43 protein-coding genes and 3 pseudogenes are annotated in these 41,064 nt (G+C 49.5%); 35 read left to right on the plus strand and 11 right to left on the minus strand.

What is annotated here, in order from left to right:
• The first annotated feature begins 259 nt into the window (after positions 1-259).
• From B5F98_RS10125 to B5F98_RS10140, 4 genes are all read left to right on the plus strand, one after another.
• Positions 260-922: a response regulator transcription factor gene (locus B5F98_RS10125; RefSeq protein ID WP_087372141.1), complete on the plus strand. Its 663-nt coding sequence runs from the start codon at positions 260-262 to the stop codon at positions 920-922.
• Positions 919-1,932 carry a sensor histidine kinase gene (locus tag B5F98_RS10130; protein ID WP_087372144.1) on the plus strand — a complete coding sequence of 338 codons (1,014 nt, stop codon included), beginning with the start codon at positions 919-921 and terminating at the stop codon, positions 1,930-1,932. The genes B5F98_RS10125 and B5F98_RS10130 overlap by 4 nt, the downstream gene beginning before the upstream one ends.
• A gap of 114 nt (positions 1,933-2,046) precedes the next feature.
• Positions 2,047-2,814, plus strand: a complete 768-nt coding sequence (locus B5F98_RS10135; RefSeq protein WP_087372146.1) for an ABC transporter ATP-binding protein — start codon at positions 2,047-2,049, stop codon at positions 2,812-2,814.
• Entirely contained in the window at positions 2,804-5,017 is a 2,214-nt protein-coding gene (locus B5F98_RS10140; protein WP_087372149.1) for an ABC transporter permease, read from the plus strand. Before B5F98_RS10135 ends, B5F98_RS10140 begins: the two co-directional genes overlap by 11 nt.
• A gap of 115 nt (positions 5,018-5,132) precedes the next feature.
• On the opposite strand, the gene B5F98_RS12800 is transcribed toward B5F98_RS10140, so the two are convergent.
• Positions 5,133-5,381, minus strand: coding sequence for a hypothetical protein (locus tag B5F98_RS12800; RefSeq protein WP_143482781.1), 249 nt, complete (start codon positions 5,379-5,381; stop codon positions 5,133-5,135).
• Positions 5,382-5,627: 246 nt separating this feature from the next.
• Here B5F98_RS12800 and B5F98_RS10145 point away from each other — a divergent pair, with 246 nt between their 5' ends.
• The 19 genes from B5F98_RS10145 to B5F98_RS10240 all read left to right on the plus strand — a co-directional run bounded on the left by B5F98_RS10145 (position 5,628) and on the right by B5F98_RS10240 (position 24,441).
• Entirely contained in the window at positions 5,628-5,852 is a 225-nt protein-coding gene (locus B5F98_RS10145; RefSeq protein ID WP_087257715.1) for a helix-turn-helix transcriptional regulator, read from the plus strand.
• Positions 5,852-6,175, plus strand: coding sequence for a hypothetical protein (locus B5F98_RS10150; protein ID WP_087372152.1), 324 nt, complete (start codon positions 5,852-5,854; stop codon positions 6,173-6,175). Before B5F98_RS10145 ends, B5F98_RS10150 begins: the two co-directional genes overlap by 1 nt.
• A gap of 158 nt (positions 6,176-6,333) precedes the next feature.
• On the plus strand, positions 6,334-6,525 hold the full coding sequence (locus B5F98_RS10155; RefSeq protein WP_087372155.1) for a DUF6440 family protein: 192 nt from the start codon (positions 6,334-6,336) through the stop codon (positions 6,523-6,525).
• A gap of 527 nt (positions 6,526-7,052) precedes the next feature.
• Positions 7,053-8,444, plus strand: coding sequence for a relaxase/mobilization nuclease domain-containing protein (locus B5F98_RS10160; protein WP_087372158.1), 1,392 nt, complete (start codon positions 7,053-7,055; stop codon positions 8,442-8,444).
• Between the two features lie 89 nt (positions 8,445-8,533).
• Entirely contained in the window at positions 8,534-9,208 is a 675-nt protein-coding gene (locus tag B5F98_RS10165; RefSeq protein ID WP_087372161.1) for a response regulator transcription factor, read from the plus strand.
• Positions 9,192-10,556, plus strand: coding sequence for a HAMP domain-containing sensor histidine kinase (locus B5F98_RS10170; RefSeq protein ID WP_206418136.1), 1,365 nt, complete (start codon positions 9,192-9,194; stop codon positions 10,554-10,556). Before B5F98_RS10165 ends, B5F98_RS10170 begins: the two co-directional genes overlap by 17 nt.
• Before the next feature lie 222 nt (positions 10,557-10,778).
• Positions 10,779-11,180, plus strand: coding sequence for a hypothetical protein (locus tag B5F98_RS10175; RefSeq protein WP_087372166.1), 402 nt, complete (start codon positions 10,779-10,781; stop codon positions 11,178-11,180).
• Positions 11,181-11,186: 6 nt separating this feature from the next.
• On the plus strand, positions 11,187-11,393 hold the full coding sequence (locus B5F98_RS10180; protein ID WP_087372169.1) for a helix-turn-helix transcriptional regulator: 207 nt from the start codon (positions 11,187-11,189) through the stop codon (positions 11,391-11,393).
• Positions 11,394-11,839: 446 nt separating this feature from the next.
• Entirely contained in the window at positions 11,840-13,177 is a 1,338-nt protein-coding gene (locus B5F98_RS10190; protein WP_087372172.1) for an FtsX-like permease family protein, read from the plus strand.
• A 15-nt stretch (positions 13,178-13,192) separates the two neighbouring features.
• Entirely contained in the window at positions 13,193-14,455 is a 1,263-nt protein-coding gene (locus B5F98_RS10195) for an FtsX-like permease family protein (RefSeq protein ID WP_087372176.1), read from the plus strand.
• Between the two features lie 13 nt (positions 14,456-14,468).
• A complete protein-coding gene (locus B5F98_RS10200; RefSeq protein ID WP_087372178.1) occupies positions 14,469-15,722 on the plus strand; it encodes an ABC transporter permease in 1,254 nt (417 codons plus the stop codon).
• A 39-nt stretch (positions 15,723-15,761) separates the two neighbouring features.
• Complete coding sequence (locus B5F98_RS10205) at positions 15,762-16,466, plus strand: ABC transporter ATP-binding protein (protein ID WP_087372181.1); 705 nt, start codon at positions 15,762-15,764, stop codon at positions 16,464-16,466.
• A complete protein-coding gene (locus B5F98_RS10210) occupies positions 16,463-16,885 on the plus strand; it encodes a hypothetical protein (protein WP_087372184.1) in 423 nt (140 codons plus the stop codon). The genes B5F98_RS10205 and B5F98_RS10210 overlap by 4 nt, the downstream gene beginning before the upstream one ends.
• 67 nt (positions 16,886-16,952) lie before the next feature.
• A complete protein-coding gene (locus B5F98_RS10215; protein WP_087372187.1) occupies positions 16,953-17,462 on the plus strand; it encodes a response regulator transcription factor in 510 nt (169 codons plus the stop codon).
• A 746-nt stretch (positions 17,463-18,208) separates the two neighbouring features.
• Positions 18,209-18,652, plus strand: coding sequence for a sigma-70 family RNA polymerase sigma factor (locus B5F98_RS10220; protein WP_087372190.1), 444 nt, complete (start codon positions 18,209-18,211; stop codon positions 18,650-18,652).
• A gap of 627 nt (positions 18,653-19,279) precedes the next feature.
• Positions 19,280-19,510, plus strand: coding sequence for a DUF6870 family protein (locus B5F98_RS10225; RefSeq protein ID WP_004052581.1), 231 nt, complete (start codon positions 19,280-19,282; stop codon positions 19,508-19,510).
• 143 nt (positions 19,511-19,653) lie between these two features.
• A complete protein-coding gene (locus B5F98_RS10230) occupies positions 19,654-21,273 on the plus strand; it encodes a recombinase family protein (RefSeq protein WP_087372193.1) in 1,620 nt (539 codons plus the stop codon).
• Between the two features lies 1 nt (position 21,274).
• A complete protein-coding gene (locus tag B5F98_RS10235; RefSeq protein WP_087372196.1) occupies positions 21,275-22,912 on the plus strand; it encodes a recombinase family protein in 1,638 nt (545 codons plus the stop codon).
• A complete protein-coding gene (locus B5F98_RS10240) occupies positions 22,909-24,441 on the plus strand; it encodes a recombinase family protein (RefSeq protein ID WP_087372199.1) in 1,533 nt (510 codons plus the stop codon). Before B5F98_RS10235 ends, B5F98_RS10240 begins: the two co-directional genes overlap by 4 nt.
• Positions 24,442-24,580: 139 nt before the next feature.
• On the opposite strand, the gene B5F98_RS10245 is transcribed toward B5F98_RS10240, so the two are convergent.
• On the minus strand, positions 24,581-25,015 hold the full coding sequence (locus B5F98_RS10245) for a tyrosine-type recombinase/integrase (protein ID WP_242961653.1): 435 nt from the start codon (positions 25,013-25,015) through the stop codon (positions 24,581-24,583).
• Between the two features lie 204 nt (positions 25,016-25,219).
• On the opposite strand from B5F98_RS10245, the gene B5F98_RS10250 reads away from it, so the two are divergent.
• The 4 genes from B5F98_RS10250 (at position 25,220) to B5F98_RS10265 (ending at position 27,123) form a co-directional block, all read left to right on the plus strand.
• Positions 25,220-25,426, plus strand: coding sequence for a hypothetical protein (locus tag B5F98_RS10250; protein ID WP_087372202.1), 207 nt, complete (start codon positions 25,220-25,222; stop codon positions 25,424-25,426).
• A gap of 71 nt (positions 25,427-25,497) precedes the next feature.
• Positions 25,498-25,800 (plus strand): nucleotidyltransferase domain-containing protein, encoded by a 303-nt coding sequence (locus B5F98_RS10255; protein WP_242961654.1) that lies wholly within the window; start codon positions 25,498-25,500, stop codon positions 25,798-25,800.
• Positions 25,797-26,129, plus strand: coding sequence for a HepT-like ribonuclease domain-containing protein (locus B5F98_RS10260; protein WP_087233536.1), 333 nt, complete (start codon positions 25,797-25,799; stop codon positions 26,127-26,129). Before B5F98_RS10255 ends, B5F98_RS10260 begins: the two co-directional genes overlap by 4 nt.
• 520 nt (positions 26,130-26,649) lie before the next feature.
• Positions 26,650-27,123, plus strand: a complete 474-nt coding sequence (locus B5F98_RS10265) for a hypothetical protein (protein ID WP_087233533.1) — start codon at positions 26,650-26,652, stop codon at positions 27,121-27,123.
• 138 nt (positions 27,124-27,261) lie between these two features.
• Here the strand turns inward: B5F98_RS10265 and B5F98_RS10270 are convergent.
• A pseudogene (locus B5F98_RS10270) lies at positions 27,262-27,561 on the minus strand (site-specific integrase); the annotation flags it as partial.
• Positions 27,562-27,626: 65 nt separating this feature from the next.
• Between B5F98_RS10270 and B5F98_RS10275 the strand changes: the two are divergent.
• The 5 genes from B5F98_RS10275 to B5F98_RS10295 all read left to right on the plus strand — a co-directional run bounded on the left by B5F98_RS10275 (position 27,627) and on the right by B5F98_RS10295 (position 30,811).
• Positions 27,627-28,151, plus strand: a complete 525-nt coding sequence (locus B5F98_RS10275) for a hypothetical protein (RefSeq protein ID WP_087372205.1) — start codon at positions 27,627-27,629, stop codon at positions 28,149-28,151.
• A gap of 2 nt (positions 28,152-28,153) precedes the next feature.
• Positions 28,154-28,384, plus strand: a complete 231-nt coding sequence (locus tag B5F98_RS10280; RefSeq protein ID WP_087233527.1) for a hypothetical protein — start codon at positions 28,154-28,156, stop codon at positions 28,382-28,384.
• Positions 28,385-28,948: 564 nt separating this feature from the next.
• Complete coding sequence (locus B5F98_RS10285) at positions 28,949-29,428, plus strand: helix-turn-helix domain-containing protein (RefSeq protein WP_087372208.1); 480 nt, start codon at positions 28,949-28,951, stop codon at positions 29,426-29,428.
• The gene (locus B5F98_RS10290; protein WP_087372211.1) at positions 29,428-30,189 is read left to right on the plus strand and encodes an ABC transporter ATP-binding protein; all 762 of its coding nucleotides are present in this window, start codon (positions 29,428-29,430) and stop codon (positions 30,187-30,189) included. The genes B5F98_RS10285 and B5F98_RS10290 overlap by 1 nt, the downstream gene beginning before the upstream one ends.
• Entirely contained in the window at positions 30,170-30,811 is a 642-nt protein-coding gene (locus B5F98_RS10295; protein WP_087372214.1) for an ABC-2 transporter permease, read from the plus strand. Before B5F98_RS10290 ends, B5F98_RS10295 begins: the two co-directional genes overlap by 20 nt.
• A gap of 340 nt (positions 30,812-31,151) precedes the next feature.
• Here the strand turns inward: B5F98_RS10295 and B5F98_RS10300 are convergent, their stop codons facing one another.
• The 3 genes from B5F98_RS10300 to B5F98_RS10310 form a co-directional block, all read right to left on the minus strand.
• A complete protein-coding gene (locus B5F98_RS10300) occupies positions 31,152-32,081 on the minus strand; it encodes a GNAT family N-acetyltransferase (RefSeq protein ID WP_087372217.1) in 930 nt (309 codons plus the stop codon).
• A gap of 251 nt (positions 32,082-32,332) precedes the next feature.
• Positions 32,333-32,860, minus strand: coding sequence for a GNAT family protein (locus B5F98_RS10305; RefSeq protein WP_087372221.1), 528 nt, complete (start codon positions 32,858-32,860; stop codon positions 32,333-32,335).
• A 121-nt stretch (positions 32,861-32,981) separates the two neighbouring features.
• Positions 32,982-33,932: a DUF3658 domain-containing protein gene (locus B5F98_RS10310; protein WP_087372224.1), complete on the minus strand. Its 951-nt coding sequence runs from the start codon at positions 33,930-33,932 to the stop codon at positions 32,982-32,984.
• Positions 33,933-34,105: 173 nt separating this feature from the next.
• Between B5F98_RS10310 and B5F98_RS10315 the strand changes: the two genes are divergently transcribed.
• Complete coding sequence (locus B5F98_RS10315; protein ID WP_087372227.1) at positions 34,106-35,017, plus strand: helix-turn-helix transcriptional regulator; 912 nt, start codon at positions 34,106-34,108, stop codon at positions 35,015-35,017.
• Positions 35,018-35,072: 55 nt separating this feature from the next.
• Here B5F98_RS10315 and B5F98_RS10320 read toward each other — a convergent pair whose 3' ends face one another.
• From B5F98_RS10320 to B5F98_RS10340, 5 genes and pseudogenes are all read right to left on the minus strand, one after another.
• Positions 35,073-36,254: a hypothetical protein gene (locus tag B5F98_RS10320; RefSeq protein ID WP_087372230.1), complete on the minus strand. Its 1,182-nt coding sequence runs from the start codon at positions 36,252-36,254 to the stop codon at positions 35,073-35,075.
• 9 nt (positions 36,255-36,263) lie between these two features.
• Positions 36,264-37,508: a hypothetical protein gene (locus B5F98_RS10325; protein WP_087372233.1), complete on the minus strand. Its 1,245-nt coding sequence runs from the start codon at positions 37,506-37,508 to the stop codon at positions 36,264-36,266.
• Positions 37,509-37,579: 71 nt separating this feature from the next.
• Positions 37,580-38,212, minus strand: a pseudogene (locus tag B5F98_RS10330) (ABC transporter ATP-binding protein); the annotation flags it as partial.
• Entirely contained in the window at positions 38,203-38,916 is a 714-nt protein-coding gene (locus B5F98_RS10335) for a hypothetical protein (RefSeq protein ID WP_087372239.1), read from the minus strand. The pseudogene B5F98_RS10330 and the gene B5F98_RS10335, both read right to left, overlap by 10 nt.
• Positions 38,909-39,367 carry a sigma-70 family RNA polymerase sigma factor gene (locus B5F98_RS10340; RefSeq protein WP_087372243.1) on the minus strand — a complete coding sequence of 153 codons (459 nt, stop codon included), beginning with the start codon at positions 39,365-39,367 and terminating at the stop codon, positions 38,909-38,911. Before B5F98_RS10340 ends, B5F98_RS10335 begins: the two co-directional genes overlap by 8 nt.
• A 251-nt stretch (positions 39,368-39,618) precedes the next feature.
• Between B5F98_RS10340 and B5F98_RS10345 the strand changes: the two genes are divergently transcribed.
• Together B5F98_RS10345 and B5F98_RS10350 are read left to right on the plus strand one after the other, a co-directional pair.
• Entirely contained in the window at positions 39,619-40,560 is a 942-nt protein-coding gene (locus B5F98_RS10345) for a MoxR family ATPase (protein WP_087372246.1), read from the plus strand.
• A gap of 3 nt (positions 40,561-40,563) precedes the next feature.
• A pseudogene (locus B5F98_RS10350) lies at positions 40,564-41,064 on the plus strand (DUF58 domain-containing protein); the annotation flags it as partial.

Below are 41,064 nucleotides of genomic sequence, written 5' to 3' on the forward strand. Positions count from 1 at the left end.
TGGCCGCTCCACCTACTGTTTAGATTTTAAACATAAATTCGATTTTTGCCCGCTTTTAGGGGGCTTGGGTTTGTGCGCCCTTTTTCGGAATGGTACTTAGACTACAATGTTTCAACCTTCCTGCCTTGTGTTCTTTGGGCGAATGAAATATAATAAAAAATATTATCAGAGGCATGAAGATGGCTGGGGTCTGGCTGATCCCCAAGGAGGCAGCCCAGCCCGCCGATATATGATATAAAGACCTGAAAGGAACAGAAGAATGAGGATATTAGTTGTGGAAGATGATTTAACCATACAGAAACAGTTAAAAAATCTCTTGTCTGGTAATGGATATGAGGTTGACACAGTTACCGATTTTTCAAAAGTGATTGAGCAGATAAAGGCTTTTGCCCCCCATTTGGTTCTGTTAGATATAAAATTGCCGGGAAACAGCGGTTTTGAAATTTGTTCACAAATCCGCAGCTTTTCCGATATTCCTATTGTGTTTGTGACAAGCAGTAACACGGATATGGATGAATTGAACAGTATCATGTTGGGCGGGGACGCATTTATTACAAAGCCTTATAATACAGCGATTTTGCTTGCAAAGATTGCTTCTTTATTGCGGCGGGCGTATGCTTCCGGGCAGACGGAGGTACTTTCATGGAGTGGTGCAGATTTACATTTAGAGAGCAGCTTTATAGAATACAATGGACAGAAAGCCGATTTGACAAAAAATGAGCTAAAAATACTCTACTATCTTTTTAAGAACGCAGGGAAAATATGTTCTCGCAGTGATATTGTAGATTTCCTTTGGGATAATCAGCTTTATGTTGATGATAATGCCCTAAGTGTGAATATGACCCGTATCCGTGAAAAGCTGGCGTCCATTGGATTGACTGACTTTATTAAGACAAAGCACAGGCAGGGGTACACATTATGAATGGCAAACAATATTTGAAAAATCAACTGCCTGTCATTTTAATCAATTTGCTGGGTATGCTGGCCCTTGCCCTGTTTTTAATTGCAAGTGGTAATAGTATTCAAACTGTCCTATTCATTCTTGTTGTCTGGCTGATTGTCCTTGCTTCATGCCTGCTGCTTTTCTACTTTTCCCGGAAAAAATATCTGGATAAATTGCTGGATATGACAGAGAAGTTGGATGAACGGTATTTGCTGCCGGAAATCATGCAGGAGCCAGAAAGAGCCGATGAACAGGTATTCTATCAGATTATGAAAATGGCTGAAAAATCCATGTTGGAACGGATCGGAGAAGTACAGAGGGAACGGAAAGAATATAAAGAATATATCGAACAATGGATACATGAAGTAAAAACGCCGATCACAGCTATAAAGTTGATTTGCGAGAATAACCGCTGTTCTTTTACCAGAGAGTTGATGGCAGAGCTGGAAAATATCAACCGCTTTACGGAGCAGGCTTTGTATTATGCCCGCAGTGAGCATACGGAAAAGGATTATTCTGTCCGTGAAATCAATCTTAGCGATGTGGTACACGGTGCAATCGCAGACAACAAATATCTTCTGCGGCAAAACAATGTGGCCGTTACCGTAGAGGATGTGGAGTACAGTATTTATTCAGACGATAAGTGGCTGCGGTTTATTTTAGACCAGCTTATTAGCAATGCAGTAAAATACCGTGCAGACCAGCCAGTGTTGAATTTTTTTACTGTAAAGGAAAATGATAGAATTATCCTGTCTGTTGAAGATAACGGTATAGGCATACCACAAAGCGATTTGCCCCGTATTTTCGAGAAAGGTTTTACAGGACAGAACGGACGGACAATCCATAGTTCTACCGGGATTGGTCTGTATCTTTGCAGGCGGCTTTGTGATAAGTTGGGAATAGGTATTTCAGCGAGTTCCGAAAGGAAAGGAACCGCCATTTCTCTTTCTTTCCGTATCAACGATTTTGTGGCTGGGGTGCAGGGCTGATATGCTCTGCACTTCTTACATTTCTGTAAGAACTGTGTAAGAAAACTTGATACAAAAGGCCCTGAATACGGATTACAATAAAGGCATGAAAGATTTAGAAAGGCAGGGGGACACATGGAACCTATTTTGAAATTGGAGCATATCCAGAAGTATTACGGCAACGAGGGAAACATCACAAAAGCCATTCAGGATATTAGTTTTTCCGTAGAAGCAGGTGAATTTCTGGGAATTATGGGAGCGTCCGGCTCCGGAAAAACAACATTGCTCAACTGTATTTCCACCATTGATACAGTAAGCGCAGGCCATATTTATTTGGAGGGGACAGACATTACAGAGATAAAACCGAAATCTCTTGCCCGCTTTCGCCGGGAGAATTTAGGGTTTGTATTTCAGGACTTCAATCTGCTGGACACACTGACGATCTCTGAAAACATTGCTCTGGCATTAGCAATCAACAAGACCCCGGCGAAAGAAGTCGAGCCTTGCATTATGGATATTGCCGGAAAATTGAACATCCGTGATATTCTGAACAAATATCCGTATCAGGTGTCCGGCGGCCAGAAGCAACGCTGCGCCTGCGCCAGAGCCATCATTAACAATCCAAAGCTGCTTTTAGCCGATGAACCGACCGGCGCATTAGACAGCCATTCCTCTCAAATGCTTCTGTCCACGATTCAGAGTATCAATGAGCAGATGGGAGCAACCATTCTCATGGTAACACATGATGCTTTCACGGCCAGCTATGCGAACCGTATTCTCTTTTTACAGGACGGAAAGATTTTTACAGAATTGCATAAAGGAAGCGACAGCCGGAGTGCTTTTTTCGATAAAATCCTGAATGTCCTTACCATGATTGGAGGGGGACAAAGCCATGTATGCTAAACTTGTTTTAAGAAATGCGAAGCGGTCTGTCAAAGACTATCTGGTTTATATCGTGACCATGACAATCTGCGTCACACTCTTTTATTCATTCCTGTCCATTTCCAGCAGCTACTATCAGCCGGATATAGGGAGTGAATACAATTTTACGGTATTAAGTGACGGGATGAAAGTGGCTATTTGTGTGATTACCCTCTTTCTGCTGTTTCTGATACGGTTTGTCAATAACTATATGCTGCGGCGTAAGCAAAAGGAATTTGCGGTTCAATCCATCATGGGAATGGAACAGAAAACCGTTGGCAGATTATTTTTTGCGGAAACCTTTGTAATGGGGATGATTTCGATTGCCATAGGAATTTTCCTCGGAGTGTTCTGTTCGCAGTTCATTACGGCAATGTTGCTGACTTCTTACGGGAAAAGCTATGAACTAACATGGACGCTGTTCCCGGATACGGTCTTGCTGACGGTGGGATTCTTTGTTTTAAGTTTTCTTGTGGTAGGGCTATTCAACACCCGTACTATTCGGAAAACAAAAATCATTGATATGCTTGCAGCAGACCGGGAAAATGATCCCGCACTGAAAAAAAGCCGTTGGATTGTAATTGCAGCAATTTTATTTGAACTGTTCACGGTATGGATGTGTGTAACAGGAGTGCAAAAGGTCTGGTTCTATTATGACAGCCGTTTTGCTATGCCGGTTCAGATCATGTTCTGGGGCAACATCATTTTACCGGCAGCCACTTTATTTTGGTCTGTATTGTGGCTTATCAGGGGGAAAAAATCAGGATTTCCTAAATTTGTTTTCGGGCTGCTGGTTTGCGCTGTCCTAAATGCCTGCATCGCAGCCAGCGTACCCGTCTTAGTCAATCAGTATTATCTTCCGCTGGGGGCTGGTACGGTCAACCAATACCTGCTATTTGTTCTGGTTGATTTGATTTTTTTCATTTGCTCCTTGATTTATCTTGCCAGCAGCTTCATCGTTGCATGGAAAGATAAATCGCCAGAGCATAGATACAAAGGCGAAAGCCTGTTCTTTTTCGGGCAGGTTATATCAAAGCTGAATACCACCAGTAAGACCATGACACTTATCAGCGTAACCCTTGTGCTTGCCATTTTCCTGTTTATCGCTGCCCCGATTTTGACCGGCTGGGCTTCGGGCTATCTGGATATACGGTCAATGTATGATGTGCAGATTTCATCCAGCTACAATGATGTATATGACGAAGAAAATCTTCCCAGCGATGATTATGAGATTGTAACAAACTACCTTACAGAACACGGCATTGAAACAGATTATGACTGCACATTTAACCTTTATCTGCCCCAAAAAGATGATTTTAACAATCGGGTTAAATATACTTTTCCTGTCATGGCAATTTCATTAAGTGATTACAACATGATCCGGGAAATGCTGGGATATGAGCCAATTTCCCTATCGGAAAATGAGTTCACAACTCAATGGCAGACCATCGCTACCGAAGAAGAACGGAATAGTTTTTTGACAGAGCATACCAGCGTAATGACAGATGCCGGAGAATTGACTATTTCCGGGCAGCCCTATTACGAGGAAGCAATCGGGGAAACAGTTTACAATTCTTACACAAATGTACTCTATGTATTTCCAGACAGTGTTTGTGAAAAGTTGCTTCCGGTTATGCGGAACCGCTATATTACTACGTCCAAAAGCATTTCTTATGAAAGCGCCCGCGAATTAGAGCAGGCTTTTTCAGACGAGTATCCAGAGATTACAGATACCGGCGTCAGCTATGCAATCCGTTTAAGCACCTTGCAGATCAACAGCACAAAGGCAAATAACTTTGTTGTGCAAGCCGCCATGCTGTACGGCGCTGTCGTATTGATGGTGATTTGCCTCACGATACTGTCTTTACAGCAGTTGTTAGACGCAGGTAAGTACAAATATCGTTTTTCTGTATTGCGAAAGCTGGGAGTTGAAGAAGCACAGATAGGAAAACTTGTGCTAAAACAATTAGGTATCTGGTTCGGACTTCCAATCATTGTAGCAATCATTGTTTCCACAGTTGTGATTGCGTACTTTATTCAAACAGTATCAGCAGAAATTTCAGCCTATATTGGATTTGGAACATTGATGATACAGATAGGTATGACTGTGGGTATTCTGCTATTATTACTGATTTGCTATTTTATCGCCACATGGATATTATTTAAGAGTTCTATTTCAAAATAGTTATCACATCTGCCGGACGGCGGCAAAGAAAAAGCAGTCATTTAGCAGACCTTTTCCCGTGCCGGATTACTATGCGGCGACTTTGAAAAAATCAAGGCCGCCGTTCTTTATGCCCTCATACGAAACGCCGTTTTGACGCTGGCGGGATCGGCTGCTTATGGCGGGAGCCGCCATGAAGCAAACAGTGTTTCTTTCCAAAAGACAGAACTACCACAACAAAATTGAAATCTGAAAGCACAGGCGGAAACGCCTTTTCCATATCTTCACGCTCTGTCACCACTTTTCCGGCCTGTATTTTGCGTACTTTCGCAACGACTTTGCGTGCATTATACGGAATTGTTCTTGGAATTTGTAGGACGCTCATTAACCAAACCGGCGCAGATCGTTGACATATTTTTATCTGCATGGGATTTTATGCGTGTTTATTCCCTGCTGCTAAAGATAGGTATTTTGCTACTGCTATTCAGCCTCTTTCTTCCGGCGCATCCGCACCGCGTCCAGAGGGATGACGGCGGCCTTAAACTACCATAGACATATTAAAAATATCTTTTACAAATAGCAAGAAATATGTTATACTGAAAAGCAGATTTTCGAGGAAGGCGGTGAGTAGATGGCGGGAAAAAGCAAATACACTTTTGAGAGCAAAATCCATGTGTACCGAGCAACCAAGCGAATGACCCAGCAGGAACTTGCCGATTTAGTCGGTGTGTCCCGCCAAACCATTATGCAGCTTGAAAGAAACCGTTATAACCCATCTATGCTTTTGGCATATAGCATTGCGAAAGTATTTGATGTAACGATTGAAGATTTGTTTGAGTTTCGGGAGGGAGAATAATGCAGAATTTTCTTGAACTATTATTCGATAGTCAAATTGCTCTAAGAGGTAATGTCATATTGGGATGTATATTATTAGCTATTTTCATTTTCTATTTTTTCTCTAAAGAAGGCCGTGATGAACGGGGACGAAAAATTATTGCAATCGCGGCTCTATGTTCATTTGTAACGCTTTTTGTTGTTCTTAATATGATACCTTTTTTTGTTACATGGATGATGGATAATGAAATTCGCCTTGCCAATGTAATACAATCCGCTTATACGATAGTTCTTTTAGTCGCGGATATAGCTATATTGATCGTGCGAAAACTGAAATTAAACTAAGAATTGAAACGCACACCCATAAAATCGGATTATTGGGTGTGCGTTTTATTCCTTACTTAAAGTATGAAATACTTGACATACAGAAAGAAATATGATATATTTTGGGTATGGCATGAAAGGCCAATCACGATTTTTGTTCAAGGAAAGGAGCGCACAAAATGGCTAAAGAGCGATTTGTAGAAACATACTCACAAGGAGTAACCAATGTACGGAAAATCATCGTTGATACGGAAACTGGCGTGAATTACCTTCTGATTTCTTCCAATATGACAACTGGCTGCGGCATAGCCGTTCTTGTCGATAAAGATGGGAAGCCCATTGTTACACCTATTGATGCGGAAAATCAGTAATTTCAAAGAGAGTTGACGGTCATGGGGCGACAGCAAGGAGTGCTGCCGCCCCATGTGATTATAATGCAGCTCGTCTGCCATCAACAGGGTGTGTTGAGAAAAAGTGTTATCCTACCTTACACTAAAAAATGCCGGATGCGGTGGCCTGCTGGCCCTGCGCCTGGCATTTTTCCACTGGGCCATTCCCGGCTACCACAATAAAAGTGAAATCTGAAAGCACAGGCGGAAACGCCTTTTCCATATCTTCACGACCTATCACCCCTTTTCAAGCCCCTATTTTGCGTACTTCCGCAACGGCTTTGCGTGTATTATACGGAATTGTTCATCGGATTTGTAGGACGCTCATTAACCAAACCGGCGCAGATCGTTGACATTATCTGCATGGGATTTCATGCGTGTTTATTCCCCGCTGCTAAAGATAGGTATTTGCTACTGCCGCTTGGAATGTTTTTCCAGCATGTAAGAATTTCTAAAGAGAAAATCCATTAAAGCATTTGCTAAAACAAAATATTCAAAGGAGGTGGGCAATGGCGACCACAAGGCTGATGCCCTTGCATATCGGAGAGGGCCGCTCCTTCTCTACCGCAATCGAGGACATCATTGATTATGTAGAAAATCCAGAGAAAACCGACTATGGGAAACTGATTTATGGATTTGAGTGTGATACCCGCACAGCGGATGCGGAATTTACCTTAGCTAAGCGGCAGTATATCAACCTGACCGGCAGAGTCCGGGGCGCGGATGATGTGATTGCCTATCACTTCCGGCAAGCGTTTAAGCCTAGTGAAGTGACGCCGGAGGAAGCCAATCATATCGGCCAGGAGCTTGCTATGAGGCTGACGAAGGGAAACAACGCTTTTATCGTCTGCACGCACATAGATAAGCACCATGTCCATAATCACATCATCGTGAGCGCGGTAAATCTGGAATGTAACAGGAAATTCCGTAACTTTTGGGGTTCCTCCTGGGCTTTGCGCCGGATCAGCGATAAGCTGTGTCTGGAGCATGGACTTTCTATTGTCGAAGATCCCAAGCCCAGCCGCAGCCACTATGGAAAATGGTTGGGGGATGGAAACAAACCGCTCTCCTTTCAGAATCAAATCCGGCAAGCCATTGACGCCGCCCTGGAGCGGCACCCCTCTACCTTTGAGGATTTCCTGAAAATTCTGGAAGCGTCCGGTGTAGAAGTCACCCGGCGCAGGAAATCTATTAACTTCCGTGTTCCAGGCCAAAAGAAGCCTACTCGCTGCAACACTTTGAAAGGCGATCATACCGAGCAGGCCATACGGGAAAGAATTGCCGGAACCTATATTTCCTCTGTTCAGCCCAAACGGTCCCATTCTTCGGTAAGGATGCTGATTGATATTGACGCCGCAATGCGTTCCGGCAAAGGCGCCGGTTATGAGCGTTGGGCCAAAGTGTTCAATGTGAAGCAGCTTGCGAAAGCTGTGGCTTACCTGAAAGAGCATGGGGATATGAGTTATGAGGACCTTCAAGCAAAGGCTCAGGCTACGACTTCCCGGTTTAATGAGCTTTCCACGCAGATCAAGGATATGGAGAGCCGTTTATCTCAAAATGGAGAATTGCAGAAACAGATCGTCAATTATTCTAAAACGCGGGCTGTCTATATCGAGTATCGAAAAGCTGGTTACAGCAAAAAGTTCCGGGCCGAGCATGAGGCTGACATTCTGATCCATCAGGCGGCAAAGAAATATTTTGACAGCCTGGGTGTGGAGAAACTGCCTACCATAAAGGCTTTGCGGGAAGAATATGCCGAAGTGCTGGAGGCCAAGAGAAAAGCCTATGCGGAATATAAGCAGGTACGGGAAGAAATGCGGGAGCTGCAGAATGTGAAAGCCAATATTGACTATCTGCTGGGTCCGTCTGCGGAAAGGACACAGGAAAAAGAACATTCATAAAGGCATGGTATAATAAAAAAGCAAATTCTTTTTCCAACTCCACCGAAACTCCACCTTCGTATGTTACACTACCTTTGGAGGTGCAAGCGATGTCAAAAATGATTTTGATTATAGAGGATGAAGAATCCATTCAGAATATTATCAAGGCGTTCCTAGAGGACGCAGGCTACACGGTGGTCCTGGCTGCTGATGGCCTGGAAGGAATCGAACAGTTCCGGGCGAACAAGCCAGACCTGGTGCTTCTGGATTTAATGCTCCCGAAAATTGACGGCTTTGCCGTGTGTGAGATCTTGCGGAAAGAGAGCCGGGTTCCCATTATCATGCTCACCGCATTGGATGATGACGACAGCCAGATGAAGGGCTTTGACGCCCTGGCAGATGATTACATCACCAAGCCCTTTTCCATGCCGGTTGTGATGAAGCATATCGAAGCGGTGCTGCGCCGGGCCGAACAGGGCGGCGCTGCGCCCAATACCGTGATCCGCTATAAGGAAATTACGGTGGATACGGACAGCCTTACCGTCCTTGTGGGAACAGAAAGCGTTTCCCTGACCACCAGGGAATTTGAGATTTTGAAGCTCCTTCTGGAGAACCAGGGCCGGGTGGTATCCAGGGAAAGGCTGCTGGATACGGTTTGGGGCTATGACTATATTGGCGATGAAAAAATCGTAAACACCCACATCAAGAACATCCGCAAGAAGCTGGGTGTGGACTACATAGAAACCATGAGAGGGGCGGGATATAAAATTGAGAAGGAAGATTAGTCAAAGCATCCAGGCCAAGACCTTTCTCAGTATGCTGGCGCTGCTGGTGGTCTGTTGCATTATCATTTACGGCATGGTGATGGTCTTCCTGCCGAGGAATTACCATACGGAACTGGAAGGACAGGTCACTTCCGATTTTTATGACTTGGTGGAGGTTCTGGAGCGGAATGGCTGGGAGGCCAGTTCGGACAGTCTTATGGAATTTTCCATGACGAACAACGCCTCGGTGGAAGTCAACGATGATTATGGAAATAACCTGTTCTCCGTGAATTTTGCCGACATGGAGAACATGGACACTTCTGCTCCCTCTATGAGCTGTTCCGCTACATTCCAGCAATGCGGGCAAACTTACCATGTATTTGCCAATGCTGCCCTGGTTGCGGTGGCGCAGTCCTATGACATCCTGCTGAAGCTCATCCCCTTTATTGCCGTTGTGATTCTGCTGATCTCCGTCATTGGGGCGGTGGTTTGTTCCCGGTACTACTCTAAGCCGCTGGTCAGTATCAGCAATGTGGCAAAGCGGATGACCACCCTGGACATGACTTGGAAGTGTGAAGTCAACCGAAATGACGAGATTGGCGTGCTGGCTACCAGCCTAAACGAAATGGCGGAGCAGCTCAACAATGCGCTGGCCAGCCTGCGGTCAGCAAACTGGCAGTTGAAGAAAGATATTGAGCGGGAGCGTGAGCAGGAAAAGCAGCGCGTGGAATTTTTCACCGCTGTCTCCCATGAGCTGAAAACCCCCATTGCCATCATCAAGGGGCAACTGGAGGGCATGATCTATCAGGTGGGCGAATACAAAGACCGCGATACTTACCTGCGCCGGTGCCTGAAAACCACCAATGACATGGAGGCGCTGGTCAAGGAGATTTTGTCGGCAGCCCGGATGGGCGGCAGCGACTTCCACCTGGAGCGCACCGACCTGGACATCAGCCAAATGCTGCGAAAGGTCTGCCAGCAGTTCCGTGGTCGGATGGAGGATAAGCAGATCGAGCTTCGCATGGACATCCAGCCGGAATACCACTACCAGGGGGACCGGCGGCTCATGGAGAAGGTGTTCACCAATGTAATTGGAAACGCCGTGGCCTATTCGCCGGTGGGCGCGGTGATTACTGTCACCCAAAAGGACGAGGTGTTTTCCGTGGAGAATACCGGCGTACACATTGCCGAGGAAGATTTGGAGCGTATCTTCACTCCCTTCTACCGGGTGGACAAATCCCGGAATCGGAACAGCGGCGGCAGCGGCCTGGGGCTGTATATTACCAAGACCATCCTGGATCACCACGAAATCATCCACAACATGGTGAATACGGAAAATGGCGTGAAGTTTACGGCATTTCTGTGGTAAATAGTACATTGGAAAATATCATAAGACTTTATAATTATTATGGCGGCATTAACTAACCATTAGTGCCGTCATTTTCTATGTAAGTCCTGTTAAAGGGCATGGGAAATGTGCCGGGAAAGTGAAGTTAAAAATATTTCACTTTCCCTATTGACAAGTGCGCCATGAGGTGATATATTTATAACACAAACAAGTTACAAATATTTCACTTGGAGGTCTTACATTATGAAAAACAAACCTATTAACTTGAGCGTCTGGATGTTCTCGAAAGCTATCCCTTCTGCCTTGCTGCTCCTGTATTACGGGATGTGTAGCTGGGGTGGATATGATCCCACACTCCGTTATCTGCAAGCGGTGTCTTTGGTTTTGGCAGGCGTTATCGTTCTGTGGCAGGTATCCTACGCTAAGAAGAAAAAACTCTTTGATGAGTTTGCGCGGGAAAATCTGAAAACCACAGATTCCATTTGCCTGAAAATCGCTTATGCGCTCATGGTCATTGCAGTGCTGGCCTGCGTATTCGCAGATTTCTCCGGGATTATCGCCGGGTACTTTGTTGTGGGTGGCATCCTCTTGTTGACAATCGTTAGAGCCGTTATCTTTGCGGTGATCGACAAGAAAGGGATGTGATACACTATGCTGAAAACGAAAATCAAAGAGTACCGGGAAAAAGCAGGTTTGAAGCAAAGCGAATTGGCGGAACTGGTTTCCGCCCGGCGGGAAACGATTGTCCATCTTGAAAACGGCAGATACAATCCGTCTCTTAAATTAGCTATGGATATTGCCCATGTGTTTCACGTCACCGTGGAAGAACTGTTTGAATTTACAGAGGAAGAAAGCTGATTGGAGGAAACGAAAATGAAATGCCCATACTGTGGTAAAGAGGAGTTCGTTACGGGAAAGCAAGGTGTGGCCTATGCTGGAATTACCGTGTCCTTGCTAAAAAGCAAGGCTGTATATCACGAAATCTGTGTGAGCTGTGGCACCATTGTACGATCTTATGTGAAAAATCCGGAAAATCTTCGGAAAGCACACAATTAAGTACCTATATAAGTGGTGGGCCGAGAGGTTTTCCTTGCGAAAGCCCCTCGGCTTTTTTCGCTCTATCGCCAACTCCACCTAAAAAATATCTCAACTCCACCTCAACTCCACCTTCGTAGTGTACCATAAGGGTGTTCCCGGCAGACGGGACACCACCGGAGCGAGAAACAGCTCCGGCGAAAAACTACGTTAGGAGGTACACAAGTGAACCCACTGGTTTTACTCAAAGGAAATGAGGTGGCTCAGACATGAACCTGTGCAAACGGGCCTGCCTGTATTCCATCCGCAAAAAGGGCAAGACCCTCACGCTGCTGGCGTTTCTGCTGGTCATGGCCACGTTAATGCTGACATGCCTTTCCATCCAATCGGCCACGGAAACAGCCAACGCCAATATTAAAAAAGCCCTGCTGGGCTATTTCACCATCAACGCCAAGACGCTGGAAAACGGCATCCCGGAGGATACGGTGAGCCAGATCCTTGATGTGGATGGTTTGAGCGGCAGGTACACCCTGCGCTCCTATACCTACGCTACTTACTTTGACGCAGACGGAGACCTTCTGGAGATCAACACCGAGGGCGCTGCCCAGGTGCCGGAAGGTTACGAGAACGCCGGAAAAATCGTGGCGAACTCCAATTCTCAAAATGACAGCTACTTCACGGATGGCGGCTTTGAGATGGTGGAGGGCAGCCCCATCACCACCGAAACCGGCAATCAGGTGCTGATCCATGAGAAATTCGCCCAACGCAACGGCCTGTCTGTGGGCGACACCATGCTGCTGGGGAATGTGGAGGATAAAGATAAGACCATCCCCGTGACGGTGGCCGGGATCTTCACCAACACCGAGGAACAGGATTCCATCGGCATGGCCCCGTCCTATGACCTTTATGACAACATCGTTTTCACCGACCTCTCCACCGCCTCTTTCCTGCTCTACGGCACCGAGGGAACCACCAATGTTCAGTACGGGGATTTCTATGTGAACGACCCGGACGAGCTGGAGCGCATTATGACTGATGTGCAGGAACTGGATGGCGTGGATTGGGAGAGCTGTACCCTGACCCGCTACGACAACGACTATCAAAACGCCAAGGCATCCCTGGAGGGCTTGCAGAACATCGTCTTTATCGCCATTGCGGTGGTATCGGTGATCTGTTTCCTGGTGCTGGCCCTGTTCCTGACGCTGCGGCTCCGTGGGCGTATCCATGAAACCGGCGTCTATCTGGCAATGGGTATTTCCAAAGGCTCGGTGCTGTTGCAATACCTGCTGGAAGTGATCCTTGTGGCGGCCATCGCCCTGGTGATTTCTTTTGGAACCAGCACTGCCATTTCCCATCAGATCGGGAGCAGCCTGCTCTCCCAGGTGACAAGCGAAACCTATGAAACGGTGGACTTGACCGGGGAAAGCGAAACTGCGGAAGAACCCACCGAGGATTTGGGCCTTGCCGAGATCGAGGTGGCTGTTTCCGCCGAGGATTACGCACTGGTGTGGGCTTTTGGTATGGTGCTGTGTGTGGCCTCTACCGCACTGGCGGCCTACCCGATCATGAAGATGAAGCCCAAGAGTATTTTGTCGCAGATGAGTTAAGGAGGTGCAGGCGATATGAATTTAGGAATACGAGCGATTTTATATAGCGCACGGAAGTGGAAAAAGACACTGTTGGTGTTCTGTTTGCTTCTTGCCATTACCACTTTGGTGTTGTCCGGGCTGGCGATTGCCGACGCCCAGGAGGAACAGGCTGAGGAACTGCGTGGAACCACTGGAGCCAGCTTCACGGTGGAGCGCGACATCTCTACGGGCGGCTGGAACGGCAATTACAGCACACAGGAATTTATGTCCGAGGACATGATCCAGCAGATTGCCGCAGTGGATGGCATTGCAGGGTATGACGCCACCTTGATTACCCTGCCCCGTATCTTCAATGATAAGGGCGAGGAACTGGCCCATGAGAATTACAGCTTCTACAACTACGGCTCCTACAACTCCCAATACCATGAGCTGTTTTTGTCGGGCCGGTTTGAACTGGTGGAAGGCACCCATATCACCGATGATATGACCAATAGCATTATTATCAGCCGGGAACTGGCTGAGTGGAACGGGCTGAAGGTTGGGGATACCTTGACAGGCGTTTACTACCCGCAAAATAACACCCCGGAAGTGGATATGAAGATCGTAGGCATCTTCGATGTGGTGGCGGATAAGAACGACCAAGTGAATATGTATGATGATGCGTCCTATTACGCCTATTCCAGCTATGTTTTTTGCAGCATGGACGCAGCCGAAGGCTTGATTAAGGGCTGGGGCGAAGATGGCGAGGGCATTTCCGAAGCCTACTACTATGTCACGGACGCTGCCCAATTAGAGAATGTGATTCGGGAAGTGCAGAGCATTTCCTCTATCAACTGGAACAACTACAAGATCACCGCCAATGACGAGGTGTATCAGAATATCTCCAGCGCCCTCTCTGACACAGGTACTTTGATTACCACTTTGATTATTGTCATCACGGCTGTGAGCATGGTGCTGATTATTCTCATTCTCTCCATGTCCATCCGCAGCCGGAAACGGGAGACTGGAATTCTGCTGGCGGTGGGTATCGCCAAGCCTGCGGTCATTCTCCAATATGTGCTGGAAACTCTGCTGATTGCGGTGGTGGCCTTCCCACTGGCCTGCCTCTCCAGCAAGCAGGTAGCTGGCACCCTTGGAACGCTGTTCGGCAAGGCGGCGGAGAATGTCATCGTCACGCCGCAGCACTTTATATTGGTAGCCATCGTGGGCGGCATCCTGCTGGTGGCGGCGGTGCTGGTGTCCAGTATCTCGACCCTGCGGTTAAAGCCCAAACAAATCTTAGCGCAGATGGAGTAAAGGAGGACGCAATATGAATTTAGGAATACGAGCGTTTTTATATAGCGCACGGAAGTGGAAAAAGACCTTGTTGGTGTTCTGCCTGCTCCTGGCCATTACCACTTTGGTGCTTTCCGGGCTGGCGATTGCCGACGCCCAAGAGGAGCAATCGGAGGAACTGCGGGGCGTGACAGGAGCCAGCTTCACAGTGACCGCCAATAATGGCTATACTCTGCAGCCTGTCACAGACGAAATGATTGAGGAAATCGCCGCGATTGACGGTGTAGAATCCTATAACACATCTCAATATACGATTGCAAATCTCTATAATCAGGATACTTTGATGAAAGGGACGGATGAACGGGAAGGTGTGTCAGACCTTTTTTATGCAACAGGTTGTTTTGATTCGGAGTATTCTCCGATGTTTCTCACGGGGGCGTTGCGTCTGACGGAAGGGCGTCATGTAACGGAAGGCGATGGCGGAATCATCTTGTACGAAGGTCTTGCCGATAAATATGGGTTGTCCCTTGGCGATACGCTCGAAATTAAAAACGGGAATCCAGACGATCCGTTGGTTGAGTGCGAGATTGCCGGTCTGTTTGAGGTTATTGCAGATGGTGACGACGAACAGGCAACTATGGCAAAGCCTTCAACCTTATTCGATTACAAGGACTATGTCTTTGTGGATATGGATACCATGTCTGCTGTCTCCGCGCCCTATACGGTCAGTGAGGGAAATGGAATTGATTCCGTTGACTTCTTCGTTTCGGACGCCGCCAAGCTGGAAAGCATTGTCCAGGAAGTGCAGAACAGCACCTCTATCGACTGGAACTCCTATTACATCACCGTGAGCAATGAAGTGTACGAGCGCATTTCCAGCTCTATTGCGGATACGACTACTTTGGTTACGACGCTGATCGTGGTGATTACTGTGGTGAGCATGGTTTTGATAATTCTCATCCTCTCCATGTCCATCCGCAGCCGGAAACGGGAAACAGGCATTTTGCTGGCAGTGGGTATCGCAAAGCCTGCGGTGATTCTCCAATATGTGCTGGAAACCCTGCTGATCGCGGTGGTGGCCTTCCCGCTGGCCTACTTATCCAGTAAGCAAGTGGCCGGCGTCCTGGGAACGCTGTTCGGTAAGGCGGCGGAGAATGTCATCGTCACGCCGCAGCACTTTATGCTGGTGGCTATCGTGGGCGGTATCCTGCTGGTGGCGGCGGTGCTGGTGTCCAGTATCTCGACCATGCGATTGAAGCCCAAGCAGATTTTGTCTCAGATGGAATAAGACCATCCACCCCTAAAATAACGAAATGAGGTAATCACTATGAGTATCATGGAAATCAAGCAAGTGGGATATTCCTACGATAACAAAAAGAAAGTCTTAAAAGGCGTCAACGCCGAAATGGAACAGGGCAAGCTCTACGCCATCCTGGGTCCTTCCGGCTGCGGCAAAACCACCCTGCTCTCCCTGATCGGCGGCCTGGACAGCCCCGGCAGCGGCCAGATCTACTTCGATGGGCAGGACATTGCCAAGACTGGCCTTTCCGACCACCGGAAAAACCATGTGGCGTTTATTTTCCAGGCGTATAACTTGATTGACTATTTGACCCCCGCAGAGAATGTGTCGCTGACTTCCAAGCTGCCGCCGCTGCCCATTCTGGAGCGCCTGGGGCTGACGAAAGAAGAAGCCAAGCGGAATGTGCTGAAGCTCTCCGGCGGCCAGCAGCAGCGTGTAGCCATTGCCCGCGCCCTGGCAAGTGAGGCCCCGGTGATCCTGGCCGATGAGCCTACCGGCAATCTGGACGAGGACACCGCCCAGGACATTACCGAGATCCTCAAAGAGAGCGCCCACAAGATGAACAAGTGTGTGGTGGTCGTTACACACTCCAACGAGCTGGCGAAACAGGCCGATGTGGTGTTCCGGCTGAAGAAGGGTGAGCTGCAGGTGCTGGAGCGCGTTCAAGATGGAGCCGCCCAGCCCCAATCCCGCAGAAACAACACTCCCCGCAGTGAAAGGAGGGCAAAATGATAGAGATGGACAGCAATTCAATCACGAAATCCTCGAAAAAGGGAACGATCCTTTCCGCAGCTTTTTATGCTCTTGCGGCGGTGCTGCTGATTACAGCCTTTGTCTCTCTGGTGGCCTGCCATCAAAATATCTCCCGGCAGCTTGAGCAGGGCGTCCCTGTACAGGGAAATGAATTGGCCATTGTGAATCTCTACCTTACAAGCTGTGTGCAGTATTTCGCCTTTGCCGCCGCCATGGTGTTTTGCGGCAAGGCAGCCCCCAAGGTGCTGGCGCTCAAGAGCGAAGCGCCGGTACAGGTCACGCCCTATATGCTCAACGCCCCGGCAGAGGCTACCGGTCCCGATTATGCCGAGGAAGTTGAGCCGGAGGATGAAGATATGGATTTTGAGGCTTGGGGATTCCGAGAAAAGGAAGAATAGAAATCAACTGTAAAGAAGGATAGCTCAGATTCTTTTTGATTGACACTGAGGAACAGGGGGTGATAGTATGGGGAATTTCGCAGTATTTGATTTAACAGAATCCGGTGAAAAAATAGGCAGGAAACTTTTTGCGCTTCTCACAAGAACACAGCAAAAAGAACTGGAGCGTTTTATTTCAGAAAGTAAAAATTCTGAATCTGATAGTGTTCTTTCTCCATGCTATCCTGCCTTTTATGGTCAGTATTCTATTCCCAGGCAATCGGATCAGCCAATGACGGAGATCCAGGAGGGCGATTTATATTTTTGCTTGGAGCAGCGCCTTGTTACTATTCGAGGCCAGGTGATTCCGCTGACTGTAAAAGAGTTTGAAATTTTTGCTTTGCTCATACAGAATCCAAAGCGAGTATTCACCTATGAAATGCTGCTGGATCTGGTATGGCATGAGAACTACACCTACTATTCCCGAAAGGCAATCAACAACCATGTAAGCAATCTACGAAAGAAGATCAAGATTGCCCCGGATCTACCGGACTATGTAAAAAGTGTATATGGTGTAGGCTACAAATTCGATATATGAAAAAGGAAGCTGCAGAGGAATTACCAACTCTGCAGCTTTCCTTTTGAAGATTTTTTAGCGTCCACAGGACGCGTGGCCGTCACCGAAGGTGGCGATCTTGGGGGCTTGGGGGTTATCCCTCAACAAGCATTTTGGTCGGTGTAATTCGGCCAAAATCGCAAAACATGTATATGTTTGCATTGCTTGCCAGTATGTGAAAAGACCTACTTTTATGAGAATTTGAAGTATATGAAGGGTGCGGCATTCTGCCGCACCCCTTAAATTTTCGTATTTTAGTTACTGTGTAAATAACACCTGATTTTGTCGTATTTTGTTGATTAAATTCAGTAAATCCATGACACTTCTGGAAGAATTATAGCACTTCTCCCTATATAATGCCCCAAAAATGAAGGAGGTGAAAACGGTTCAAGCTATCTGTCCCCCTTCATAGAAGGAGGCATAGGAAATGCTGCCGAGGTCCAAATACCGGCCTCGACAAAGCCGGTCATGTAGAAGATACTCAAACCCCGTAATCCTGCACTGGATTACGGGGTTTTTCCATTCGACAGGATTTTGCATTTCCCCTACTGTTCTGTCAGAAATTGGCAGAATACGACAGGTGCAGCCTGCCGTTGTACGGTGGGCGCTCCTTTTTACATATAAGGCGCAGGACAAGCCTGACGCCGGACCTGTGCGGTGTAGATCACCGCCCCTCTGATTTCGATTTGCTCGTCAACCCACTCAAAAATCGAAATTGGAGGATTACCATGAAAGAAATCAATCTGCGGGATTATTACCCGTTTTATACACAGGACACTATTGTTGAAGTACCGGACGAAGTGGCAGCCCTTCTCCATGAATTAAAATTAGCAGAGGCAGCTTCTTTTCTGCGTACATACCGGCACAAAGCATACTTTTCTCTGGATTACGATGTCAATGTGGAGCGCGATGCACTGGTAGTGGTTCTGACACCGGCTGATATTCTGGAGCAGAAAGAAGAAAATGATCGGCTATACCAGGCGATTGCTTCCTTGCCTGAAAAACAGCGGAACCGGATCACTTCTCATTTTCTTCTCGGCATGAGTATATCGGAAATTGCAAAAAGCGAAGGTTCCGGCGCCAGCTCTGTGCATGAAGGAATCCAGAGAGGGCTTCGGCGTCTGAAAAAAATTTTGAAAAAAATGGAGTCAGACCCCGAAAAAAACGCCTGAAAATGAAATGAATAATAGAGGGACATATTCGGTGGGACAAGCCTGATGGGTGTGGCCGGTAACACACGTTCCGGCCCGCCCAACTGAAATACTGTCATAACTGCCACATCCCTCGCTTGTTCTTTGACAACTGAATATACGGTGCCATAGGTACTTTCCCTGTACTCCGAGCGGCAAATGGAGCGGCGCGATGACAGACGGCTTTAAGGAGGTGGTGAAGCCCAGCCGTCCGAGCGATCTACGCAATCCATTGACCTGGCTGTGGCAGGCCAGACGCGATGACCGATACAGGGCACAATGATACTTTCTCACGACCCGTCAAAGACTTGGGGGGAGTCCCTTCTGTGTTCGTTAGCTCTGGCGAAGCGACGGCATAAGCAGGGCTATGATGCGGTAAAGCTGACCGCAGCCTGTGGCATCCCCGGCCCTGAAAAGGGCCTGCCGGGGGGCGTGGCAAATACGGCAGTAACCTAAAAACATCCATGCCGTTGTTTTGATTTTTGAGCAGCGGCATGGATTCCTATAAAATCGAAATCAGATACCATGAGGCCGGGCCGCTCTTTCAGTGTGACCGGCCTTATTCATGTGATTTTGATGATTCAGTATGAAAGGAAAGGAGCTGCTGTTATGAGTCACACACCGGCATATACGGTCATTCAAACACCGGAGGCAGATAAACTTGCCGACATCCGGGATGTATCTGTTAATAAGGATTTGCCGCGAGAAGAAAGGATTGCCGAGTTTATTCGGCAGATCCGAGACCCGTATCATTTCAAATGCGGCAGATTTGTTGTCCGGGCAAGTTTTTCCCAGGAAGGTGCCACCCTGGAGGAATGTCTGCGCGGAATCCTTCGCTGAAATTTGCTGTTTTTTTCATTTTGGGGGCTGATTTTTCCCGCATGGAGCGTTATAATAAACATGGAAAAGGAATTGAATACCGATAAGCAGACTGCACTCCTTGAATTGCGGGGATTTTTCCGTGATGAAAGGAGTGTTTTTCTATGCAGGTTTATAAGGCTGCCAAATATATCCGCTTATCTTATACGGATGACAAATCAAATGAAAGCAACAGTGTCGGCAATCAACGAAAGCTGATCGAAGATTTCGTGAGCCGTCACCCGGAAATCGAGCTGGTTTCCGAAAAGGTAGACGATGGGTACAGCGGGGTTATCTTTGACCGTCCGGCTTTTAAGGAAATGATGGATGACATCATGGAAGGAAAGATCAACTGCGTCATTGTCAAAGACCTTTCCCGTCTTGGTCGAGAGTATATTGAGACTGGCCGCTATATGCGCCGTGTCTTTCCGGCCTATGGCGTGAGGTTTATTGCCATCAATGACAATATTGATACTCTTAATGAAAGCGCAGGCGATGACCTGACTGTATCAGTAAAGAACATTATGAATGAAGCCTACGCACGGGATATTTCCATCAAGACGAGAAGTTCTCTGGAGACAAAGCGCAAGAACGGTGATTTCGTTGGAGCTTTCCCGGTTTATGGCTATCGTAAATCCGAAGAAAATCATAATCTTCTTGTGGTAGACGAATATGCTGCCCAGGTGGTGCGGAGCATTTTCAGGATGCGCCTGGAAGGATTCAGCCCCTACGCCATCGCTAATGAGCTGAACCGGCTGGGTACACTCTCTCCCCTGGCATATAAAAAGTATTATGGCCTTCCCCATGCCAAGAAAGGCTATACAGACCGGAAGGATTGCCGGTGGTCGGCAAATACCGTCACCCGGATTTTGCAGGATGAAACCTATACCGGCACACTGGTCCAGGGTCGAAAAGGTTCACAGCACTTTAAGCTGAAAGAGATGGAGAGCCGCCCTTCCTCCGAGTGGATTCGCGTGGAAAATGCTCACGAAGCCATTATTGATCGGAATGATTTTGACCTGGTACAAAGGATTCGCAACCTGGACACCCGTACATCTCCCCAAAAAGATAAAGTCTATCTGTTTTCCGGCATACTGGTCTGCGGCTGCTGCGGAAGCCGGATGGTACGTAAAACCAACCGCTATAAAGACAAAGAGTATCACTATTACTATTGTCCTACCGGAAAGAAGAATGGGTGCGCTCATCCGGTCATGGTAAAGGAAAATGAGCTGATGGAGTGCGTGCGGGACAGCCTGAAAGGGTTTATTGCCAATGTAGTCTCTCTGGATGAAATCTTATCCGGCATAGACCAGAGCCGTATCAACCGTGAGCTTATCAAAGAGTATTCGCGGCAGATCGCCCAGAATGAGCAGCAGTTGGAGAGGATTCGTCAATATAAAATGAAACTGTATGAAAGTATGGTAAACGGATTTCTGGACAAGTCGGAGTTCCTTTATAACAAAAGCAGTTATAGTGCCCGGATTACCCAGCTTGAACAGGCGATTGCCGCTCTTAAAGAAAAACGGGCGGATGTTATGGAAAACCGGAGTGAAAGGAATCGCTGGATTGAGAATTTTAAGCGTTTTTCCGATCTGGAAGAACTTGACCGCAAGGCAATCATCCAGCTTGTGCAGGTTATCACAGTGCTGGGGAAAGACGAATTGCAGATTCAATTTAATTATCAGGACGAATACGAAAAAGCACTTGCCCTGATTACGCCGGTACAGGAAAGGATGGTGGTCTGAAATGGCAAGAAAAAGCAGGAAGCATAATACAGCGCAGGCGGCCATGCCTGTTTCCCCGTTTATCAGTACGGCGCTGTATATCCGGCTGTCTGTGGAGGATAACAATAAACGTGGAAATTCTATCGAAACTCAAAAGCTGGTTCTTGAAAAATTCCTATTTGGGAAGCCCGAACTGCGTCTTTACGACATCTATATCGACAATGGAGCAACAGGCACGAATTTCAACCGTGACGGCTTCCAGCGGATGCTTTCGGATATTGAATCCGGCAAAGTAGGCTGTGTGATCGTCAAGGATCTGTCGCGCCTGGGACGCAATGCCATTGACACGGGATATTACATTGAGCGTTATTTTCCTTCCCATAATGTCCGGTTCATCAGCGTTACGGATCAATTTGACTCTGAAAACCCTGATAATCTCCACGGCGGTATTATCCTTCCGCTGAAAAATATGATTAACGAAGCCTATGCGCTGGACATAGGACGCAAGATAAAGGCCCAGGCCCGTCAGGATATGAAAGAGGGCAAGTATGTGGGTGGCAGGGCGCCATTTGGATATATGAAAGACCCTGATGACTGTCACAAATTGATTATTGATCCGGTGGCGGCTCCTGTGGTACGCCAGATTTTCCAGTGGGCTTATGAAAAAGTCCCTCTCAATCGGATTGTATTGCTGCTTAATGAGGGTGGCTATCCCTCCCCAGGAAAGTATAAAATGCAGACCGGAGAGATCACCCATCAGGCATTGGCTGGTCGTGGTTACTGGCAGACCTGGACGGTTTCTAAGATTTTGCAGGAAGATAAGTATACTGGTGACATGGTGCAGGGGCGGACCAAAACCGTTCTTCACCGGCAGGTGCCCGCAGGCGAGGAAAACCTGATTGTGGTTACTGGCACCCATGAGCCTATTGTTTCCAGAGAGATTTTTGATGCTGTCCAGAAGTACCGGGCAGAAGTGGCCGAGGAAAGCAAGAAGCACCCGGTTATTCCATATACGCCCAATATTTTCAAGGGGCGGATTTTCTGTGGAGACTGCGGGAGAAGCCTGCACCGGCAACGCCAACAATGCAATGGTTCATATCGCTTCCACTGCCTGACCCCTACCAGGGTACATAAAGATAAATGCTCTGGTGTTTCCATCAGCGAAACCGAGCTGATCGCAACGGTTCTGGACATTCTTAAAAGGGAATTAGCCGCCGTCCTGGGGGATTATGCGCTGCTTCTGAACGACAACATTCAAAAGCAGGAAAAGGAGGCTGCCACCCGTGAGAAAATCAACCGGGCAAAGTTACAGCTTAACCAAAGCCGTGAGTTTTTGCAAACTCTTTATGAAAATCTGATGAACGGAGCGATTGACAGCGAAGAATATTTCGTTTTGAAAGCGACTTATGAAGAACAGATGCAGGCGGCCCAAAAAGAGCTTTCCTTTTATGAAAACCAGTCTGCCGTCCGTCAGGAACAGGCCGAAAAGTGCAAGAACCTGGAAAAAGACGAGCAGGAACTTTTGGCCGGAGGCTCCCTGACTGCCGCCCTCATTGAGCGTTTGATTGAGCGGATCACGGTCTACCCGAATAAACAGGTAGATGTAAAATTTACATTCCGCACGGAATTTGAGGCGTTTAAGGAGGCGGCGGCAGAATGAAAAAGTATATGATTGCTCTTTATATCCGTCTTTCTTTGGAGGACGCCAAAACAGATAGTATGAGTATTTCCAGCCAGCGAAGCATCCTTCGGGAATATGCCTCTGAACTGCCTGAATATGCCAATGCGGAACTTATGGAGTTTGTAGATAACGGGTACAGCGGGGCAAACTTCGAGCGCCCTGCGGTGCAGGAATTACTTGACCTGGTACGGGCCAATCGGATTGACTGTATCATGGTAAAAGATTTTTCTCGGTTTGGCCGCAACAGTTTGGAAACCGGCTATTTTATCGAGCGGGTATTTCCGCTGTTTCATACCCGCTTTATCTCTGTCAATGATGATTTTGACACCCAAAAGTTAAAAGGTGATACCGGAGGTATGGAAGTCGCCTTCAAGTATTTAATCAGTGAGTATTATAGCCGTGATATGTCGGTAAAGACCAAAACGGCCAAATACCTGAAGTTCCAGCGGGGCGAATACCAAAGTAAAATTTGCCCTTACGGTTATCGCAAAGGGGAAAACGGACGGATGGTGCCGGACCCGGAGACTTCCGAAGTAGTACAGAAAATTTTTGAGTATGCCGTAAATGGCATGAACGCAACCGATATTGCGCGGGAACTTTCCCGTCAGCAGATTCCCACACCCGGAGAGCATAAGGCCCGAAAAGGGATTAAGACACACGATGTTTCAAGAACTCACGGAATGTGGTGCAATTCTACGGTGCTTCGGATTCTTGCTGACGAACGATATATGGGCACTTATGTGATTGGCAAAAGAGAGGTTACAGAAATCGGCGGCCACAAGATGCGGAGCAAAGCGGAAAGCGACTGGATCAAAATACCGGACCATCATATACCGCTGGTGAATGAGGAAATCTTTTCAAAAGCCAATGCCTCTATTCAGCGTTTTAAGATTCCAAATAGGAAAAAACACGACTATCTCCTGCGTGGGAAGGTTATCTGCGGATGCTGTAAACATGCCCTGCACCTGGCAAATGGGACATCTTACCGGTGTCGCTTTTCCAGCACGATTCCTTCACTTGACTGCTATAACATTCATATCCGGGAAAAAGAACTGAATCAGCTTGTATATGAATTGCTATGCAAACAGTTTCAGGTAGCTTTCGGTATTGACAGCTTAGAGGATCTCCGTAAGGTAGATACCGTTGCTTTACGTCAAGCTGACTTTGACCGACAGATTTTTGAACTGCAGGAAGAAAAGCGGAAACTGTATGAAGCTCTTGTTTCCGGCAGGATTCCGCTCCCGGAATACAAGGATCAAAAAGAGCAGATCAGTGAAAAACTGTTGGAAGTACAGAATACCAAAGCGGTTGTCATGGCCCGTCTTGAAGCCAAACAGGAAGAACGGCAGCACCAGCGCCAGCAGATGGATATTTCCCGGATGCTGACGGAAAGCGATGGGCTGACGTCGGAATTAGTTGATCTTCTGATTGATAAGATTTATGTTTATCCTGATAAACGGGTAGATATTGCCTTTAAGATAAGGGACAGCTTGACAACTCACAAATGAGGGAAAGGGATTGATTATGCGGATTGCGTTTTATTGCAGAAAAGGCGGCACAACTTTTGGGTGTATGCTGCCGGAAGAAAAGGAGCGACTTCATGCGTTTTTTGCCGCCGAACAGAAACGGGAGGCGGCAAAATTCCTATCAAGAAAGCTGGATTGTGGGGACAAGAAAAAATAAATATTTTTTTGTCGTGGACTTGACATAAGGGTGGCGCAAGTCGTGGAACCGCACCTTGGGCAATCCTGCCCGTTTCAGCACCCGATGGAGCATATGCAGCACGCTGTCCGGGGAGATGGGCCCACCGCTGGGAGAGGGAAACACCCAGGGGCTATTGCCCACTTTCTTTCTCTGTTCTTTCAGAACGCCTACCGTATCCTCTGCCAGGGGCAGAGTGCGGTAGGCGTTTTTGGTTTTCAGGGGTGCTTCCACCACTTCCCCGTTGATGCGGGAGACTTGCCGCCGTACCCGGAGGTCCCCCCGTTCCAAATCAATGCCCGCACTGCGGGCATTTGTGGCCGGAGAGGGGGCGGTTACGCCCCCTCTCCTTTCTCCTGCTTTTCTTTCGTCGACTGCCATCTACCCTGAAAATCGGCCCATTTCCCCTCGAGAGGCCCTGCTGGGGCAGTTACCCTCCCCCATTCATCAAGAGGCCACACATCGGCTCACAAGAGGAACGGGGCGGGAAAGTTTCGCTGCCTCCTGAGTTGTAAACACGGTACTGTCATGGTACACTGGTTTCAGAAAACCGGCGGCACAGATTGCCTGGAGGGAGGGCCGAACATGGAAAACGCCAAGTGGTATTTCACCCATGAGAGTGAAGCAGATCAGCTATGGTATGGAATCTTTTTCTCCATGTGCAAAAAGTTCAACGTCTCCTGGCCCACAGCCACCCCCACACAAAAGGCATTCATTAAAGAGATCACCCGTGTCAACTACGAACGAGAGCTGGTGATATCCCAGAAAACGGAGCACTCCCCAGTGAAGTAACTTTTATTTTAACAACCCCCATGGTATAATATTTTCAGAAGCACACCAACCACAAAAGGAGGTATGCAGCTATGTCTGAACAAATTTACTCCCTGAATGAGATTTCTGCGGTGGTATTGACCTTGCTGAAAAAGTATCATGCAGAGCGGGCCATCCTGTTTGGCTCCTACGCCCGACAAGAGGCGGATGCTTCCTCGGACATTGATTTGATCGTTATTGGTGGTAAGAATTTCGACCCTACCGATGTGCTGTGCATTGCAGAGGAACTACACATGACACTGAACAAGCCCGTTGATGTGTTTGAGCTTAGGGAAATCAACCCCGATTCCACCTTCTATGACACCATTATGGGGGAGGGCGTGCAAATCGCATGAAGTACAGTGACGAGCAACGAATCACCAAGATTCAGGAAACCACCGAGAAATTGCTGAACTACATCAGCCGGGAAAACATTACCCCCGAACGAATCTTTCACGAGGAGCCCATCCAATGGGCGGTGACAACTCCCCTGTACAACATCGGGGAACATGTGGCCAACCTGACCGCTGAGTTCAAACAGGAACACAACACCATCCCGTGGGTGAAAATTGCCGGGTTGAGGCATCGGCTGGTTCACCACTACGAGGACACCAACTGGACGGTCATCTGCGCCATTATCTATGATGTCCTTCCAAAGTTCCTGGAGGAGCTGAAACAGCTTTGACCCAAACCCTGACCCATACGGAGTCTGGACTGCGTGGAGCCAACGAAACACGCAGGGTCAAACAGCATACACATTCCAAGCAAAAAGGGCTGAAAAGCATCCAACGGGGCCAAAAGCATCAACGATCCGCAGCTCATAACCCGGAGGTCGTAGGTTCAAATCCTGCCCCCGCAACCATAAATCCCAGATGCTTTCGCATCTGGGATTTCCTTTTTCTCTATTCACTCTTCACTATTCACTAACTTTACCAGAATTTCAGGACTTTTTCGGTGGTTTAGATTTGTGATGGCTTCCCTCCCCTGGTAGTGTCGAAACGGCACTAAACTGGCTTGACCCAAACGCTGACCCATACGGGAGTTTGGAGCGGTTAGGGGTGGAGATATGGAGGTTTTCACTTCGACTGCCTCAACAAGATCTGTCACCCCTCGCCAAATGTTCTTTCTGGTATAGAAATTGTCGTGGTTACATGTTAAGATTTCGTTTATATTAAAATTTGCAGTAGAAGGAAGTGCTCACAGAGATGGAAATCGAGTTTCAGCATCAAAATATAGCGTTGCGAGTATGCATGGTAATTCCTCTTTGGTTTATTTTAGCTTTTATTGAGTACTTCTTTTGGGGAGACACAATCAATCCATTCTTGTTCATTCTCATTTCCGCCATCATTATGGCTTTTCTTGCACCAATATTATTCAAAACTGTGTACGGAACCTTTTCTTTCCTTATCTTTCATACAGGAAAAGCATGTTTCTTTGATGAAACTATCGTTTTTGTATTTAACAAAAGAACAAAGACGATAGATAAAAGCACGGTTTCTAATGCCCATTATGAACAAATTTCATTATATGGAGTTAAAATTGACAAAATTAGCATTGAATACACCATTAGAGGAAGACATAAAGCGCTTTCACTGTACTCGCCAGATGTCGTTGACAGTGACAGAGACAGAGAGTTTTTTCTAATTTCTCAGCAACTCACCCTGCTTGGAAATAAGTAGGAAATTACATTGCTATGTTCGGGCAGGGGTTTCCATGTCTAGTGACGATCTGCACCCTACCCAAACATATTTTACGAGAAACTGCTATATATTTTGGAATTTTCCTCGTCCAAAGACTTGCAAGGAAATATGAAGTGTTCACGTCTCAATCGTCCCCGCCAGCACACTCCCCATCGTCTGTGCTGCCTGCCTCTGGGCTGCGCTTGTGATGTGGGCGTAGGTGTCCAGGGTGAATCCTGCCGAGAAGTGGCCCAGCATCCCGGACACGGTTTTCACATCCACCCCGTTTTGCAGCACCAGGGTAGCGAAGGTGTGACGCAAGTCGTGGAACCGCACCTTGGGCAGACCTGCCCGTTTCAGCACTCGGTGGAACATATGCAGCACACTGTCCGGGGAGATGGGACCGCCATTGGGGGACGGAAACACCCAGGGACTATTGCCCACTGAAGTTGTAAACATGGCATTGTCGTGGTATACTGATTACAAGAAACGAGGTGAGCAATGTGGCCAAGTTCAGACTTTATATCTGGGACACAAAGAAAGCCAAAGTTTTTGTGACTGCTGCAAAAGCCACCCGGCAAGATCTGGAGGTCTCATGCTCCGATCCCCAATGGCAGACAGACTGGACCAGCCATTACATCACATCCAGCGGCTTTGACCTGTATGCGTTCAAAACAGTAGAAGGGGAATTGGTGGCTTTGGGGGCCTATGAAGTTCGAAATGGAACGATGGGTGTCCATGTCGTCTACATGGAGAGCCAAGCGGAAAGCAATCGAACCCTTGTAGAGACACCGAAATACGGAGGAATCGGTCGGGCGTTGATTGCCTATGGCATTAAGTTATCCGTGGATGCCGGATTTAACGGCGATGTCACGCTGGATGCCAAGACGCCGGAGTTGGCACAGCATTATGAGCGAGATTTTGGTGCGGTTCGTTTGCCCAGTCGGAAAACCAATGCAGCACCCAGATATTTGATCTGTGACGAGGCTGCACAGATGATTTTTACAGATTACTTGGAGGAGGGCTGAATATGGAAAACGCCAAGTGGTATTTCACCCATGAGAGCGAGGAAGACCGGCTATGGTACGGAACTTTTTTCTCCATGTGCAAAAAGTTCAATGTCTCTTGGCCCACAGCCACCCCCACACAAAAGGCATTTATTGAAGAGATCACCCGTGTCAACTATGAGCGAGAGCTGGCAAAACGGGAGCTTTCCTCTCAGCCGGTGCGAGGCTTCTTTGACGAGTCCGTTTCCGCTTGACCCCAACCGTGACCCATATGGGGTCTGGACTACATGGAGCCAATGAAACACGCAGGGTCAAACTGCATACGCATTCCGAGCAAACAGGGCTGAAAAGCATCCAACGGGGCCAAAAGCATCAACGATCCGCAGCTCATAACCCGGAGGTCGTAGGTTCAAATCCTGCCCCCGCAACCATAAATCCCAGATGCGGAAGCATCTGGGATTTCCTTTTTCCCTATTCACTCTTCACTATTCACTCATTTCTCTCGGATTTTAGGACTTTCCCGAGGGGTTGGATTTGTGAGGGTCTTTTCCTCTTTCCCCCGCTTAACCCCTATCAAATGGGCTTGACCCAAACCCTGACCCATACGGGAGTTTGGAGCGGTTAGGGGTGGAGAGTTTCAGAAAGCACACTAAGAAGTGGCCATGTACACACGCAGACTTGACAGATATCCCCTTTATTTCTAAGCATTAAATTGACCATACAGGCTTACGTAACTCAGCATAACATTTTTTGTTTGCGGTAGTTGGTGGAACTTCCCCAACCTCCAGGTTATAATGGCCTCAGGAGGTGTGAAAAGTATGAAAATGCAGAAAAGTAATATCGCCCGCAATTTAACCACATTGCGGCAGCTTCATAAATACTCCCAAGAAAATGTAGCAGAGCAGATTGGCGTTTCCCGTCAGGCTGTAGCAAAATGGGAAGCTGGCGAGTCTGTGCCGGACATTATAAACTGCGATGCACTGGCTCAGTTATACAATGTCGAACTTAACGATCTGATCCATCATAACCAGGAACAAACCGGTTTAAATATTCCGCCTAAAGGCAAACACATATTTGGTACCGTCCGCGTGGGTGAGCGTGGCCAGATCGTACTTCCCAAACAGGCCAGAGATGTGTTCAACATCAAGCCTGGAGATCGACTGGTCATTTTAGGAGATGAATCGCTAGATCATCCGGGCATTGCTCTGATGAAAGAGGAATTTTTCTTGGGCATTACTCAGTTATTTAAAACCGCCTTGAATATGGCAGATGTCCCCGATGAAAAGGAGAAAAAATGATGGAAGCTGTGCTGTGTGTCCAGGGCCTTTGCAAGCATTATCCTGGATTTACTCTGGATCATGTAAGTTTTTCTCTTGCCCCCAACCACATTATGGGCTTAATCGGCAAAAATGGGGCTGGAAAAAGCACAACCTTAAAATCCATCCTCAACATGGTGTCTCCGGAGAGTGGGATCGTAAAGATATTTGAAAAGGATTTTTACCAGTACGAAAAAGAGTGTAAGCAGCGCATTGGCGTTGTGTTTGGTGGAATTGATTTTTACCCACTGAAGAAACTTTCTTCCATTACAGCTGTCACCCAAAAGTTTTACACAGACTGGGATCAGGAGCAGTATCAGAAGTACATCAAGCGTTTTGCTTTAGATGAAAGAAAGAAATTCAAAGAGCTTTCAAATGGTATGAAAGTAAAATATCTACTTACTCTGGCACTTTCGCACCATGCTGAGTTGCTGATATTGGATGAACCCACATCTGGCCTTGATCCGGTATCCCGTGAAGAACTGCTGTATATTTTCCGCCAAATCGTGAAAAACGAGAACTGCTCCATTTTGTTTTCTACGCACATCACTTCAGACTTGGATAAATGCGCAGATGACATCACCTATATCCAGGGTGGACGCGTACTGAAAAGTGCGGATAAAGTCACATTTCTGCGCTCTTTCGAACATTTAAAAACGCCAGAGGATACGGGACCACTCACTCTGGAGGAAATCATGCTGCGAACGGAAAGGAGTGAGTGGGATGACGAAGCTGCTGTATAAAGAACTTAGACTTGTTGCACATCCGACCTCCATTGTGTTTGCCTTTTTGGGATGCCTTGTTCTTGTCCCCGCTTATCCTTACAGCGTTATTTTTATGTTTGGCTGCCTAGCTCCTTATATCACATTTTTGCATGCACGGGAAACAAATGATGCCTGGTACACGGCTATTCTCCCGGTGACAAAGCGTGAAAGTGTTCTGGGTAAGTGCCTACTGATCGTTTCCATTCAGATATTCCAGTTGCTATTTTCTATCCCATTCGCTTTCCTTCGCAACGCTTTAAACATTGAAAACAATCCTGTAGGGTTGGATGCGACACTAGCCTGGTACGGTCTGGGTTTTATCGTGTATGCTGTATTTGACTTGATATTCTTTCCTACGTTTTATAAGAGTGGTTACAAGGCAGGAAAAGCCTTTATATTTGCATCAGTCCCTATGGTAGCATTGATGATTGTAGTGGAAGCAGTCGCCCATATACCGGCGTTCACTTGGTTGGACAGTTATCAACCGGATCACTTACTAATGCAATTGTCCATCTTGGTTGTGGGAATTATCTGCTATGCGGTGTCTCTATCACTTGCATACCACATTTCTGTAAAACGCTTTCATAGAGTCGACTTGTGAAATAGTAAAACCAGCCGAAAAGTCCGAGGCGGATCATCACATTTCCCCTGACGGAACCAAGGTATCCAACGAAAATTCAATCTCTCCATGTAACCACATCACCTTTAAGATCTCAAAATCTTCATGATATTTCTGTATTCTACACCTTTTGATATATCTTGCATATTTGGTTGACCAATACAGGAATCTGAAGCCATCAGGTCAGAATTGTCCCCGCCAGCACACTCCCCATCGTCTGCGCCGCCTGTCTCTGGGCTGCGCTGGTGATGCGGGCGTAGGTATCCAGAAGGTGAAGAGGGGGGTACCAGACCAAGTATTGGTCTGGCGCCCCCTCTTTACTTTATCTCAAATATGCCCAAGTCGTGCCTAGCTGGGTTTCAAAGCCCAAGGATTGATACATCTTCTCGTCACAAGGCGCACAGCAAACCGTCAAGCTGGACATGCCTTGCTCACGACTCCATACCTGTGCGGCTTGGGTAAGCTGCCGAGCAATTCCTTTCTTGCGAAATGCCGGCTCCACATAGAAGTCATCCAATACCCCCACATCTGCACAAGAAAAGGTAGAAAAACATTTGACAACGCTGCACATTCCAACTGCCCGGTCCTCACGTCTTGCCAGAAAGAACGTGATTTTCCCAGCTTGAATCGCCTGAGCCAGTTGCTCCTGTTCTTCTTTCGTCAGTGTCTGCTCGCCAATTTCCTTCAAAAATCCGTTTTCCAGCTTTTTCAGTTGCCAATCCTCTGGATCCGTGAGAATCTCAACGGTAATGGGAACCTCCTCTTTCGGGGGAAGCAGCATCAGGGCATCCCCCCATTCATCCACACCGTTTGTGACAAACCCCACACTCTCCCAAAATCGGAACCGCCGCGGGTCACCGCCGCAGTTGAGCTCGGCATAGTGTGCCCCGCGAGCTTTGGCCCAGGCTAGAAGCGCTTGGGCACACGCCCTTCCCGTGCCATTTCCACGGAACTCAGGATAGACACAGAAATCCAGGATAAAGCACTTGCCGTCCTCAGAAGTAAAGATGACCGACAAAGCAACCCCAATGTTCTGGCCATCTCTATAAAAGAACAGATAATGGCACGGGTCCTGCGGTCTGTCATGGATTTGCTGCATCTGTGCCTGGCGCTCCTGGCTCAGAAAAAACTCTCGGTCCGTATCCCTTGGATTGGGGAATATATCCCGCCTGTAATAGGCCCGAAGTTGCTCCCAAAAGGCTGCAATCTCAACTTCTGTGACTGCTTCTCCAATGGTGATTTCATGTTTCATGGGTACTCCTCCAAAAAATGATTCGGAGGGTTAGGAAGCGTGCACCCTCCATACACGATTCATCTTCATAAAAACCACCCTTTCTATTCTGAATTTGTATTTCAACACCCATGGGATGTCAATACCGTTGGTTTGATTTTAGGTCAAATGCGTACTCTATGTCAAGGATCTCCCAAGGTCATGCTACAAGCGATACTATTTATAATCTCAACAAGGTCTAGCACCATCCTGCTCCCAATTACGGACAGCCCTTACTTCCATTCGTGGCTGAGAATCCGCATCATAACAAAATCGCTGTACTCATTGTTGTAGTAATACGCCTCTTCCAGAATCCCTTCCTGCTTGAATCCGATTTTCTTGTAGAATTCCAGCGCATCGGTATTCAATCCAACGACTCCGATGGAGACACGATGCATGTCGTACTCATGGAACGCCATATCAAGCATGATACGAATGGCTTCCGTCCCGTACCCTTTATGCTGCATCTCCGGATCGGGAATGATAATCGTCAGGTCCGTCTGGTGCCATGCCGGAAACATGCGCAGCAGGCCAGTCTCACCAATCAGATTGCCGTCCAGGTCGGTAATGGTAAACCAAAGCGAGTCTTTGGATTTATGGTTGACGGTAATGCAAGTTTTCATCTCTTCCTCGGTGGTAGGCTTCTCAAACCCACATTGAAACATAACCTGCGGCTGATTGAACCAATAGGTATAAAACGGCACATTTTCTTCTCTTTGCTTCCGCAAAATAATCCGTTTCCCCCTGATCTCTTTCTTCATATGTTTTCATAAACCTTTCTTTTGCTTCGACAAGTCTGGATTTACCCATTATTTAGAGCCTTCTGTGTCCAACCCAACCAGTTGTTTTCGCTGCTTCCACCATACAACCGCTCTATTTTTATCACATTTTCTTGCGAAGTGTACGTCTATATGTGGGTCCATCCGGGTCCGGAGGCGTCAGGACCTCAAACAGCCCCTCTTTGACAAATTGCTCGATTCGCTGGGCAATCCAGGCATCTCCAATCCCCAGCTGATACTTGCCTAAAATCATGCCGATAACCCTGGCTTCCACAAATTCTCTCTCCTGGGTCTTCAATTCTCTGAGAATATAGCTGTCATACACCTCTTCCGGGGCACTCTGAACTCTGCCATTGAGGTAAATCCGCAGAGGTGCATTCTCCTTCTGAAGTTCACGCCAACGCTGGGCACAGGCCTCTACCAGCGCAGGCTTCCCCTCCCGCTGCAACGAGAGATACGCTCCCCATTCGCCGGGCCCCAGTTCTCCACAGCCTTGATACGTGCGAACCGTGGTGTCCTCCTGGTCGTTCCACGCTGGAATCTGGATCAAACAGACCGTTCCCCGCTGTTTCAAGGGGTGCAGTTGGGCCATCAGCCAGTGCATGCCACACATTTCATCCGGATTATGGCTGTACCATACCCGCACGTCCTCTCCCCCGGCACACCGGGCCAAGACGGAAGCCAAATCCTGCCGGGCGTTTTGTAACTCTTCCTCCAGTTCTTGCTCCATGTCTTCCCGGGGCCAGACCGAGGCGAGCTTCTTCAAAGTGGCACGTCTCTGCTCCCCCGGTTCTGTCTCCGTGATCTCGCCCTCGCTGAGGGCCAGATCGAAACAGTAAATATCATTTCTCTCACTTCCCAGAGAAACGGCGTTTTCCCAGTCCCGACGGGCCCGTTCTTCCGCCTGCATCTGTGCGGCATGGAGTTCTTCCTCTGTGAGTTGGTCGCCCTCCACAAACGCCACAGCAGTGCCGCTACGATATGGTCCCACGCCATAGCTCTGCGCCACTCTCCGGCTGCCATATGCACTCCGGCTAAAGACTACTTCCAGCATATCAATAGAACCCCTTCACGTTTTTTCGTGTTGATGTTCCATCATTATACCACGTAGAACAGCCGCCGTCAGGACTTTTTGTGTTGGGGCGTTTTGTAAACCAGTCATTGACAACAGGTGGTGGACAAGACCGTCCAACCGATATATCCTAAGAGAGAAAGGTGGATACTTCTATGGAATTAAAAGACAAATTGAGAGCTTTGAGATCTGACTTTCACTATTCTCAAGAGGATATCGCAGACTATCTTCAAGTGAGCCGACAAGCGGTCTCACGATGGGAAACTGGTGCCGCAATGCCCTGCACCGAAAATCTAATCAAGCTGTCCCAGCTCTATCAGGTCTCACTCTACGAGCTGGAAGACGGCGCGGTAGAACACCTGTCCTTTCAAGTAAAACTCTTAAATCACTTGCTAAAAACAACGGTTCCCCGCAATGTTCTCAATCAGAATATCGAGTATATCGTTATGGAGCATGGCTGGTCACAGGAGCAATATGACAAGCTGAATTTGTTTTTGGTCCAAGCTTGGAACGATTATCCGAAATGGACCGTTGACTATTTTAGAACGAATTTACAGGAAGTTCTCACGACCAACGTCTCCACCATTGTTTTGTATCAAATACTAAACGCCTATTCTTCTTTCACGCAGCGAGCGCTGACCCCAGATTTCAACCTGTACCCTTCAAAAAACGCAATTCTTCGCCAACTGGATTCCTTATCCTCTCAAATTCTTCCCTCCCCCATCCAAAGTTTTTTCCGCCGCTTACAACAGCACGGATTGAAGATCGACCAGTTATCAGAAAAAGAACCGTCCTATATCGGAGCTTCCGCAGGCTGTGGGTTCTCTCTGCACGGATGGGAAGAGGAGATCGAGATTTACCTTTTTGATCCATCGGACACACAAAGCATCGCAACAATTGAAAACCTACAAAACATCCAATCCAACAGGCCTTTGACGCTATATCTGGGCAAAAACTCAAAAATCGAACAGGCCATTGACGGGTATGCCTATCACCAGGGGCTGTTATTATGTCAGTATCTCCATCACCCGGCCAAAGATTTGTTGCGAAAGGCACTTCATTTCTGAGAATGAAGTGCCTTTTGTAACGTCTTAAACTGATTGGAGTGCAGGTTCTACGCTCCTATCGCCCGGTGACCTGATACTTCCGATAGCACTGCCAGCACAGGCCTCCAAAGAGAAGGGCCAGCAGGACATACAGCGGAACGCTGAACTCAATGGCGTTGAGCTGGAAGGGGGGTACGAGGAAGTAGTCGTACAGGGTGGCCGTGCTGATGCGGGAGAAGGGCAGGTAGCTGGTCACCTGCTGCACCAGGCGTCCCTGGCCCTGAAACAGCCCCAACACGGTGATTCCAGACAGGAGAAAGGGCACCGCCAGGGCCAGCACCGCCGAGCGCAGCAGCTCCGAGATCAGCATCACCAATCCACCCATGGCCATGCCCCCCAGCACCAGAAGGGCCAGCAGCACCAGCACAAATCCGCCCATGGACAGGTGCAGGGGCAGCGTTCCCAGGCTCCACAACCGGAGAGCGGTGGAAAAGCCATCCAGCCCGTAAAACCCACCGTAGACCAGGATGTACACCCCGGACAAGACCAATGTCAGCCCAGCGGCAAAGCTGCACCCCGCCGCCCAGCGGGCCCAGAAGGCGGTGGTTTTCCCTTTGGCGCTGGTCAACACCAGCTGGTCGGTGCGAGTGCGGTGCTCCTCTGAGAAGAGGCGGCACAGACACATGGCAGACAGCAGCACCGCCACCTGGCACAGCAGGCCGGAATCCCGGGCCATGGCCTGCCAGCCTCCGGCGTAGTCCAAGGTAAAGAGCCCCAGGCTGCTGGCCTTTCCCTGCCAATAGGCCATCTCTTGGTCGGTCAAAAGGCACTCCTCCTGGTTGACCTCAAAGCGGCGCACCTTGTCCCGGTAAAATCTCTGAGCCGTGACCTCCTGGCCCAGCATGGTGTTGAGATAGGAAAAGGGCGAGTAGCCACCCAAATTACTCAGAATTGTCCCGGTGTCACTGTCTGCGTATTCCGCCGCCAGCTGCTCCATGAGCGGGTCATCCAGCAGCCGCCCGGACAACCCTCGCAGGTAATCCCGGCCCATGGCCTCCACTGCTCCATAGTTTCCAATCTGCCGTTCCACTGTACGGTCCCCGGCATCATAGACGTTGAAGTAGTACCCGGTGGAGGCGAAGGTGAGCAGATTCCAGCCGAATATCATGGCTGCCCCCAGCAGCAGGGACACCAGCACCAGCCGCTGCCCCAAAATCTTTTTCAGTTCAAAGATGTACAGGGTACCAAATTCCTTCATACCGCCACCTCATTCCTGTTCCACCACGTGCCGTCGGTACAGCCAGAAGCACCAGACCAGGCAGAGGATGGCCAGCAGGCCATAGAGCCAAGCCGACACGGTGATGCTCTCCAGCTGTATGCCCCCCAGGGAAACCAGCCGCTCATCCAGAAGAAACTCTTCGCTGATACGGCGAGTGGGAAAATAGCTCCAAATCTGAACCTGCATCCGGCTATAGTACGATGGACCAAACATCAGGGAGAGCAGCATAAGCCCCAGAGGCAGTGCCAGGGCGGGAATGGCCCGGCGAAAGAGCTTGGACAGGAGCATGGCCAGAGCTCCCGCAAACAGGAGGATGAGCAGGCTCACGCCCACGGTGACCAGTACCCCCTGGCCCGCTGTCATGACCCGACTGCTGGCACACAACCGGGTTTCTCCAAATCCCGGGCGCAGGTTCTCCACCTCCAGCAGCTGAATGGGCACCCCCGCCCCCTGGGCTCCATGGACAAAAAACTGGATGGCGGCGGTGACGGCAAACAGCAACAAAAGGGCACCGCCGGCCAGAGTCTCCCCCGCCACCAGCCGGGCCAGTACCAGGGACTTCCGCCCGTGTTTGCTGCTGGTGAGGATGGGCCAGGTCTTGTACACGTGGTCGTCGGAAAAGCTGCCGCACAGGCAGACAAACACAAAGGGCAGCACCATGAGGTTGAGCCATTGGGCCATGCTCAAGATCCCGCTGTACCCCTTGGCATAGTCCAGGGTATAGGGGGTGGTGATTCCAGCCCGCTCCGTCTCCCAGTAGTCGATTTCCTTCTGGGTGAGGCGTTGGTTTTGGTATTGCTCCTCCTGCCAGTACGCTATGGCTTCGTAGGTCTTATCCGCCATCTGATCCGTCCAGTCCCCCATGGGATTGAGAAATGTTACGCTAATTGCGTCCTGCACCAGAAAGCGGTTTAATAGAAGAAAACTCACTGGCCAAATGGTTTTTTCCAGGTAGTATTCATTTAGCTCCCGCATTTCCAGAGCCGCCTCATTGTCCAGCAGGCACCCGGCGTCCTCCTTGGAAAAACGGCGCTCCAGCTGGATGGCCTCATAGCGGGAGACAGTGTCAAAGACCAGGGTCCCGTCCTCTTCCGCATACGCCACCTCCTCCTGCGCCAGAAGAGGTTTCACGTTGAGAAAGAGGGTGACCCCCACCATCAGCACCAGAAGGAGGAGTATATAGGGTCTTGTGAGGATTTTTTTCAGTTCATAGCGGTAGAGTGTTCCAAACATGCTCACATCCCTCCCCCTTCAAACTGCCTGAGATAAAAGCCTTCCAGGTCCTGGGGGGTGTCGTGGGCCTCCCCGTCGTAGATGAGCTGACCGTCCCGGACCATCAGAATCCGATCTGCGATGTGTTCCACATCCGAGACGATGTGGGTGGAGAGGAGCACGATGCTCCCCTCTCCCTGCTCCTGGATAAGGGTGCGGAAGCGCACCCGCTCCTTGGGGTCCAGCCCGGCGGTGGGCTCGTCCAAAATGAGGAGCTTGGGCTGGTTTAAGAGGGCCTGGGCAATGCCCAACCGCTGCTTCATGCCCCCGGAGTAGGTCCGGATTTTCTTGCGCCCCACGTCCGCCAGCCCCACCACTTCCAGCAGCTCCAGGCTGCGTTGCCGGGCACGGCTGCGCTCCATCCCTTTCAACGCCGCCATGTAGAGGAGAAAATCCAGCCCGGTAAAGCTGGGGTAGTAGCCGAAGTCCTGGGGCAGATAGCCCAGGACAGCCCGGTAGGCCTCGGTGGACACATCCAGGCCGTCCAGGGAGATGGTACCGCTGGTGGGCCGCAGAATGCCGCAGATCATCCGCATCAGGGTGGTTTTGCCCGCCCCGTTGGCTCCCAGCAGCCCGGTGACCCCCGGCTTGAGGGTGAGGCTGATGCGGTCTACAGCAATTTTAGCGCCGTACTGCTTGGTAATTCGGTCCATGTTCAATTCCATACCAATTCCTCCCCACAAAATAGATACTTTCCATACTCCCAAATCATCAAACCCAGCAGAACAAGGGTAAATCCCGCCAAAGTCACCGGGTGATTTCCCGTCTCCAAGACCGGCCATGCACTCTGCCACAGATAGCACAGCCCGCTCACCGCTGCCGCTGCCACGGCGCACAGAAACACCACCTCGCTGCCCCGAAACCGACGGGAGAGCACCAGGCAAATGAGAGACGTGAGGCAGTAGGGGCACAGGAGCATACACCCCGTCTGGGCCAAAGGAAGCTGACTCCATCCCGCCACCAGGGGCAAGAGCACCGCCAGCAGCACCAAATTTCCCAGCCCCAACAGGGTCAGCCGGGCCATCAGAAGCGTTTTCAGAGAGAACCGGGCGGACATCTCCAATTCCTCCATGTGATAGCGGGCGGAGCGGCTGAGTTCGGTGACGGTGGCCAGCGCCGCAAAGGGCAGCAAGGCAGACACCCGCCAGACCTCCTGGGGGTTATTGTTTTGGGTGATGAGCAGGGCGAAGACCAAGATGCCCACCGATACCAGCCAGCTCCAGGGGCGAAGATACGCCCCCTGGGTGACCAAAAACCGGAAGCTGGACAGCTCCGGCTGCTGGAACTGCTTTAAAAACTCCTGTTTTTTTCGGGCCGCAGGGGGCAGATAGACCTGTTGCAGCCCCTGCTTCCATGGTTTGTCACGCATAAAACTCCCTCCCATCCAGCTGACTGCGCAGCTGTTTCAAAATCTGTTTTTCCCGCCGATACACCGCAAAGCGGGACACCCCCAGAAGGTCGGCGATTTTTCCCACGGGAAGCTGGTTGGTATACCGCAGGAAGATGAGCTCTCGGTCCTCCTCCGGCAATTGGTCCAGAACCTGCTCCAGAGCAATGCGCAGGGTGTGGGCCTCCTCCTGGTCCTGGACCGGCGGGGGCACCTGGTCCAGGGGCAACTCCTGTCTGGCTCGGTAGAAGTCCACGCAGAGGTTGCGGGCAATGGTGTAGAGGTAGGCGGTGTGCCGCTCCATCTCCCCCACATTGTGGGTGCGGAGAAAGCGCAGAAAGGTCTCTTGGGTGATGTCCTCTGCGGTCTGGGGGTGGCGGGTCTTCATATAGCAGTACCGATACAGCTTGTCATATCGCTCTTCCAAATCCATGCCAGCGGCTCACCCCTTTCATTTGATATAACGGTGGAGGCAGGTGAAATGTGCGGGGGATAAAAATAATTCTGTCCCATTATAGAATAAAATGGCAGAATGAAACAGACGGTTTCCACAAAGGCCCCATTCCCCCAAATTCCATTGACGCTCCCCGCCCCGTGGTGTATTCTTACAGTGAACAGACTTCCAACACTGGGAGACATCTCTCAAATTTATAATACAATACACACGAGAAAGGGGACCATCCTATGCACACCGAACAGGTGGCCATTCGCAGCATTCTCGCCCAAGTACGCAAGGCAGTACGGGGCAAAGACCAGGTGTTAGCCCGGGTCCTGCTGTCCATTTTGGCCCGGGGCCACATTTTGCTGGAAGACATCCCCGGCGTGGGCAAGACCACCATGGCCCTGGCCTTTTCCAAGGCCCTGGGCCTGCGCTGTCAGCGGGTGCAGTTCACCCCGGATGTGATGCCCTCCGACCTCACCGGATTTTCTGTATACAACCAGGAGCGCCGGGGCTTTGAGTACCACGCCGGAGCCCTGATGTGCAACCTGTTTTTGGCCGACGAGCTCAACCGGGCCACCAGCCGCACCCAGTCGGCTCTGCTGGAGGCCATGGAGGAGGGCCAGGTGACGGTGGACGGGGTGTCCCGCCCCATTCCCCAGCCCTTTGTGGTCATCGCCACCCAGAACCCCGTGGGCGCCGCCGGAACCCAGCCCCTCCCCGACTCCCAGCTGGACCGCTTTACCATCCGTCTCTCCCTGGGCTACCCCTCCCGTCAGGCGGAGTTTGCCATGGTGCGGGACCGCCAGGGTGGCAATCCCCTGGACCAGGTGGAGCAGGCGGTGGACCACACCGGACTGGCCGGGCTGCGCCGGGCGGTGGACCAGGTCCACGTGTCCGACGACGTGCTCAGCTATCTGCTGGAGCTCATTGAGGCCACCCGCCGGGACCCCCAGATTCTCCAGGGGGCCAGCCCCCGTGCCACCCTGGCCCTGACCCACATCAGCCAGGCCCTGGCTCTGGCCTCGGACCGGGACTACGTGGTCCCTGAGGACGTGCAGTCCATGTTCTACGACGTCATTGCCCACCGCCTCATCTTCGCCCCCCGGGCGGCGGAGACCCCCCAGGCCCAAAAGGAGCTGATGGCCCGGCTGATGCAGGGGGTCAAAGCCCCCCGGCTGAGATAAGCCATGGTCGGCCGGCGCATCGTCTACGGGGTGGCCCTGCTGGCCGCCCTGGCCCTTCAAATCTTCTACAACGGCTATCTGGCCCAGTTTCTCCTGATCTGCGTCATTGCCCTCCCCCTCCTCTCCCTGGCTCTCAGCCTGCGGGGGGTCATCGGGGTACACCTGGAGCTCACCCCCTCGGCGTCTCAACTGGTGCAGGGGGAGAGCGGCCAGTGGCAGATTGCCGCCCACACCCGCTCCTTCCTCCCGGTGGCTCGGCTGACCATGGTCGTGACCTTGGAAAACCGCCTCACCGGGGACCGGCAGCGGCAGCGGCTGAAAACCTCCGGCCTGTCCAGGGGGATGGTGCGCACGCTGCCCATGGACACCTCCCACTGCGGCCAGCTCACCTGCCAGCTCCACCGGGTGAGGGCCCTGGATTTGCTGGGCCTCTTCGCCTTTCCCGTCTCCACTCCCGCTCTCGTCCACGCCCTGGTCCTCCCCCAGCCTGCCCCCACCGAGGAC

The sequence above is a fragment of the Pseudoflavonifractor sp. An44 genome (assembly GCF_002161675.1).
In the GTDB taxonomy this organism is placed as follows: Bacteria; Bacillota; Clostridia; order Oscillospirales; family Oscillospiraceae; genus Enterenecus; species Enterenecus faecium.

Coding starts and splice junctions, on each gene's coding strand:
- B5F98_RS10125 (WP_087372141.1), top strand. CDS start 260: ATGAGGATATTAGTTGTGGAAGATGATTTAACCATACAGAAACAGTTA.
- B5F98_RS10130 (WP_087372144.1), top strand. CDS start 919: ATGAATGGCAAACAATATTTGAAAAATCAACTGCCTGTCATTTTAATC.
- B5F98_RS10135 (WP_087372146.1), top strand. CDS start 2,047: ATGGAACCTATTTTGAAATTGGAGCATATCCAGAAGTATTACGGCAAC.
- B5F98_RS10140 (WP_087372149.1), top strand. CDS start 2,804: ATGTATGCTAAACTTGTTTTAAGAAATGCGAAGCGGTCTGTCAAAGAC.
- B5F98_RS12800 (WP_143482781.1), bottom strand. CDS start 5,381: ATGAGCGTCCTACAAATTCCAAGAACAATTCCGTATAATGCACGCAAA.
- B5F98_RS10145 (WP_087257715.1), top strand. CDS start 5,628: ATGGCGGGAAAAAGCAAATACACTTTTGAGAGCAAAATCCATGTGTAC.
- B5F98_RS10150 (WP_087372152.1), top strand. CDS start 5,852: ATGCAGAATTTTCTTGAACTATTATTCGATAGTCAAATTGCTCTAAGA.
- B5F98_RS10155 (WP_087372155.1), top strand. CDS start 6,334: ATGGCTAAAGAGCGATTTGTAGAAACATACTCACAAGGAGTAACCAAT.
- B5F98_RS10160 (WP_087372158.1), top strand. CDS start 7,053: ATGGCGACCACAAGGCTGATGCCCTTGCATATCGGAGAGGGCCGCTCC.
- B5F98_RS10165 (WP_087372161.1), top strand. CDS start 8,534: ATGTCAAAAATGATTTTGATTATAGAGGATGAAGAATCCATTCAGAAT.
- B5F98_RS10175 (WP_087372166.1), top strand. CDS start 10,779: ATGAAAAACAAACCTATTAACTTGAGCGTCTGGATGTTCTCGAAAGCT.
- B5F98_RS10180 (WP_087372169.1), top strand. CDS start 11,187: ATGCTGAAAACGAAAATCAAAGAGTACCGGGAAAAAGCAGGTTTGAAG.
- B5F98_RS10190 (WP_087372172.1), top strand. CDS start 11,840: ATGAACCTGTGCAAACGGGCCTGCCTGTATTCCATCCGCAAAAAGGGC.
- B5F98_RS10195 (WP_087372176.1), top strand. CDS start 13,193: ATGAATTTAGGAATACGAGCGATTTTATATAGCGCACGGAAGTGGAAA.
- B5F98_RS10200 (WP_087372178.1), top strand. CDS start 14,469: ATGAATTTAGGAATACGAGCGTTTTTATATAGCGCACGGAAGTGGAAA.
- B5F98_RS10205 (WP_087372181.1), top strand. CDS start 15,762: ATGAGTATCATGGAAATCAAGCAAGTGGGATATTCCTACGATAACAAA.
- B5F98_RS10210 (WP_087372184.1), top strand. CDS start 16,463: ATGATAGAGATGGACAGCAATTCAATCACGAAATCCTCGAAAAAGGGA.
- B5F98_RS10215 (WP_087372187.1), top strand. CDS start 16,953: ATGGGGAATTTCGCAGTATTTGATTTAACAGAATCCGGTGAAAAAATA.
- B5F98_RS10220 (WP_087372190.1), top strand. CDS start 18,209: ATGAAAGAAATCAATCTGCGGGATTATTACCCGTTTTATACACAGGAC.
- B5F98_RS10225 (WP_004052581.1), top strand. CDS start 19,280: ATGAGTCACACACCGGCATATACGGTCATTCAAACACCGGAGGCAGAT.
- B5F98_RS10230 (WP_087372193.1), top strand. CDS start 19,654: ATGCAGGTTTATAAGGCTGCCAAATATATCCGCTTATCTTATACGGAT.
- B5F98_RS10235 (WP_087372196.1), top strand. CDS start 21,275: ATGGCAAGAAAAAGCAGGAAGCATAATACAGCGCAGGCGGCCATGCCT.
- B5F98_RS10240 (WP_087372199.1), top strand. CDS start 22,909: ATGAAAAAGTATATGATTGCTCTTTATATCCGTCTTTCTTTGGAGGAC.
- B5F98_RS10245 (WP_242961653.1), bottom strand. CDS start 25,015: ATGGCAGTCGACGAAAGAAAAGCAGGAGAAAGGAGAGGGGGCGTAACC.
- B5F98_RS10250 (WP_087372202.1), top strand. CDS start 25,220: ATGGAAAACGCCAAGTGGTATTTCACCCATGAGAGTGAAGCAGATCAG.
- B5F98_RS10255 (WP_242961654.1), top strand. CDS start 25,498: ATGTCTGAACAAATTTACTCCCTGAATGAGATTTCTGCGGTGGTATTG.
- B5F98_RS10260 (WP_087233536.1), top strand. CDS start 25,797: ATGAAGTACAGTGACGAGCAACGAATCACCAAGATTCAGGAAACCACC.
- B5F98_RS10265 (WP_087233533.1), top strand. CDS start 26,650: ATGGAAATCGAGTTTCAGCATCAAAATATAGCGTTGCGAGTATGCATG.
- B5F98_RS10280 (WP_087233527.1), top strand. CDS start 28,154: ATGGAAAACGCCAAGTGGTATTTCACCCATGAGAGCGAGGAAGACCGG.
- B5F98_RS10285 (WP_087372208.1), top strand. CDS start 28,949: ATGAAAATGCAGAAAAGTAATATCGCCCGCAATTTAACCACATTGCGG.
- B5F98_RS10290 (WP_087372211.1), top strand. CDS start 29,428: ATGGAAGCTGTGCTGTGTGTCCAGGGCCTTTGCAAGCATTATCCTGGA.
- B5F98_RS10295 (WP_087372214.1), top strand. CDS start 30,170: ATGACGAAGCTGCTGTATAAAGAACTTAGACTTGTTGCACATCCGACC.
- B5F98_RS10300 (WP_087372217.1), bottom strand. CDS start 32,081: ATGAAACATGAAATCACCATTGGAGAAGCAGTCACAGAAGTTGAGATT.
- B5F98_RS10305 (WP_087372221.1), bottom strand. CDS start 32,860: ATGAAGAAAGAGATCAGGGGGAAACGGATTATTTTGCGGAAGCAAAGA.
- B5F98_RS10310 (WP_087372224.1), bottom strand. CDS start 33,932: ATGCTGGAAGTAGTCTTTAGCCGGAGTGCATATGGCAGCCGGAGAGTG.
- B5F98_RS10315 (WP_087372227.1), top strand. CDS start 34,106: ATGGAATTAAAAGACAAATTGAGAGCTTTGAGATCTGACTTTCACTAT.
- B5F98_RS10320 (WP_087372230.1), bottom strand. CDS start 36,254: ATGAAGGAATTTGGTACCCTGTACATCTTTGAACTGAAAAAGATTTTG.
- B5F98_RS10325 (WP_087372233.1), bottom strand. CDS start 37,508: ATGTTTGGAACACTCTACCGCTATGAACTGAAAAAAATCCTCACAAGA.
- B5F98_RS10335 (WP_087372239.1), bottom strand. CDS start 38,916: ATGCGTGACAAACCATGGAAGCAGGGGCTGCAACAGGTCTATCTGCCC.
- B5F98_RS10340 (WP_087372243.1), bottom strand. CDS start 39,367: ATGGATTTGGAAGAGCGATATGACAAGCTGTATCGGTACTGCTATATG.
- B5F98_RS10345 (WP_087372246.1), top strand. CDS start 39,619: ATGCACACCGAACAGGTGGCCATTCGCAGCATTCTCGCCCAAGTACGC.